48 protein-coding genes and 1 tRNA gene are annotated in these 57,671 nt (G+C 69.1%); 17 read left to right on the forward strand and 32 right to left on the reverse strand.

Annotation, left to right across the window (positions count from 1 at the left end; all coding sequences use genetic code 11):
- Together KDL28_RS29575 and KDL28_RS29580 are read right to left on the reverse strand one after the other, a co-directional pair.
- A partial coding sequence (locus KDL28_RS29575) for a transposase (protein WP_252443900.1) occupies positions 1 to 274 on the reverse strand: 274 nt, incomplete at its 3' end.
- 261 nt (positions 275 to 535) lie between these two features.
- On the reverse strand, positions 536 to 940 hold the full coding sequence (locus tag KDL28_RS29580; RefSeq protein ID WP_252443902.1) for a thermonuclease family protein: 405 nt from the start codon (positions 938 to 940) through the stop codon (positions 536 to 538).
- Between the two features lie 850 nt (positions 941 to 1,790).
- On the opposite strand from KDL28_RS29580, the gene KDL28_RS29585 reads away from it, so the two are divergent.
- From KDL28_RS29585 to KDL28_RS29595, 3 genes are all read left to right on the forward strand, one after another.
- Positions 1,791 to 4,406, forward strand: coding sequence for an nSTAND1 domain-containing NTPase (locus KDL28_RS29585; RefSeq protein WP_252443904.1), 2,616 nt, complete (start codon positions 1,791 to 1,793; stop codon positions 4,404 to 4,406).
- Positions 4,407 to 4,940: 534 nt separating this feature from the next.
- The gene (locus tag KDL28_RS29590) at positions 4,941 to 5,834 is read left to right on the forward strand and encodes a hypothetical protein (protein ID WP_252443906.1); all 894 of its coding nucleotides are present in this window, start codon (positions 4,941 to 4,943) and stop codon (positions 5,832 to 5,834) included.
- 288 nt (positions 5,835 to 6,122) lie between these two features.
- Positions 6,123 to 6,599, forward strand: coding sequence for a hypothetical protein (locus KDL28_RS29595; RefSeq protein ID WP_252443908.1), 477 nt, complete (start codon positions 6,123 to 6,125; stop codon positions 6,597 to 6,599).
- 252 nt (positions 6,600 to 6,851) lie between these two features.
- Here the strand turns inward: KDL28_RS29595 and KDL28_RS29600 are convergent, their stop codons facing one another.
- Complete coding sequence (locus tag KDL28_RS29600; protein WP_252443909.1) at positions 6,852 to 7,946, reverse strand: hypothetical protein; 1,095 nt, start codon at positions 7,944 to 7,946, stop codon at positions 6,852 to 6,854.
- 303 nt (positions 7,947 to 8,249) lie between these two features.
- On the opposite strand from KDL28_RS29600, the gene KDL28_RS29605 reads away from it, so the two are divergent.
- Entirely contained in the window at positions 8,250 to 8,429 is a 180-nt protein-coding gene (locus tag KDL28_RS29605; RefSeq protein WP_252443911.1) for a hypothetical protein, read from the forward strand.
- 479 nt (positions 8,430 to 8,908) lie between these two features.
- Here KDL28_RS29605 and KDL28_RS29610 read toward each other — a convergent pair whose 3' ends face one another.
- From KDL28_RS29610 to KDL28_RS29625, 4 genes are all read right to left on the reverse strand, one after another.
- On the reverse strand, positions 8,909 to 11,374 hold the full coding sequence (locus KDL28_RS29610) for an NACHT domain-containing protein (protein WP_252443913.1): 2,466 nt from the start codon (positions 11,372 to 11,374) through the stop codon (positions 8,909 to 8,911).
- Positions 11,375 to 12,076: 702 nt separating this feature from the next.
- Entirely contained in the window at positions 12,077 to 12,910 is an 834-nt protein-coding gene (locus KDL28_RS29615; protein WP_252443915.1) for a hypothetical protein, read from the reverse strand.
- A 474-nt stretch (positions 12,911 to 13,384) separates the two neighbouring features.
- Entirely contained in the window at positions 13,385 to 13,894 is a 510-nt protein-coding gene (locus tag KDL28_RS29620; protein ID WP_252443917.1) for a hypothetical protein, read from the reverse strand.
- A 730-nt stretch (positions 13,895 to 14,624) separates the two neighbouring features.
- A complete protein-coding gene (locus KDL28_RS29625; protein WP_252443919.1) occupies positions 14,625 to 16,220 on the reverse strand; it encodes a P-loop NTPase family protein in 1,596 nt (531 codons plus the stop codon).
- Between the two features lie 1,079 nt (positions 16,221 to 17,299).
- Here KDL28_RS29625 and KDL28_RS29630 point away from each other — a divergent pair.
- Positions 17,300 to 17,548 (forward strand): hypothetical protein, encoded by a 249-nt coding sequence (locus KDL28_RS29630; protein WP_252443921.1) that lies wholly within the window; start codon positions 17,300 to 17,302, stop codon positions 17,546 to 17,548.
- 408 nt (positions 17,549 to 17,956) lie between these two features.
- On the opposite strand, the gene KDL28_RS29635 is transcribed toward KDL28_RS29630, so the two are convergent.
- Positions 17,957 to 18,142 (reverse strand): hypothetical protein, encoded by a 186-nt coding sequence (locus tag KDL28_RS29635; protein ID WP_252443923.1) that lies wholly within the window; start codon positions 18,140 to 18,142, stop codon positions 17,957 to 17,959.
- A gap of 134 nt (positions 18,143 to 18,276) precedes the next feature.
- Here KDL28_RS29635 and KDL28_RS29640 point away from each other — a divergent pair, with 134 nt between their 5' ends.
- Positions 18,277 to 19,095, forward strand: coding sequence for a hypothetical protein (locus KDL28_RS29640; RefSeq protein WP_252443925.1), 819 nt, complete (start codon positions 18,277 to 18,279; stop codon positions 19,093 to 19,095).
- Positions 19,096 to 19,456: 361 nt separating this feature from the next.
- On the opposite strand, the gene KDL28_RS29645 is transcribed toward KDL28_RS29640, so the two are convergent.
- The 4 genes from KDL28_RS29645 to KDL28_RS29660 all read right to left on the reverse strand — a co-directional run bounded on the left by KDL28_RS29645 (position 19,457) and on the right by KDL28_RS29660 (position 23,586).
- Positions 19,457 to 19,885, reverse strand: coding sequence for a hypothetical protein (locus KDL28_RS29645; RefSeq protein ID WP_252443927.1), 429 nt, complete (start codon positions 19,883 to 19,885; stop codon positions 19,457 to 19,459).
- A gap of 706 nt (positions 19,886 to 20,591) precedes the next feature.
- Positions 20,592 to 21,725 carry a three-Cys-motif partner protein TcmP gene (locus KDL28_RS29650; protein ID WP_252443929.1) on the reverse strand — a complete coding sequence of 378 codons (1,134 nt, stop codon included), beginning with the start codon at positions 21,723 to 21,725 and terminating at the stop codon, positions 20,592 to 20,594.
- 131 nt (positions 21,726 to 21,856) lie between these two features.
- Positions 21,857 to 22,594 carry a DUF5131 family protein gene (locus KDL28_RS29655; protein WP_252443931.1) on the reverse strand — a complete coding sequence of 246 codons (738 nt, stop codon included), beginning with the start codon at positions 22,592 to 22,594 and terminating at the stop codon, positions 21,857 to 21,859.
- Between the two features lie 293 nt (positions 22,595 to 22,887).
- Positions 22,888 to 23,586, reverse strand: coding sequence for an ABC transporter permease (locus KDL28_RS29660; RefSeq protein ID WP_252443933.1), 699 nt, complete (start codon positions 23,584 to 23,586; stop codon positions 22,888 to 22,890).
- 2,164 nt (positions 23,587 to 25,750) lie between these two features.
- Here KDL28_RS29660 and KDL28_RS29665 point away from each other — a divergent pair.
- Positions 25,751 to 26,170, forward strand: coding sequence for a hypothetical protein (locus KDL28_RS29665; protein WP_252443935.1), 420 nt, complete (start codon positions 25,751 to 25,753; stop codon positions 26,168 to 26,170).
- 24 nt (positions 26,171 to 26,194) lie between these two features.
- Here KDL28_RS29665 and mobF read toward each other — a convergent pair whose 3' ends face one another.
- From mobF to KDL28_RS29730, 13 genes are all read right to left on the reverse strand, one after another.
- The gene (gene mobF, locus KDL28_RS29670) at positions 26,195 to 30,610 is read right to left on the reverse strand and encodes a MobF family relaxase (RefSeq protein WP_252443937.1); all 4,416 of its coding nucleotides are present in this window, start codon (positions 30,608 to 30,610) and stop codon (positions 26,195 to 26,197) included.
- Positions 30,611 to 30,931: 321 nt separating this feature from the next.
- The gene (locus KDL28_RS29675; RefSeq protein WP_252443939.1) at positions 30,932 to 31,774 is read right to left on the reverse strand and encodes a DUF2637 domain-containing protein; all 843 of its coding nucleotides are present in this window, start codon (positions 31,772 to 31,774) and stop codon (positions 30,932 to 30,934) included.
- A 110-nt stretch (positions 31,775 to 31,884) separates the two neighbouring features.
- Entirely contained in the window at positions 31,885 to 32,271 is a 387-nt protein-coding gene (locus tag KDL28_RS29680) for a hypothetical protein (protein WP_252443941.1), read from the reverse strand.
- A complete protein-coding gene (locus KDL28_RS29685) occupies positions 32,271 to 33,044 on the reverse strand; it encodes a hypothetical protein (RefSeq protein WP_252443943.1) in 774 nt (257 codons plus the stop codon). The genes KDL28_RS29680 and KDL28_RS29685 overlap by 1 nt, the downstream gene beginning before the upstream one ends.
- Positions 33,041 to 33,541 (reverse strand): hypothetical protein, encoded by a 501-nt coding sequence (locus tag KDL28_RS29690; protein ID WP_252443945.1) that lies wholly within the window; start codon positions 33,539 to 33,541, stop codon positions 33,041 to 33,043. Before KDL28_RS29690 ends, KDL28_RS29685 begins: the two co-directional genes overlap by 4 nt.
- Positions 33,538 to 34,881 (reverse strand): hypothetical protein, encoded by a 1,344-nt coding sequence (locus tag KDL28_RS29695; protein WP_252443947.1) that lies wholly within the window; start codon positions 34,879 to 34,881, stop codon positions 33,538 to 33,540. The genes KDL28_RS29690 and KDL28_RS29695 overlap by 4 nt, the downstream gene beginning before the upstream one ends.
- A 10-nt stretch (positions 34,882 to 34,891) precedes the next feature.
- Positions 34,892 to 35,173: a hypothetical protein gene (locus KDL28_RS29700; protein WP_252443949.1), complete on the reverse strand. Its 282-nt coding sequence runs from the start codon at positions 35,171 to 35,173 to the stop codon at positions 34,892 to 34,894.
- A 175-nt stretch (positions 35,174 to 35,348) separates the two neighbouring features.
- Positions 35,349 to 35,762: a hypothetical protein gene (locus KDL28_RS29705; RefSeq protein ID WP_252443951.1), complete on the reverse strand. Its 414-nt coding sequence runs from the start codon at positions 35,760 to 35,762 to the stop codon at positions 35,349 to 35,351.
- The gene (locus KDL28_RS29710; RefSeq protein WP_252443952.1) at positions 35,759 to 36,562 is read right to left on the reverse strand and encodes a hypothetical protein; all 804 of its coding nucleotides are present in this window, start codon (positions 36,560 to 36,562) and stop codon (positions 35,759 to 35,761) included. The genes KDL28_RS29705 and KDL28_RS29710 overlap by 4 nt, the downstream gene beginning before the upstream one ends.
- A gap of 233 nt (positions 36,563 to 36,795) precedes the next feature.
- The gene (locus KDL28_RS29715; RefSeq protein ID WP_252443954.1) at positions 36,796 to 38,760 is read right to left on the reverse strand and encodes a type IV secretory system conjugative DNA transfer family protein; all 1,965 of its coding nucleotides are present in this window, start codon (positions 38,758 to 38,760) and stop codon (positions 36,796 to 36,798) included.
- The gene (locus KDL28_RS42240) at positions 38,757 to 39,377 is read right to left on the reverse strand and encodes a WhiB family transcriptional regulator (protein ID WP_372497108.1); all 621 of its coding nucleotides are present in this window, start codon (positions 39,375 to 39,377) and stop codon (positions 38,757 to 38,759) included. The genes KDL28_RS29715 and KDL28_RS42240 overlap by 4 nt, the downstream gene beginning before the upstream one ends.
- The gene (locus KDL28_RS29725) at positions 39,374 to 39,646 is read right to left on the reverse strand and encodes a hypothetical protein (RefSeq protein WP_252443955.1); all 273 of its coding nucleotides are present in this window, start codon (positions 39,644 to 39,646) and stop codon (positions 39,374 to 39,376) included. Before KDL28_RS29725 ends, KDL28_RS42240 begins: the two co-directional genes overlap by 4 nt.
- A 6-nt stretch (positions 39,647 to 39,652) precedes the next feature.
- The gene (locus KDL28_RS29730; protein WP_252443957.1) at positions 39,653 to 39,961 is read right to left on the reverse strand and encodes a helix-turn-helix domain-containing protein; all 309 of its coding nucleotides are present in this window, start codon (positions 39,959 to 39,961) and stop codon (positions 39,653 to 39,655) included.
- Between the two features lie 207 nt (positions 39,962 to 40,168).
- Between KDL28_RS29730 and KDL28_RS29735 the strand changes: the two genes are divergently transcribed.
- The 3 genes from KDL28_RS29735 (at position 40,169) to KDL28_RS29745 (ending at position 42,745) form a co-directional block, all read left to right on the forward strand.
- Positions 40,169 to 40,573: a GntR family transcriptional regulator gene (locus KDL28_RS29735; RefSeq protein ID WP_252443959.1), complete on the forward strand. Its 405-nt coding sequence runs from the start codon at positions 40,169 to 40,171 to the stop codon at positions 40,571 to 40,573.
- Positions 40,574 to 40,718: 145 nt separating this feature from the next.
- Positions 40,719 to 42,125, forward strand: a complete 1,407-nt coding sequence (locus tag KDL28_RS29740; RefSeq protein WP_504967687.1) for a helix-turn-helix domain-containing protein — start codon at positions 40,719 to 40,721, stop codon at positions 42,123 to 42,125.
- Positions 42,122 to 42,745 (forward strand): 2'-5' RNA ligase family protein, encoded by a 624-nt coding sequence (locus KDL28_RS29745; RefSeq protein WP_252443962.1) that lies wholly within the window; start codon positions 42,122 to 42,124, stop codon positions 42,743 to 42,745. The genes KDL28_RS29740 and KDL28_RS29745 overlap by 4 nt, the downstream gene beginning before the upstream one ends.
- Here KDL28_RS29745 and KDL28_RS29750 read toward each other — a convergent pair.
- Both KDL28_RS29750 and KDL28_RS29755 read right to left on the reverse strand, forming a co-directional pair.
- Entirely contained in the window at positions 42,740 to 43,999 is a 1,260-nt protein-coding gene (locus KDL28_RS29750; protein ID WP_252443964.1) for a tyrosine-type recombinase/integrase, read from the reverse strand. The two genes, KDL28_RS29745 and KDL28_RS29750, sit on opposite strands and share 6 nt — an antisense overlap.
- Positions 44,000 to 44,156: 157 nt before the next feature.
- Positions 44,157 to 44,232: transfer RNA gene (locus tag KDL28_RS29755), tRNA-Lys, on the reverse strand.
- 111 nt (positions 44,233 to 44,343) lie between these two features.
- On the opposite strand from KDL28_RS29755, the gene KDL28_RS29760 reads away from it, so the two are divergent.
- The 7 genes from KDL28_RS29760 (at position 44,344) to phoU (KDL28_RS29790) (ending at position 52,237) form a co-directional block, all read left to right on the forward strand.
- Positions 44,344 to 44,916 carry a superoxide dismutase family protein gene (locus KDL28_RS29760; protein ID WP_252443965.1) on the forward strand — a complete coding sequence of 191 codons (573 nt, stop codon included), beginning with the start codon at positions 44,344 to 44,346 and terminating at the stop codon, positions 44,914 to 44,916.
- A 20-nt stretch (positions 44,917 to 44,936) separates the two neighbouring features.
- On the forward strand, positions 44,937 to 46,076 hold the full coding sequence (dusB, locus tag KDL28_RS29765) for a tRNA dihydrouridine synthase DusB (RefSeq protein ID WP_308216081.1): 1,140 nt from the start codon (positions 44,937 to 44,939) through the stop codon (positions 46,074 to 46,076).
- A gap of 365 nt (positions 46,077 to 46,441) precedes the next feature.
- A complete protein-coding gene (locus KDL28_RS29770) occupies positions 46,442 to 47,257 on the forward strand; it encodes a GGDEF domain-containing protein (protein ID WP_252443967.1) in 816 nt (271 codons plus the stop codon).
- 85 nt (positions 47,258 to 47,342) lie between these two features.
- Complete coding sequence (locus tag KDL28_RS41745; protein ID WP_252443969.1) at positions 47,343 to 50,564, forward strand: LCP family protein; 3,222 nt, start codon at positions 47,343 to 47,345, stop codon at positions 50,562 to 50,564.
- A 64-nt stretch (positions 50,565 to 50,628) separates the two neighbouring features.
- Positions 50,629 to 51,285, forward strand: a complete 657-nt coding sequence (gene phoU / locus KDL28_RS29780; protein ID WP_252443971.1) for a phosphate signaling complex protein PhoU — start codon at positions 50,629 to 50,631, stop codon at positions 51,283 to 51,285.
- A gap of 35 nt (positions 51,286 to 51,320) precedes the next feature.
- The gene (locus tag KDL28_RS29785) at positions 51,321 to 51,518 is read left to right on the forward strand and encodes a dodecin domain-containing protein (RefSeq protein ID WP_252443973.1); all 198 of its coding nucleotides are present in this window, start codon (positions 51,321 to 51,323) and stop codon (positions 51,516 to 51,518) included.
- Positions 51,519 to 51,586: 68 nt separating this feature from the next.
- Positions 51,587 to 52,237, forward strand: coding sequence for a phosphate signaling complex protein PhoU (phoU, locus tag KDL28_RS29790; RefSeq protein ID WP_252443974.1), 651 nt, complete (start codon positions 51,587 to 51,589; stop codon positions 52,235 to 52,237).
- Positions 52,238 to 52,396: 159 nt separating this feature from the next.
- On the opposite strand, the gene pstB is transcribed toward phoU (KDL28_RS29790), so the two are convergent.
- From pstB to mshD, 5 genes are all read right to left on the reverse strand, one after another.
- The gene (gene pstB / locus KDL28_RS29795; RefSeq protein ID WP_252443975.1) at positions 52,397 to 53,176 is read right to left on the reverse strand and encodes a phosphate ABC transporter ATP-binding protein PstB; all 780 of its coding nucleotides are present in this window, start codon (positions 53,174 to 53,176) and stop codon (positions 52,397 to 52,399) included.
- 10 nt (positions 53,177 to 53,186) lie between these two features.
- Positions 53,187 to 54,278, reverse strand: a complete 1,092-nt coding sequence (gene pstA / locus KDL28_RS29800; RefSeq protein ID WP_252444087.1) for a phosphate ABC transporter permease PstA — start codon at positions 54,276 to 54,278, stop codon at positions 53,187 to 53,189.
- A 5-nt stretch (positions 54,279 to 54,283) separates the two neighbouring features.
- Positions 54,284 to 55,255 (reverse strand): phosphate ABC transporter permease subunit PstC, encoded by a 972-nt coding sequence (gene pstC, locus KDL28_RS29805; RefSeq protein WP_372497109.1) that lies wholly within the window; start codon positions 55,253 to 55,255, stop codon positions 54,284 to 54,286.
- Positions 55,256 to 55,370: 115 nt separating this feature from the next.
- A complete protein-coding gene (pstS, locus tag KDL28_RS29810) occupies positions 55,371 to 56,492 on the reverse strand; it encodes a phosphate ABC transporter substrate-binding protein PstS (protein WP_372497112.1) in 1,122 nt (373 codons plus the stop codon).
- A gap of 229 nt (positions 56,493 to 56,721) precedes the next feature.
- On the reverse strand, positions 56,722 to 57,591 hold the full coding sequence (gene mshD, locus KDL28_RS29815) for a mycothiol synthase (protein WP_372497113.1): 870 nt from the start codon (positions 57,589 to 57,591) through the stop codon (positions 56,722 to 56,724).
- Between the last annotated feature and the right edge of the window lie 80 nt (positions 57,592 to 57,671).

Below are 57,671 nucleotides of genomic sequence, written 5' to 3' on the forward strand. Positions count from 1 at the left end.
GCGACAGATATGCTGCAGCCCGGCGCAGGACCTCGTTCTCCTGTTCCAGCAGCCGGATCCGCTTCTTCGCCTCGCGCAGTTCGGCGGACTGTTCCACCGCCGCCGCGGCGGGCCGGCCTCCGTCGGCGAGGTCGGCGGCCTTGAGCCAGTTGACCAAGCACGACTCGCTGATGCCGAAGTCTGTGGCGATCTGGCGCAGCGTCTGCCCGGGCTCGCGCTCGCGCGCGACTCGCACGACATCGTCGCGGAACTCCTGGGGGTAAGGCTTGGGCACGGTGAACATCCTTCCAGCAGTGCCAGTCGGCACCACAGCTCAGATGTCACCTACGAGTGCAGCAGTCCCAGCGTCGCTCCCCTGGGAGCCAGGAGTGGGATGTGGTCATGCTGTGGCCCCGATGAGCATCAATGTGCGGTGAGCACGCACACCAACCCCATGCCCACGAGATAGCGATTAGCGGTGCTGCTCCGCCGGCGACGACCTCGCGTTGCCACCTTTCGGGCACAGCCCGCGAAACGATCGGTCGTCGCGCGGTCCTCAGGTGGGGCAGGCACCCCAGAGGCCGCGCCCGCCGGTACGGGCGTCGGCTTCGGCGGCGGTGATTGCGGCGTGCTCGCTGACCGGGTTGCGGTTGTAGACGTAGGACCGGGCCACGCCCGCGCTTGCGGCGAGCACCGAGTAGTTGCTGCCGTCGGCCAACACCAGGTAGGCCAACACCCGCCCGTACCGATCGCGGGCATCCTGGCTGGCGTCGGTGACCAAGGTGACCTGCTGCCCGAGCAGGGTAGCGGTGGCGAACTGGGTGGCTTCGGGGCCCCAGCACTGCACCGGCTTGCGCGGGTCTCTGGTTTCGGGGGTGTCGATGCCCAACACCCGCACCTTGATTTTTGACCCGCGGCCGTCGAGGACGTGCACGGTGTCCCCGTCCACCACGTAGGACACGGTTCCCACCACCCCCTCCGGCTCCGCCACCCCGGCCACTGCGGAACCGGCCCCGGCCGACCGCCCGTCGCTGCCCGTGGGAGCGGGGGCGGCGATGGCGGTTCCACCACCGGCTACGAGCGCGGCGGCCAAGAGCGCAAGAAGGACCAATCGTCGCATCACACACTGATGATCGTTCCCGCCAGCCGCAACGTTGCACAGCTCAGCCATCAGCGCGCTGCCGGGGCTCGGGGCTCGCCCGCCGACTACGTTGACACGTGTGCGTCAACGACCTCGCGGCGCGAGACGAGTTCTGCGAACCGGACCGCGGCAGTGGGCTCACGGAAACCTCAACGTGCGCAGCACTGACCTACGCATTACGAGAACGTTCGTCATCGCCTACACGTGTCCCACTGGGTCTCTCCCTGCACGACGCTGGTCTCAGCGAGCACATGAGGAACACAAGACACCGGCGTTTGAGGCCACGAAGGAGGCCACGAACAAGATCGAAAGAAGCCGGTGAGGCTGGTCAGGGCGCTACAGGACCATTGACACGTCCGCAGCGGGCGCGGCACAAGATCCTCGACGTCCGCACTCCGGTCAGCAGGGTCAGGCTCGGGCCGACCGCCGCGATCTGTGCTGGGGTCAGCGCAGTGACGGCGCGGCCTCTGCGGTCACGATCTCCAGCCGCCCCCGCTCCGCGTTGCCACGGCCGCGCCTCCGGGAACGCCCTGCACCGTCGTCTGCTTCAGCGCACGGACGGCCAGATGAGGCTAAGCCGAACGACTGTCAGCGCCGTAGGCTCAGGTGGGCATAAGCGGTGCACTCGTTGAGTGCTTGTCAGCACTTCCGATGTTGCGGGTGGGACGCGATGGGCGCACTATTCGTTAGTCATTGCAGCCGGGACCGGGCTGTCACAGCGAAGGTCTGCTCGCATTTGCGTAAGGCTGGCTTCGTAGCATTGTTCGTTGATTATGATCCCGACGACGGGATACCGGCGGGGCGCGAGTGGGAGCGCGAGCTCTACTCCAGCCTGCGCAGGACTGACGCGCTGGTATTTCTTGCATCAGAGGTGTCGGTTGCCTCGCGTTGGTGTTTCGCCGAACTCAGCCTGGCGCGCTCGTTGGGCCATCCGGTGTTTCCGCTACGGCTGGCACCGGGTGTCGGCCTGCCGCTGCTCAACGATGTGCAGTGGATCGACCTCGGCACCACCGACCTAAGGTCCGGAGTTGACCGGCTGGTCGCTGGCCTGCGCGCCGCCGGACTCGACCCAGCCGACTCGTTTGCCTGGGACGCGGCCCGGTTGCCATTTCCGGGCTTGGCCTCGTTCACGGCGGACGACGCCGCGGTCTTCTTCGGCCGCGAGCACGAAACGCAGCGGCTCGTGGACTTGCTGCACCCCACTCTGCAACACGGACCGGGCCGGTTTGTGGCGATCCTCGGCCCGTCGGGCAGCGGCAAGTCCTCGTTGCTGCACGCCGGGCTCCTGCCCCGTCTTGCTCGTCCACCCGGACGCTGGGTCCTGCTCCCCTCGCTCCTGCCGGGCCGACACCCCGTCCGCAACTTGGCTGCCTGTTTGGCTCGCGCCTTCGCTACCCGCGGCCTACCCCGACCAGTACCTGAGCTGGCCGAGCTACTCGGCCGGGGCCCGTCGGTCCTGGTCGAGCTGGCCGAGGAGCTGGCCGAGATCGACTCGGACGATCATCGGCCCTCGGACGTGCTTATGGTCATCGATCAGGCCGAGGAACTCGTGACCCGCAGCGGAGCACGCGAGCAGGAAAGCTTCCTCGCGCTGCTGCGCGGGGCGCTCAGCGCGACCGGCTCAATATGGGCGGTAGCGACGATGCGGTCGGAGTTCCTGACTTCAAGACCTGAGCGGGCGGGTCTGGCTGAAGCAATCGACGACACGTTGATCATCGAGCCGTTGGGGCGGTCTCGCCTCGCCGAGGTGATCGCCCGACCCGCCAAGCGGGCTGGCCTAGAGCTCGCCCCTGGCTTGGTGGAGCGCCTGGTGGAGGACACCGCGGGTGGAGACGCACTACCTCTACTCGCTTACACGCTGCGCGAGCTGTGCCAGCGGGCCCACCCACACGGCCGTATCACCATCGAGGACTACACGGCGATCGGTGGAGTCGTCGGCGCACTCCAGCACCGGGCCGATCGCCTCACCAACGAACTGACCCGACGCGGCTACGGCGGACGGGTCGTGCCCACGCTGGCCCAGCTCGCTGCGGTCACCGGAGACGACGAGCCCACCCGGCGAGGTGTCCGACGCAGCGAGCTCACCACCGACGAGCTGATGATCGTCGACGCCTTCGTTGACGCCCGACTGTTGACCAGTACACGCGCCGACGCGGACCCGGCCGAAGAAGGCATCTCCGGTGAGCTCGCCTCCGCCGGCGAGCCCGCGGTCGAGGTCGCGCACGAGGCGCTGCTGCGACAGTGGCCTCCCCTACGCCGGGCGATCGAGGCCGACCGGGCCGGCCTGCGCCTGCGCGCGGATCTGGAACGACTCGCCGCCGACTGGCAGCATAGTCGCCGCGACGAGTCATACCTGCTCCACGGCAGCCGACTCGCCGCCCTGGACGAGTGGGCCAACCAACGCCCCAACAGCGTCGGTCCGATCGAACGCGAGTATCTCCAAGCCAGTCGAAGTCGAGCAGCACGAGAACACGCAAGGCTCCACGAGGAGCAGCGTGCAGCCGAGGAGGCAAAGCACCTTCAGTACGGCCTATTTCCCGCACCGCTACTGGCGGGCAGCAGGGTGCGGATCCGGGCCTTCTACCGTTCGGGCCGAAGTAGGGCCTACCTCGGCGGCGACTTCTACGACGTCGTCGTGAACCCAAGTGGCATCGTTCACGCGATCATCGGCACTGTCAGTGGGAACGGCCCCGCCGAAGCGGCGCTCGGCGCCCTGTTGCGGGTCTCGTGGCGCACCCTCGTCCTTGCCGGCGTCGACGAGGCAGAGCTGCTGCCGAAGCTGCAGCTCGTGCTCGTCAGCGAGCGACACGACCGCACCAGTTCCACGACCGCATGCACGGTCACCATCGACGACACCTGCGATCTAGGCACGCGAACGGCACTCGTTCGACTGGCCGGACATCCACCGCCCATCGTCCTGGCGGACGCGCCGCACAGCGTCGCCCGGCAGACCGGGCCTCCCCTCGGGACTGTCGCCGACGCGCGTTGGGACGTCCAGACTGTGGCGCTTGAGCCCACGTGGGCGCTGCTGCTCTACACCCCTGGGCTGATCGGGGGCCAAGGCCCCGTAGCAGACACACGGCTCGGCACCGAGGGACTCATCGAACTCGTTGAAGACGAACGCCGCACTGACCTCGACCGGCTACCCCAACGACTCGTAGAGCGCGCACACCAACTCAACGGAGGGCCACTAGTCGAGGACGTGGTGGCTCTGCTAATCAGCCCTTGCCCCCCGTCGACGGAGACCGCTCCTGACCAGCACCCTACGACCTCCCAACTCGCCTAAACACCTCACGCGGTGACGGCGCCAGGGGTTCGAGTTCATGACCGCCTAGGTGTAAGGCTCGCAGTCCGCGTAGTCCACAGCCTCTACCAGCATCGCCACGCGACCCGCTTACCCCAGCGGCCCCACGGATCAACCATAGTTCGCACCACGTTTGATTCCACGGCACGCAGATCGACTGCTCGATCTGCAGCGCGCTGCGGGCGGTAGGTGCTTGCCCCCACCGCGACGCCTGGAGCCACAGCAAGCCACCCTGGCTCGGCCCGCCCGGCCTGCGGCAGACTGCGTCAAACGATCACTGCTCACGCCGGCAACAGAGGCGATGCACAAGTGTGGCGGGACTGGTGCGCACCACGGGCTGGCCCTGTCCGCGCCGTGCAGCTGGAGGTCCCCCACGGCGCCACATCCTTGTCCTGCGCGAGCGCAGCGAGGACCTGGAGGCCCCCGTAACAGCGGAAGCCGGCGAGGCGAGTTGGCAGACGTACAGACCCGGCAGTGTTGACCAGATGACTGGTGACCATAAGGAACTGGAGACTGATGCCGAGCGATTCCGACTCGACGTCGCTGCAACCATCCCGTCTTGCACTCGTGGCTGCCGCCGGCGCGATCCTCGCCGAGGTCGCCGTCACTTTCTCCGAGGGACTTACGCGCGCTTTCACGGTTGACCAAATTCCCAATCATCTACTAGCGATTGCGATCGGCGCTCTGATCGGATGGCTGATTGAGCTGGCAAGGCAGCTAGTCACGGCCGCCTCCCGCACGCTCGCCGGCATGCAGGAACTGAAGGATGAGCTCAAACTCGTCGCATCGAGGTCCGCCACCTCAGCCCGGTTTGAGCAGATGCTGCAGTCGAGTCCTCGCCACCGAAACACGCTCACGACGCTGATATCTGCCTCTGTTAACGAGAAGCTGAATATGATCCCACGCGTGGGTCCTGGTGAATACCTGAGGCATCTAGAAGTCGCGATCGGCGAGAGCGATCGATACTTCGGGGTCCAGCGCCAGCCAATTCGATGGTACCGTGACAGCAATGGTGCAGACTACTTGACGAGGCTTAACGAACGGACGATGATGTATAAAGTTCGCCTCTTCATAATTGAGGACGGCCAGAAGTCAGATATGGAGGCAGACCTGAACGACTCGGATCTAATGGCTTTCTATCGATCGGGCAGCTCTTCTGTCAACAGCTACTGGGCGACTACATCAGAGTATAGCCGCCTCTATCCCGGCCTCGCTTTGCCAGCCGACTTCGCGTTGTACGACAGCAGCTTGCTGATCCAGTATAATGAAGATGCGGGCCTGCTTCAGTTCGATGCCGTGGATAATCGATGGAACGAACGTCGCCTCGAAGATCTCTTCATGTCGACGCCTGCTCCCCCAAATGGACGCTTCCGACGGATCCCCAGTGCTCCAGGAACTCCTGAGCCGTAGTCCGAAAACCGACGCTCACATGCGACGGGCGTCCGGCAGGAGCGGACACGACTGGTCAAAGATCGAGCGCACCAGGCATCAGTACGTTGCAGTTCGTGGATCGGTCCGTGGATCGCCTATTGTGGGGAACGTCCACTGCGGCTGCGACACCCACTACTCATAGACCCACTAGTCTCCGAACCAGAATGGTGTCTAATCTCGGGAAGGAATGTTGTGGGAATTGATCAGCCCGCCGCCGTTCTGCTGACCGGAATTATAGCAGGTCTGGTCGCTATCCTGACTCTTATAGTGACCAACGTCGTTGCTGCACGAAATGAGTCGCGCCGCCATTTCGAAACCCGAAAGCTCGCTCACCTTGCCGAGCGTCGAACGCGCTCAGCAGATGTGTTCCGAGAACTACAAAGTGCAATTCACGAAATAGAGTGGTTAACATGGTTCGCCCTCGTGGACGCCCGTGCAATCACGCTCAAGATGCTTGACGATTACGATATTGCAATGCATCGCACTCTGGCAAACCTGATGGGCGCATCAACCTCCCTGGCCGCCGTGGATGCTAACGCTTACGAACTTATCCAACCTAAAATTCGCGAAGTATACGACCTTGAATGGGAGCTTGCAAAGCGCACAATTAAGGTTCGACTCGCCGCCTGGATCACCCCGGAGGACGAGGCGGAGCTGAAGAAATTCGCACTGGAAGCCACGCGAATTGGGGAGGAGATCCCGACGATGCTTGCGTCAGCAATGCGAGATATCGAATCTGATTGAAAGTGCAGCTTTAGCCAGTCGGCATCCAATCCGTAGTCTGAACACTGCCACTCACAGAGCTGGTATTGCCAGGAAGGGCTGGCGGCACGGGCATGCGACTGGGCACGACTGGAACCAGAGCGATGCAGTTCGTGGATCAGTCGGTGGATCGTTGATCACGGGCGTCCACAGTCGGCCGTGCGGTCGGTTACGGCGTGCCGGCGCGCGGTTGGCCGTGCTCGGTCAGGTGATGGCTTGGACCTTCGGGCCCGATCAGCAGGGGGCGCCGTCGGGGCCCTTGATGTAGGGGCCTCGCCAAATGATCTTGTGGGTGCCGGTGCTGGGGTAGAACTGGCGGACCTTGTGCATCCGCACTGGCCAGCGGTGGTGGTAGCGGCGCTGCGCTCCCACCGAACCGTCGACGTCGTCGGTGTCGTCCGGGTCGCGGGCGGGTGGCGGGCGAAGGTGCACGATCCGGACCCGGTCCAGCCCCTCGGGTCGGCGCCGGCCGGCCGTGCCGGCGGCCGGCTCGTCGTGGCCGGGGTGGTGGGTGAGGGTGTGCCAGCTGGTGGTGGTGAGGGGTTGGCGGCACAGCCGCCAGAACGCGAAGGCGTAGGCGGCCAGGGAGAACTCGGTGTCGCGCTGGGGGTCGTACTCGCCGTAGTCGCTGATCTTCTGCTCGCGCACGGCCCGGTTGAGGCTGCTCAGGCGGGCCAGCGCTGCTTGTTCGGGTTCGGTGATCGCGGCGGCGGGCACCAGCCACTCGTGCGAGAGCGGCAGGGTCAACGGGGGGCGTGCGGATGCGGCCCGTGACGCCCGCACCACCAACGGCCAGATGGGGCGCTGGTCGATGTCGCGGCGCTGGGAGAACCCCTCGACCCACACCCCCGCCCGGGACGGCCCGTCGGGCAGGATCCGGTTGGTCTCCGGGCGCCACCCGATCACCGACACCGGCGCGTAGACGGAGGTGGGCGAGCCGCACGCCGCGGGCAGCAGCACCAGCCCGGCCGGGGTGGGCAGGTCGGTGTCCGGGTCGAGGGTGAGCAGGTCCTGCGGGGTGAGCGTGGCCGCTGCGGCGCGGACGACGTTGTGCATCTGCGGGGAGATCACGTACGCCTCCGCCCCCGGCGGGTAGGGCTTGCCGTGCGGCAACAAGGTGTGCAACCGCCCCAACAGCACCCGGTGCGCCTCGATGTCGCCGTAGCGGACCTGCCCGATCTCGCCACCCAGGGCTGTGAGTTCCATGCGCCATTGCCGCGGGTCGCGGTTCTCGTCGAGGTAACCCCACCCCGCTCCGGGGACGCTGTCGGGGTCGCGGGCCTGCACGTCGTCGAGGAACGTGTCGACGGCGTTGAGTAACACGGTCAACAAGCACGGATGCGGCTCACCGCGCAGGTCCTCGAGCAGCCGCACACACCGCCGCGCCGCCGCCGGGGCAGCCCATGCGTCGGTCGTGCCCGGCTCGGCCTCGGGCGACACGTCGGGGATGGGCGCTGGGGGGTGGCCGCTTGGCCGCCGCTGTCGCTTCTTCCTGCTCCCCTTACCCACGCCGGCGCCCGCTCTCAGCTCCGGTCGCGAGGCAGGAGGCGAGGGAGGAGGCGAGGGAGGAGGCGAGGTGGGCCCGGACCGGTTCGCGAACGGCTGCCCGGCAACCTCCGCGCCCGGATCGAGGTGTTCCTGTGGCGCGACTACGAACACGTCGGCGAGCCCACCGACATCGACGAGGCCGGCCGCATCGAGTGGGTACCACTCGCCCACGCTCCCGAGCTCGTCGCACGCGGCCAGGTCCTCGGCTCCGGCAGCCTCGTCCCCCTGCTGTACCTGCTCGCGTCCCCGCCACCACCCCGGTAGCCGCAGGCTTTCATTCTTGGTCCTCGCCTTCATCGGGACGGACTCGGGCTTCGCCATGGGCCTCGGATCGAGCTAGCCGACGAGTCGGCAAGGTTGACTCTTCGTACCCGCGCATTAGAATTCCGGCTGCATTCTCGGACGGCTTAGCGCTTGCTGGTCAGGCTGACACACAGCGTGTCTGGGTTGCCTGCCGCGTATACAGGCGATTGAACTCGCAGTCATGCCGTCAGTCATTCGACCCAAAGTAGATGATCACCTCTCCTTAGCAAGATCATCACGATCGGACCATGGAAGGCCGGGGGCCAGGCGCACTCGAGCGAGGCGCAGCCTACTAGCACCAGGGGGCGCTGCTGGTCCCCAATGCAGGCAAGGGCGAGAATCGGTTCGGCGGCGCAGGGCCATTGCAGCACTAGCCCAGCAGAAGTCGCGATGTTCATCAACTCACAGTCCTTCGCTACTAGTTTCTGTTGCGAAGAAGTCTAATTGGCATCCTGCGATCGATCTGTTCGGACGCCGGCCGCCACCATCCCGTACGCACGCATAGCTGGAATGAATTTCCGGTTAGCAAACCAAAGAAAGATCTTGTCGCCAGCATCCAGGTCTGTCAGCGGTGGAATTTCCACACTCTTGGCACGACTCCGCCTAGTCTTCACTTGAGGCCTGCCACGATTCACTACCGCCCCGTACAGACGCCACATTCTCATTCTAGCCGCAAAAAGCATGAAGGCATAAACGTATGGCGGGAATCCTAGTAGAGACAGCACTATCCCCAACCTCGAGGCGGGGTCGTTGAAAGTTTCCCAAGCTCCAGCGCTTAGCAGGATACCTGATACTAAAAGCAACGGGAGAACCCGGCGTGAAATTTGCGACGACTGCCGATTAGGGTTTGGCAACGAATGCAGTGCAGTCAAGAGATGCAGTGTGGGCGGAGTCGATAATGCCAAATCCGACGTCGCTATCGATACCGCCCCCACCAGCAGAGAATTGCGCGCGTTGGGATGGACCACCCTGTTCATCGGCCATGCCGAGTCGGCCGTTCTCGAAGTATCGAACTCTGTTGACCACGCATCAGTAATCTGAGCCTTAGCTAAACGCTCCGAAGCAGTACGCGATCGGAGTATTGCTTCGGTCAAGACAGCGGCCCATCTATGAATCCGTTGGCGATCAGGCTCTTGCTGCGCATGGTCTACCACCAGCTCCAGGAAGGGCGGTTCATCACACGCATCAACAATTATATCCGGCGCCTCTGCCAGGAGGTCCATCCCATATGCTCGAGATAGCCGCAGCGCCGACGGCGCATTGTGTTCAGCATAGCTTCTGAATAGCAGGAGCAATCTTTCTCGATTATTGGAGATAAGCTGGTCGAAAACGGAGTCAAGCGAACTGCTTTCGTCGACGCCTAGCACATCACTCGCGTCAGCCACAACAACCTGATACAAGTGCAAGCGCGAGAACCAGCGTTCATCCCAAGAGTGCACGGGAGTAGTAACGAGGTGGGCCCGCTCTCTATCTCGGTAACGCTCCCATGTCCAATGGTCATACGCTTGAGTCTCAAGTAGGCAACGTCCCAGCAGCTCGTTATCGCCCAGCGCCGCGACATTCACGAGGGCAACTCGCCGTTGATCACGGCGTGCTAGTGCGCACGCGAACGGAAGAACCTCTATTAGACGGCTTGCAGTAGATGGATCTCGCTGAAAGCTCCCATGGAGATGGATTAGATTGTCCCATCCATCTTCACGGCCGCGAATCGCCTCCAACGCCGCAAAGTACTCACAGATTGTAAGATGAATGAACCTAAACGTCTCCATGTCACGCTCAGGAGTAATAAGCCCTGTCTCAGAGGACAGGGAGAGTAGATTCTCCTCGGCAGCTACATCAGTGTCTAGATTTAACTCCGCTTTGACAATTTGGGTCGCTGTGCTCCAGCTGAGTTGATTTGCTGGCTGAGTGATATCAGATAAGTTCTCTAACGCAATTGATCCGAATATGCCCTCACGCTGCTCTATCCGCGCAACACGGGCCGACCTGAGACTCCACTGCCTCGCCCGCCTCATAATTAGGAACTCGCTAGAAACATCTGAGTAGAAGCTCGTCCGAGTGTCGGGAAGATCAATGCTACTCGCTCGCTGAAAGTTCACTACGTACATGGACAGGATCAGTGGATTAGTGCATAGATCTCGCAAACTTGGTTTGTCACTGAGCTCGCCAAAGACCTTGTTCACGTGTACACCAGCGTCCGACTGCCCCCGAAACCAGCTAGACAGGAACTTAAAAATGTCATTCGACGTGAAGCGCTGAATATGGAGAACAACCGGAAAACTTGAAGTAAGATCGCGGTATACTTGTTGATAGAATTGTACACGCATCGTAAGTACGACAATATTCTTTTCACTGAGCCGCGCTAGTCTAGAGCTAAGACTTTCGATAGCTTTAGTCATCGTCGGATATTCTTGCGAGGCGACTTCGTCAAGGCCATCGAGAAGGACTAGAAGTCCGGCATCTTCACTGCAGCGAAGAAAGAGATCCACCGCTTCATTGGCTTCTTGTCCTATTTGCTGGGCCACCACGGCGCGTACTTTTCCTATGAACTGTTCTCCCAGATCCTCGCCAGCCTCATCGAAGCGAAGATTCTTCAATTCTATCCGCACTGCCAGCTTTGAGCTTCGCGGTCGTTCGATAGCTTGCCGACAAGAATCAATTAGGAGCTTCTTTATCAACGTCGATTTCCCCGATCCGGGGTCACCTATAACTTGAATACGGTTTCCCAGAGTGAGCAGCGCCGTATCAGAAACAGTAGGCGTGTTTCGGGTAAAGTTTTCGAGCTTCAAATTTACGAACATGTCTTCAACTTTTAACGTGACACCACCCTTACCCGGAACGGGCATATAGACGTTCTCGACGTTGTTGAGAACGAGTCGACTGTAGCTTCGCATGCCCACCCGCATGGAAAGCGCACTACTCGTCCGTCGGGTCAATCTCCACGTAGCCGCATCGAACAATATCAGGACGTTCTGCCTGACAAACTTGTTAAATCGGACAATGATAGCCGTCAGAAGTGGGACGCCTACTAGGCTCAGCAGTATGGGCCAAGCACGGGAGATGAAGTCTACAACTGTGTTCAACATTGCTTATCCTCCTGCCATACTGCACTACGACGTGTTTACGTTCATCAAGACTAAAGAATCTAAAAGTTGAAGGCTGATTATTGAACTCAGTTGATATGGCCCTCCCCTAATATGTGGGGTCGTTGGTACCTCGCAGGAGGACCAAGAGACGTTACGCGCTCGGCAGATGACGAGGACACCCTCTAGGCCCAATGTCCCGCAGCTCAAGTTGACCACATAGTTCTTCGAGGTCTCAACCTGCGGACAAGCATCGTGCGCGACCCGGCGTAGCGGATGCTAGCTGGCTCGCCGGGCTTCTTGACTCGGTATCGGTTGCGGTGGGCGCGTTAGATCGCTCGCGGACAGGTTTGCTGGCCGTGGCGGGGATGAGCAGCGTCGCGATCTGCCGCGTCACGGATCGCGGGAGAATTCAAATCGTCTAGTGCTCGGCGCAAGCCTTCTCAAGCTGCCAAGCGTACGTTGCTAACGTTCTCGATTTGCATGACAACTGCCGCTTCTCACAGCTTTCACTTAATACACACTTTACGGACCTGTCTCAATGACTACGGCATTGGCAGGCAAACGGATAGTAGCACCATCCTTCAGAATGAAGGCAGTCGTTGCATTCTGGCCAATGTAGCCAGCCTCTATCTTTTCACCACTGGTGAATACGTCCAGTGGCCGTCTTCCTGGATCGGCCGTCCAATGAATTGTAGCGTCACTTACTTGAAGATCGACCACATAGAAGGTCGGGACAAGTGCAGTCGCTGGCAACAATTTGCCCCCTTTAGCATTGTCGACTGCTTCTGCTGCCAGATGCCACGCAAAGAATGTTCCGCCCACAACAGCAGCCCCAGCGGTCAGAGCAAGTAGGGCCGCTTTCGTCAACGACCTGGCTCTCACATCGCAGACTAGACTAATCAAGAGAGGCGCTGCGCCGACAATCAAGAACGTGACATAGGCAACGGTAGACTGAGGTACATCGAAATCCGGGATCAGAACGGCAGCCATTAAAATGGCCGCGCCGGTCAGGACGAGTTGGATCTTACTCCAAGTTGGACTCTCGTCTCCCCGACTTGCTGCGCCGCGCCGAAAATAGAAGGCGATCGTCAGCCAGGGAGTTGCCACTATCGCAATGACCGGCAGGAGACCGATTGCCCGTACCAGTATGAAAACCTGATCAATACCAAGATCCTCAGGTGACAGTCCAAGCGGCCCGAAGAATCGATGATAGGCGAGATTGAGACCTACGTATAGTCCGGTGGCAAGCACAGCTCCAATCTTCAATAAGTCATCTAGCTGAACTGCCAAGTTCGAGACATCACTGTTCGCTGCGGTTTCGCTAGCGCCGTCTGCAGACCCTTGTCCTTCTGGCACGGCAAAACGCTACCATAAAGTGGTACGACCCCAGAGCGCGGCATTGCGCCGAACTACTATGAGATTTGCTCGCACAGAGGAAGTGCGGTCGGCACCCAGAGGAGTGTCTGCGCTTCATACGCTGTACCCGCTCCAGGCCTCTACCCGAGGGTCACCTCCGCCGCCTGGATCATCCGTTCCCCAGCTGTTCGCCCGCCCTGGCACGAGGGGACTGCCGTTCACAGTCATGTGGATCCGAGCGAATGCGTGTAACCGCCGGAGCTTCTACGACTCGCCGGCGGCTTCCCGGGCTATCAACAGCGCTAGGCATAGGAGGCGTTTGTGGAGCATCGGCTAGAGTCCCAGGCGCCAGCCGACTGGCGAGAGTACTAGTCAAGATTTTATGTCGACGGTACGTCGGAAGGGTTGAATTCTCAACTGTCTGATAAATCGACAACAGGTTCAGGACGGCCGAGGCCGCGGGCGCCGGGCGATCTACGCCCATTCCGCCCACGGCTGCACCGGCGGCACGAGCTGGACGGAGACGCGACGCTCCCACCGGCGGGGACGTTCCTCGCGGGACTGCGCGTCGAGCAGCAGCGGCAGCGCCACACTGTCGGTGTGGCCCTCCCACGGATCCACCGTGAGGTGCACGGTCACCGTGACGACGTCGCCGGGCTCGCGCGGCGGGAACCACACCTCGTCCGCAACCTCACGGTCGCCGCTGGAGACCCCGCGGCACCACGGCACATCGGCCGGCCGAATTGACACGGCGATGGCGCCGGGACCGCCGGCGACCCGGATCTTGACCGCGGCCTTCCGGTCGTGGACCTGCGCGGGCTCGGCCGTGAACTGCGGGCCCTCAGCGTCGTCCCGGTCGGCCAGCTCGCGCAGCTCCTTGCGCACGGCGACCTCGGCGTTGCGGCGGGTGGCGAGCATGGCGAGGACCGCGACAACCAAGGCGAGACCCGAGATGCAGATGGCGATGATCGAGAGAGCGAGCACGCCGTCAAGCTAACCAGCGCGCTAGTAGCGAGCCGGGAGCGGTGACCTGCACTCCCGGCTCGCCGAAGGTCAGGACGTCCAGCAGTGCGAGCCGATGCCCTTCTCGTTGGCGCGCGCTGCGCCGGTCGTCGTCCACACGGGTGGGTGCACGGTGCGCCCGCGCTGACGCGCCACGGTCACTGTGTGCACGTACTTCACGCACTCGGTTGTTCGGCGCACGTTCCTGCTGCGGGCCGTGACGAACCCGCGCGTGTTCGGGTCAGCCGGCCACTGGCGGGCGCGCTGCTCCGGCCTGCCGACCTGATCTGGGCGCCGATCCACCGGCGTCGGCTCGACAGTCGGGCCCCGGCAGGCAGCGCCTCCAGCCCACCGCGTGTCCTCACCGGCAGTCGAGTCTTCGCTGGGGTGCTGGTGCGCCCGACCCGACTAGCGACGACTTCCTTCCCTGTCCGACTGACTCCTCGCGCTACTTCAGCCACACCCACCGGAAGTTTCGATCTTGGCTGCCCCACTGGAGAGAGGACCGGAGCGTGGGGTGGAGCCCCGCAGTTCTCCGTTGAGCTCCACCCGGCCTCGCTGTGTTCAGACTTCCTCTACTGGTCAAGGCGGCGCCCTCCGGGCGCCGGGCGGCACTGTGCCCGATGCAGCCGCAAGCGCCGTGCGGGGCGTGCGGCCTCCGGCCGGTCCCCGCGCGGCGCGCGGCTGCGCAAGGAGAACCGCCAACGCACGACTAGGACGCGCCCACCGCCGGCGCAACGAAATCATCGAGCCGGAGGACAGCCCGGCGGATGGCGCGTAGGTCTTGAGTAGGAACATCAGCATAGGAGGGATCGTCCTCGACCCCAATCGAGAGCATGCCGAGCGGCTCGTACTTCGTGTGAATTAAGTCGACGTAGGCGCCATAGTCAATAACGTAGACGTCGTACCTCTCACCTGGCTCATCTTGTGCCGAGTAACCCCTGCGCACCACATGAAGAACGCGAGCGTCAAACAGCGCCTTGATCAGTAAGGACCCTGTCTCGCGCTGATTCACAAGGAAGCCACGTGCACGCTTTGTGCGAATAACGTTATCAATAATCCAGTTAAGCAAACGCTGCGCTTCTGTGTTGTCGCTAAACGCTCGCTCTTTGTCCGTCTGAAACCATGCACGGGCGGCCTGACGCACATGCGGAACAGAGATCAAGCCAGCACCGGCGTTCAGTGCTGCCTTCGCTGCGATGTTCAGAGCATCGCGCGGCACGCCCTCCGCAGCTCTGACAAGCTCGTCGAAGGCGCGCTTGTCAGTGAAGGCGACCCGGACTAGGTCCTCCTGGCGAGTTACGTTAGCCACTCGTTCAGATTCGTCGACGCCGGAAGTAACATGCTTGAAGAATAGAGCCCTGAAGAACGAGCGCGCCCGTTCCTCATTTAACTCGAAAACCATGAACTCGTCGAGATCTACATTGGCGGCCATATCTGCGCCAAGCTCAATCCCTATGAACTGCCCATTAGATCGACGTTCGCGAAATCGTGCTTGTTGCTCAATAGCTGCAATTTTAACTGTGAACCGCTGGACGGGAAGGATAGTTCGTACGAGGAACTCTGCTAGATACGGTTGAGTATCTAGCGGAATGGCGCCCCATTCGTCCAGAAGTAGCCAAATCCTCGCTCTGGAAATTGAGTCTGCGAGGGCGCGCAACGCCTGGGCAACTTGCGTGAAATTGAGGTTGCGTCGTTCCACTCCTTTGCGGCTTTCCTTTTGGAGATCTCGCCCTTCGCTCGCTCGCTCGCCCGACGATCCAATCTCAAGCGATACGGACTTCATCGAGAGCCCAGCGCTACCGCTCACTGACTCCTTAGCGGTGGCATTCGTTTCAGCCTCGCTTGAGACTTCGACCTCGCCTTCAATACGCACCGATGAGATCGCTACTGCAAGTGCATCTAAGCGTTGCACAAACGACTCGTCAAGAAGCAAATCATCGCGCTCCAGTGCGGCGCCTAGGATCGCGTCATGAACCAAAACTATGAGGTCGACTAGAAGTCGCGCAGCGCGCTCCGTCGGTGGCGTCTCGTCTCCCAGAAACAAGCCGTCAGGCGAGCCGACCTGGCGCAAATCGATGTACACTCCTAGGTCGCCATTCGTACCCGCAACAGTCTCGATATACCGAAGTGCATGGGTCTTTCCGGTACCACGTCGCCCGTACAATATCTGATGATCTACCGCTTGCAGCGCGGCAGCAACGCCGGAGTCAACGAAGGTATCGCGAAGTCGCTCAACTTGCCGTGATTCAGCTCGTTTTGGAATCAAGTTCAGCGCCTTGTTGATTGTCGATATGCCATTCGTCAAGGTAAGTCGCTTTCCCTCGTCGCAGCACAAGATCGTAACAGGGTGTAACTGGGGGTAAGCTTAGAGACACTGCGGCGGCAGCGCTAGCGCGTCGTCCCAGCGGCAGGGCTTGGGCCCAGTACGTCGTGGCACGAGGGTCGACCGACTTGGCCTGCTCGGCGCTCGTTGCCCTAGGACATGCCCTCGCCGGGCGGGCAGGCCAACGGGATGGCCGAGAGTGCGCGGGGCGGATGCGTTGGGAGCGTGGGCGGCGGGGTGTGGCATCCCATTGACCTCCCAGAGGGCTACCACACGGCATCCCGGGGGCAGAGCTGATTGAGGTACGGTCACGTGCCGTCGAGGGCTGCCCCCGGGACGCCGCGTGGTCGGGCTGCGCCAGGTCGACGGGATGCCACACCGGCCCACGTGCGGTGGGAGTTCCAGGGTCGAGCTGAGATCATCGCCCACGCTTACCCACCGGAAACGACCGCGATTAGCGCCCGACAGCACTGACGCGCCCAAGATGTCTGCCCAGCTCAGCGGCACTGCTCGGCATCACGACGCACCAGCCCGAACCCCGATCTTGGAATCTCTAGTTCGCGGTCGCGTGGGACCGCAGGAAGGCAGCGCGAGCACCGACATAAGGGGCCCCGCCCGGCATAGGCGAGCACGGCGACCAGCCAGCACGGCGGCCGCAAGCCTTGTCCTGCACGCGCGATGCGATTAGCAATTCGGGAAACGGCCTCGCGCTCGCGGGCGTGCGGCGACGACTCCGGTAGCCAGGCACCCTCTCGTTGGGTTAGCGGTTGGTGAGTACGACACGGGATTCCGGTGGCGCCGGCTGGTCGAGGTCGACGACGGGTACGCCGTCGAGGGAGATCCGACCGGCCTGTAGGTGCTCCTCGATCCGCTCGGTACTCAACCCTGCAGCGATCAGCCGGTCGCGCACAGTAGGAACATCAGTACTGGTCACAGCGTCGAATCATCCCGCTGGGCGGTGCACGACCGCTGTCGACGCGCCGTAGAGTCCGAACATGCGTTCGGGTGATCTGGGCTCGCGGCGTCGACTGAACCGGCCAGTGTGGGTCAAGCTCCCGGTCGTGTTCCACCAGACCCAGTACCCGCCCGGTCGGTTCCGGTGGGACGACCGCACGCTCGACGTGTCCGGTGAGGTGCGGGGGACCCTGCACGGCTGGTTCCGCGCTGCGACCGGCGAGTGGTACGGCCTGGTCTCCTACGCCATCCCCTACGCCCATGCCGAGATCACCGGCCAGCTGCAGCTCGAGGACCAACTCGTGCCCGCCGACGCCCTGCGCCCCCGTCTCTATGGCCGCGAGCGCCGTGCCTGAGCACGCCGCCTCGTGCGATGCGGACAAGGCGCTTCAGTCGACTGCCGGCCCACCACCTCGCCATCACCACCAGCCGCAGGCCACCGGATCCGCCCAATGGCGCTGACACGGTGAGGCCAACGGGGTTCGCGACGGTGACGAGTCCTACGGAACGAGCCGTGCCGCGAGTGCCCGCTGTGCCAACGTCCGCTCCGCCAGCCGCCGTGGTGACGCTCCTGCTCTGCTCCCCTGCCGGCCTTCTGCCCTGGTGGCTGACCGCTCGTGCCGTCCGCGGCGCTCGGACGACCTCGGGACGTGGCCACGCTGACCGGCGCCCATAGCGCCCAACGACGGTGCCGCGGCAACGGGAGGTTCGGCAGTGCGACGAGGACAACCACCCGACCAGGAGGGTCGCGACTCAGTCGACCTCTACCTCGAGCTCGACCTCTCGACGATGTCGACGCCGCGACGCTCGCCGATCAACGCCCGCCGACCGGCGATCCTCGGTGCGCCGGACACCACGGCGCGCGCGACCTCGACCCGGCCGTCGCGACGCTGCAGGACCAGCGTCATCGCCCCGGCGGACTTCAGCGCGTAGGAAAGGGTCCTCGCCATCGCCTGCCTACCCACCGATCCCGCTCATGACCATGCCTCGACCTGGCCCTGGTCCTGCCCCTGTGCCCCGGCGGTCGCCACGCCCTGGCGCGACCTGGCAGCGTCATGGGCTTCGCTGGCTGCGCTCGGCGGTCTTGTTCGTTCTCGCGCTGGTGGTGTGGCTGCTGGTCGGGCAGCCCTGGTGGGCGCCGCTCGTCGGTGCGCTGGTCGCTGTGTCCGCGACCGCGCTGCTGCCCGGAGGGCGTGGCCGTGGCGTTGAGCTCGGCGCGCTCGGCACCGCGGCGGCGGTCGTATCGACGCTCTCGGTGTGGGCGTGGCTGTTGCTCGCCGGTGTCCTCCTGGTCGTGGGGGCCGCCCTACCGCCGGCGGTTCTCGACCGGGCACCGATGCGGTTCCGACGAGCGGTCCTCGTCTCGTCGCTCGTGATGTCCGTGATGCTCGTGGCGGTGGGGGTGATCGGTCTGGTCGTGGAGCAGCGGGCTCTCGGGCATGCCCGTGCAGCGCAGGGGGCCGAGTCGATGGACCGCACCCGGGCACAACTGCTGCCCCGCTCGCCGAGCGCCGCGGTGCACGCGCTGCTCGGCGCCATCGCCCACGACGACCCCACCGCCGCATGCTGGTCGCTCACCACCACCGCCGCCGAGCACCTGGCCACCGCCGTCGATGCACAGTCCTGCCCGACCGCGATCAGCACCCTGCACGACCAGGTCACCGACCCGATCGCCTACCGATCCCCCGACTCCGGCTCGATCACCACCGGACCGACGTCGCCGGACGGCGAGACCAGCCACGCGAACGCCTGCTCGCTGACCTGGACCGCCCGCACCGGCGCCGACGCGACCGGGCGAGGAACACTTCCCTCGACCCGGCCCGGACCTCAGGTGGGCATGCTCGACCTACACCGGCCACGACCCGACGGCGGCTACCTGATCACCGGATACCGGTCGTGCTAGCGGCCGGCCTGGCCGAGGAACAACGTTCCCCGACCAGGACAGCCCGGGGCCCGCCACGAGATCCTCAGGGGAACTGCTCGGTTAGCCGGTGATGTGGGCGAGTACCGCGTGGCGGATGTCGTCGGGCAGGCTCATCCACAACAGCGTGAGCCAGGTCGCGGCGAGGTTGATACCCCGGATATTCCGGTGACGGATTGGTGTGCGAGGCCATCGACGGCGACCGCTGCAGCGGTTATGGTCGTGGTCTCGTTCCCTTGGCAAGGGGGTCGGGTTCGTCGGCGGTGAGGCCTGGGCAAGAGGCTTCACCGCCGCTTCCCGTTTCCGGGCCCGGCGTCGTCGCCGGTGTGTGCGGGGGGTTGGTTCATCCATCGCTCGGGCTTCCTCCTCTCAAAGGTGGTGTGCTGGTGGTGGTGTCGGTGGGTCCGGGTCGGGCGAAGCGGCCTCGGCCGCGGCTGACGAGTTGGCCGCGTTCTCTGGCCCGGTGCAGGGCGACGGTGACCGTGGCCAACGGGACCTCCCTCCCGATCCGGGACAGCCTGACCTGCAACTCGGTCGCGGTCACCACCTCCTGGTGATCGGTCAGGTAGACCACGGCCTGACTGACCGGCATCGTCGCCAACGCCGCCTCCACCCGACTACGGTCGCTTGCGGCTGCGATCCGTTGGGCGGCCTGGGTCAGCGCCGTCGGCAGCCGTAGCGCGTGCCCGGCCTGTGTGTGCGCGTCGACCTCGTCGGCAACCTCGGTGAGTTCTCGGGCCAACTCCTCGACCCGCCAGTAACTTGTGCTCACGTGATTGAACAGCCTCCAAACAGCAGATGTCGCACGGACGAGTGAAGGCTAGCGGCACCGACTACACGCTGTTTGCACGGAACTTGCACACCCGAGCGACCGGGTGGAAATCTGCGCCCAAAGGCCCGGAAACGCCACAAGATCCAAACGAGTGGTCCCTCAGTGGAATATCCGCGACGACCGGGCGAGCCCCGGCGGCCAGCGGACGGTGCGCCCTCTTGACAGCCACGCTCATTTCAGATTGACCACCTGTCGTGCAGGGTCGCGCCACCACCCGTCGAGCCGAGGCTTTCATCTCGTAATGACGAACATCTCAACCGCTATTCGGGTGAACCTGATATGCGGATTTCGTGCACGTGCATTCGTCGCGTGCAGATACACGCACAAAGGTATTGATCTCCAAGCATCATGCGATCATGTCGCCTACGCCGCTGCGCATAATGGTCAACATAGCGGCGTTCTCAAGCGCCTGAAGCGTCGAACTTCATCCCCGCCACGCACCCAGAGCCTGGCCGCTCGCACGACAGGCTCGTACCACGCGGACCGCCGCCGTCACGTTCCACGGTCGGACGGTCGGACGGTCGGACGGTCGGACGGTTGGGCCACGGCGACGGCACAACGATGTCTCCCGCAGTGCCCTCGGGCCGCCGGCGTACTCCTGGTCGTGCTCAACGCGTGCCTGGTCGGGCATCGGGTGCGGTCCGGCCTATCGGGGATCGCGGCGGGCTCTGCGCGAGGGGTGCAGCTCGACGAGGGCCTGCTTGGTGATCCGGCCATGCGGGGTGAGGGCGACCAGGCCGGCGTCGCGCATCGCGGTGACCGCCGCTCGGGCATGGGTGCGCCGCCACCGGGCGGTCTCACACAGCAGCCAACCGCCGAGTTCATGCACCGTGGCACGGCCCTCGTGCAGGCGTTGGGTGAGCAGCTCGGTCAGCTCGTCGGTCTGCTGAATCTCCGCGAACAGGTCCAGCTGGCCGTCGGGAACACCGCCGCGGGTGCGGGGGTCGCGGAAGCTCATACCCCCGTCACCGTCGACGTTCCACATGGCGTCCTTCATGACCTCGACGCCCTTCTCGCTACCGGTGCCGAACACCAGGTAGAGAGGCTGTCCGGTGTGGGGCACGACCTCGAACTGCAGCTGGAACGCGAACCCCGCCCGGGCCAGAGCGCTGCGGTAGGTGTCCAACCAGGTCCGCCACCGCTCGTCCGGACGCTGTTCACGGTCCGCGGGCTGCCAGAAGCTGCGGCCGCCGAACACGACGTCGAGCAGGTCGGTGTTGAGGGTCTCCCGGCGGCTGAACCAGTTGGGCCCGAACGTGGTGATGACCTCGCTGGAACGCACCCCCGCGATCCGACGAACCAGGTCGTAGGGGACGTTGACGTTGCCCCACGAGTCGAACACCGCCAAGATCGGCGCCCGCCACGCGTCCAACTCGGTCAACATGCCCTCGGTGTCGACGCCGGCGTCGGCGTTGCGGATCTCCACCCGCACCGGCAACCGCTCCAGCGGACCGAACCGCGACACCACAAGCTCACGCAGATACCGCCACCGGGCGGTGTCCCGCTCGATGAACAGCATCGTCACCCGGTCCCGGCTCAGGTTCATCCGCCCGACCGCGCTGTGGGTAAGCAGCCGCTCGATCGCGAAGACCGGCGACCCGTCCTCACCGTCCTCATAGCGGCCCGGGCCGGCGAACGCATCGACGTAGGTGACGCGGGGCCGCCGGTAGCCCGTGTGATTCGGCTGGAGCATGATCGGCCACCACGCATCCAGGTAGCGCTTGTACAACCGATGCTTCGCCGCCGTCGCCGGCTCCAACTTCCACAGCAGCGCCACCACGCCCCCCGAGACGTGACCAAGCGATCACAACCTGTGACACCCAGGGTACGAACCGCACGCTGACGCCCGGATCCGCTGTTCGGGGCGTCACCAGGGTCAGCGCATCACGCTGTTGGGCGCGCCAGGCCGTGTCAGCCGACCGGCATCTCATCCCACGTGCGGCCATCCAGCACCCGCCCCCGGGCCTTCGGGGTACGCCCACCCCACTGCTTGAAGAAGAACGGCACGTCCTCGGTCTGGCATGCGTCGCGCAGCTGCGCCACCCACACGGGGTCCACGGGCCGGGCCGCCGGTCCGGACTCGCCACCGGCGATCACCCACCCGATCCCCGACAGATCCAACCCGTCGAGCGGCCCCAGCAGGGGTTCACACGACAGGAACCGCACCGCCGCCGGCACCCGGCGCAGCTCCTCGACCCGATCGGCGACGTCGAGGCCCTCAACCGAGACGCCCATCCACACGTTCGCCGGCCACGGCAGATCCGGCGCGAGGCGCCGCAGACGGGTCGCTCGCTTGGTGAGCACCTGATAGGTGTGCTGCGGGGTGGCGGCCATGACCTCGAACACCCGGGCCACGAACTCCGCCGGCACCCGGGCGTGGAACAGGTCCGACATCGAGTTCACGAACACCACCCGCGGCGCCCGCCACCGCAACGGCGCGGTCACCACATCGTCGTGGACGGTGACCCCGAATCCGGGGCCGCTGGTGCGCGGGTCGCCGTCGGTCTGGTATTTCGCCGAGCCCATCGCCTTCAACCGGCGCGCCAACGCCAGCGCGTAGCAGTTGTCGCACCCCGCGGAGATCCGGTCGCAGCCGGTCGTCGGGTTCCACGTCGTCTCGGTCCACTCGATCCGCGACCTGCTACTCACACCCGCCACCTCGCTCCCCCACTGCCCCGCACCGTCTCCGCCACTGGCGGCCGCCCATCCCGGGCCACGTCCCAGGCCTCGGCTGGATCGGCCGTACCGCTGTTCATCGCCGCTGATCTTCCGGACGCACCACCCCGCACGGCGTGTCCAACGACGCCGCCACCGCCCCGATCAACCACTCCGCCGCGGGCGCCGCGACCGCGTTGCCCAACTGCCGCACCTGCTCCCGTCGCGTCCCGCCCACCCCACCCCGAACCGATCGTGGGCCGGTCTCGGGTCGGTCCACCGGACCGTCATCGCTGCACCCCAAGGGTGTCGTCGAAACGGTGGATCAGGTGCGTCAGCGCGGCCGCGCACCCGAGCACGACCACCGGCAGACACGACACGAACGCCGTGATCGGCCACGGCGCCTCGCTCACCCCCGCGGCGACCATCAGGTGGTAGGCGATCTGCCCGGCCGCACCCAACGCCAGCGACCCGATCGCCGACCAACGGGCGAACCGCCGCGCCACGCTCGACAGGCCGATGTCGGGGGCCAGCCAGGTCCGCAGCGCGAACGCCGCGTACGCCTCGACCCCGATCGGCAACGTGATCGCCGAATTGATGACCACCTGGTCTGCGATGCCGGGCAGCAGCTGGATCGGGCCGAACCCGGTCAGCTCACCGAGCCCGACCCAGCCACCCCAGATCGACACGAACGCCCCCAACGCGATCAACACCAACGGCCACGACCCCAACCGCGACCCCCGCCCCATCGGTGCCGGATGCCCGGTCTCGCTCGAGGTCCGGTCAGGGGTGCTGATCTGCTCCGCGCTCCACCCGCCCACCGGGCTGCTCCCGCTCGGGGTGGGCTTGTCTTGCCGCACGGGGACGACGTCCAGCGCGAGCGTGGCCTGGGTGGCCGCGCCGGTGCTTGGGTCGAACCCGGACTCACGCAGCGCCGCCAGCACCGCATTGGCCTTCGGGCGCCCGACACGGAACTCGGCGATCACCTGCCGCCCCGACGGCCAGTACCCCATCCGTTCGGCCTGCTCCCGGACCAGGTCGGTCAGCTCACGGGTGTCGGGGGTGGTCGTGCCCGGGGTCGTCATGGTCTGCGCGTTCGTCATCGCATTCGTCATCGCTGGTCACCTGCTTGATCGCGGGAACCGCGGTTGGGTCTGTCGGCCCGCCCCTCGGGCGGCGGGTGCTTGCCCCGCCGCGCTTTCGAGCGCCCTCACGGCCTCGGAGGCTCGCGGTCAAGGGCAGCCCGAAGGGCTGTCGCGCAGCGACGCGCAGCGCAGCGGAGCGCCCTTGACCGGGAGGGAGGCCGTGGTAAGCCGAGGGCCGACAGGCCCCCGCCGCAGGCGGTCGACCAGGCAGTTCGCTTGGCCGCGCGGCCTTGAGCGCGAACCGGACCACCAGCATGACCGGCGGTTCCCCGATCGATGGCCTTACCGCCTGGCCCAGCGGCGGCCGACCTGCACTCGACAGCTCAACGTGATCCAGACGCCCGACTTGAGTACATGCGGCTGCAGCCCTGCTCTACCCGTGGGCGCGTAACCACAACAGCTAGTCCGCCGAGTCAACCATGAGGAGTGCTGTGCGCAGCGTGGGAAGGGACCGGTGTTACCTATTCGGCACAACTGCGACAATACGGACAGATCTGGCCGCCGATCATGACGGCTGCTTCAGGTGATCGAGATCGAGTCAGGAGCCGAGTAGCCTCATGGCTACTTTGTGGAGTCGGATTGGCGCTTCTTCCGGTCATCGCAAACCTAATCATGCCTATCGTTCGAAACGAGACTTTCAGCTTCCTGCGGCCATTTGCCGATGGCGAATTACTACTGGCGTCCAGCGCTATTGCCGGTGCAGCAATTGGCGAGCTGCTCCAAGTAAGTATCACAGATCATGCAGTACGTGTGCGAGTTAGTATTGCAAGCGGGGCGACTATCTTCTTTTGTACGCTCTGCGCAATCGCGTATGCAGGAGCTAAGACGGCACCAGACCTCGATCTGTCAACCGACGCCGATAGCAAGTTAAACACCTCCGAGGCGCTCATCGGACCCGCCACGACTTCCATCGTCTTATTCGTCTTAACGCTAGTCACGGCTGGGCTGTGCGTCCACTTGTCCGCCAGCGCACGTGAGACTCCTTCATGAGCACAGAAGTTTATGTGACTGTTGTGGCGCTAGCTGCCGTCAGTGGACTTGTGGCGGCAATAGCAGCAGGATCAGCTGGCCGAAGAGTCAGGCAGATAAGTAAACTGAACTCTCGATCGCCTCGTACTATCGATACGGATGTACGAAAAAATGACGCGGCAATAGGATTCGATAGCGCGTCCCTACATGTGCCGCGAGTAATTAGTCGGCATTGGCCGCGGAGCCGAACTGTTGCCTCACTACTTACCGCTACCGCCGCCGTCCTGCTTTGCTTCACCGCGTTATTTGGAATCTACCTTATTGGCGGTGACAGTAATCAGAACGGCTCTATACCCGGCGAGGCCCAGGCCAATTCCTATGGAGAAGACCTAGAGAAACGAGTGGGCGCCCTTGAGGAAAGAAGTCGGGAACTGGAAAGCAAGAGCACCAGACTGGAATTCGAGAACAAGGCGCTGCGAGAGGCATTGACTCGAGCCGGAGTGTCACCACCAGTTTTCGACCCGCCGATTCGACGCAGTGGAGAAATAGAGGTTCCCGCCGGAGGCAAGATAGACCTAGATTCGCCACAATCTAACCCACGCTGGAACAGCACGACCTACGACTTGATCTACAAGGCGAGTAGTGAAGAATTAAAGACCGGTACCAACGCCTATGTCAAAGTGCTTGAATCTGCGTACAACTATAGTACGTGCAGATCGGTTACAGCTTACTCCAACTTCGTCCCACTCTCAGACGTCCAAGACTTCTGCGCCTACACATCAGAGGGTCGCATTGCAATTGTACACATTGTCGAACTGACGGGCGACTTTGTGACTCTATCTATTACTGTCTACGAAACTTGAGAGGCCCAGAAGCGACCGAAGCCACGGTCGCAGACTGGAAGGTCCTGGGTGCTGGAAAATGATCCAGGTCCGCGATAGGTCACCGATGGTGTGGGGCGGAGCCCAACAGTTCTACGGCGTTCGTGACCCGTTCGGACGTCGTTGCTGTCGGGGATTGATGTCACCCTTCTCCCATGGAGGTGACTGATCGGCACATCGCACGTGTCCCGCGCGGGAACCTGCGGGTTCCACGCGCGCAGTTCGCCGCGGTGTGGCGGGCTGCCGAGCAGCTCAACCAGGACAGCGTGCTGGACTGGTATGCCGGTGCGGTGGTCACAACCTGTCGCTGGTTGGCCGCGGCCACGGTGCCCAGCTGCGTCGGCAGCTACGAACTGGCGCACTCCCCGGTCACCCAGCGACCGGCCAAGGCCTACGAAGAGTTGATCGAGGCGGAGGCTCTGGCAGCGGACAACCTCGCGCTGCGGCGGCCGCGTCTGCTCACCTCGCGGCCCGGGTGGTGCGAAGGCATCCGGAACACGCTGGCCTGGGCTTGGCGGCGTGAAGGACCGCCGCCGGTGGCGATCCCGGACACCATTGAGTCGTCCACCGCCTGATCGCTGCGCCGACCGTGCCCGGGCTCACGGCGCCTCGGCGCGGTCGAGCACGGGTTCATCGTCCGACCCGGCATCGCCGGCCGGGACGTTGTGGTGGTCGACCGGCCAGCGGGCGAGTTCGGCGTTGCGCTCGGCTTCGGCCATGCGGGCGTCCTCGGCGGTGCGGGCGTCGATCTCGTCGAGCACCCGCTTGGCGCGGGCCAGGCTGGTCGCGGTCTCGTCTGCGGCCGGGACCCGGACGTCGTCCTCGTCGACCGGGGCCGGCTCGGCTGCGGCGATCTCGCGCAGGTCGGGCTGCTCAGCATCGACGTAGCCGGCCGCGTCGGTGTCGAGGCGGTCGATGTCTGACAGTTCCGAGGCGGCGTCGTGGTCGGTGAAGTCCGTGTCGTCGGTGATGGGGCGGTGTGGGTCCTCGGCGGCCAGGTTGACGTGGTGTGCGGCGAGCCATTCGGCGGCGGTGATCTGTGGTTCGGGGTCGTCGTCGACGTGGCGGGCGGCGAGCTCGGCCGCGGCCCGTTCGCCTTCCACCCGGGTGGTGGCGGAGTGGGCGAGCCATTCGGCGCGGGCGTCGTCGACGTGCTGCAGCTGCGCGGCCTGCACGTCGAGCACCGCGGCCAACGCCGCGGCATCCGCGGATTGCTGCCGGAACCAGTGCTGCATGACCGGATCGGTGGCTGCCTGCGCTTCGGCATCGCGCAGGGCGGCGGTGTGGCGATAGGTGTCAGCGCTCTGACGGGTGCCGGCCAGCTCGTTGGCCACATAGCGGGGAGCGCAGGCAGCCTCGCGGGCCGCGGCGCGGATGCGGATGCGCAGCTGCCCATCGCTCAACTCCAGCTCGCTTCGGTCGGCCTCGGGCCGACCGAGGGCCCGCCAGGCGGAGCGGAAGGCGGCGTAGGCCTCGACCTGCCCCGCTGCTGGCGCTGGCCCCAGGGCTTCGCTCGGGTCGTCGAAGCCGCCCAGCTCGCGGCAGGCCACAACCTGCGCAGCTCGTCGCTCCCAGACCGCGCGAGCGTCGGTCTCCATGGGCACTGGGCCAAGAGCGGCGCTGGCCCATTCCGGGGTCTCGCGCGCGAGCTGCTCACCCAGCTCTGTCGTCCGATCGTCGGCGGCAACGGCGAGGGTGTCGAGGTAGTTCTGCCACTGCGGGTCCTCGACCTGCGGCACCCAGTCCGCCCACGCCTCACCCGTCGGCTCGTAGCGGCCCTGGTCCTTGATCCGGGTGTAGATCACGTTGGTCGGGGAGCGAGCGTCGTCGAGCGGGCGGGCCTCGATCGCGGCGGCCAGGGCGCCGTAGGCGTCGCGGCCGGCGAGTTCGACCCGGCGCAGGATCCGGGTCAGGGACGCGGCGCCGTCCTCGGCGGCGATCAGCGCCCGGAGCCGGTCGGTGAGGACGCCGCCGTCGGTGAGCCGGTCCAACCAGCTGGCCGTACGAGCGGTCGAGGCGAGCTGGGCGGCATCGGCGAGCAACTCCCCCGCGGTGCGCACCGATCCCGCCTCGGTCGCGGACTCGGTCGCGGTGGCCAGGGCGGAGCGCGACTGGGCGAGGTCGGTGGTGTCGAGGATGGCCTCACACACCGAGCGCGGGTTGCGGTGCTGGGCGTGCCGATCCCCGCCCTGGGCGGGGTCGCCGACCTCGGAGGTGGTGGCCACGTGCGCGACGTTGGCGGCGCACCCGCGGCTCATCCCCACATACAGCGCCGCCGGCCCCGTGCCGGGGGTGATCACGCTGTGGCTGGTGTCCACCGTCAGCCCCTGGGCGGCGTGCACCGTGGACGCGTAGCCCAGGGCGAGGTGCTCGGCGACGTAGTCACCGGGCAGCACCATCGCCTCCCCCAGCACCTCCCCCGCCGGGCCGTCGGCACCGCCGTGGGCGGTGATCGGGGCGACCTGCAGACCGCCGTCCTCGCGCACGGCCAGCACCCGGTAGGTCTCCCGGTTGATCGGACCGCGCCGGTTGCCCTCCACCCCGGCCAGCTCCCACCCGTTGCGGCGGGCCTGCACCAGGTCCCCCACCCCGGCGTAGGTGCCCTGCAGACCGAGCGGCGCGCCCTGCTCGTCGACGCGGCCGAGGCGGACGAGTTCGGCGCGCAGCTGCGCGGACAGTCGGGCGGCCTGCTCGTTGGTGTCCACGAGCAGGATCGAGTGTTGCCCGGCGAGGGTGTCGCCCAGCCACGCGCGGGCGGCGGACTGCTCGGCCTGCTCGCGGGTGCCGGCGTCGAGCAGGCGGCCCTGCTGGTGGTAGTCGCCGAGCACGGCGGGATCGCCACCGCGCAGGCGCAGCGAGGCCTTGCGCTCCCACGGTGCGGTGAACCGGCGGGCCTCGGCCAGCTCGTAGCGGGTCCCCGCGGCCGCGGCGAGGTCCATGGCCCCGCCGGCGCCGACCGCGGCGAGCTGGCGGTGGTCGCCGACCAGGAGCAGTTTGGCGTCGGCGGCCTCGACGTGGCGGTGGATCGCCGCCAGGGCGGCGGTCTCGGTCATCGCCGACTCGTCGACCACCACGAGATCCCCGGCGCGCAGCTTCCAGCCGGCGTCCTCCTCGACCGGCTGCGGGCGACCGGATCCCGGGCCAGCCTGCAGCCGATCCTGAGTCGTCAGCCAGCGCGCTACGTTGCGGGCGGTGAGACCTTCGCCGACCAGTACGTCGGTGGCGATCTGGCTGGTCGCCAGGCCGACCACCCGACGGGTGGCCCCGCCGGTCAGCTCGGGGTCGCTCCAGGCCTTGGCCAGTGCACCGACGACGAAGGACTTCCCGGTGCCGGCCGGGCCGACCAGACACTCGACCCGGGCACCGGAAGTGAGCACGCCGCGAACCGCGGCAGCTTGGTCGACGCCGAGTTCGATTCCCGACTCGCCGAGCTCGTCGACGAACCGCTGCGCCGCCTCGGGCGGCAGCGCCGCGGCCTCGTGCTCGGCGGTAGCGGCGACCAGAACGCGTTCGGTGTGGATGTGGGCATGCGCGGCATAGAGCTTGCCGCCCGGCGCCTGCAGCGCGGACTCGCCGTTGGCCAGGCGCATGTCGTCGGGCAACACATCTTCACCCGGGTGCGGGGCGTCCAGCCCGGTGACCTGGCGCAGAGCCTCGTCGGTTAGGCCCTCGATCAACTCGACGATCTCGGCGGGGTCGGTCAGTCCCAGGTTGTCCGGTAGGGCGTCGTTCACCGCGGCGAACAGGTCAGCGCGGGTCCAGCCGGCCTTGCGCTGCTGGACGTCGGCGATCGCGGTTTCGATCACCGACGTCGGCGCCCACCGCTGCGCCGCCGGCGTCGCGGCGCCACGCGCGGCGAGGACTTCGCGGGCGACGCCGGCCAGGCCGCCGGTTACCTCGGCTCGGAGGGTGACGTCGACGCGGTCGAGCAGCTGGTCGCGGGTCTCACCAGTATGGGATTTGCGCTGGCGGGTCATCAGCGTGGCCTGCTGCATCAACCGCTCGCGCTCCAAGCCGTTCGGGGCCCGCCCGTAGCGGGTCGCGAACGCCTCGACCAGCTCGGAGGCTTTCGCGGTAAGAGCGCGACGACGGGTTGAGATCAGCGCCAACGCGGCGGGATCGATCCCGACGACCTCGCGGGCCTTCCCGTCCGGGCGCATCGCCAGCAACACACCCAGCGCGTCGGTGAGCCGCTCGGCGGCGAGGCGCTCGGCCACCGCCGCCGCGGCTGGCCGAAACTTGTAGAGCGCCTTCGAGTCGAGGGTGCGCCACTTCCCGTCCGGGCCCTCGACTCGGTTGAGGACGGCGTTGTGGATGTGCAGGTGCGGGTCGTGATCGCGGGAGTCGTGCTGGAAGAACGACGCCACCGTCCACTCGTGCGCATCCACCCACCGACCGGCCGCGCCGCCGTGGTGACCGATCCTCGAGTAGCCGGCCTTGTCGGCCAGGTACTGCAGGCCGGCGTTGTTGCCCGCCCAGATCGCGTCCTCCACCGCCTGCCGGAACTGCCCCCACGCCGCCGCAGCGTCGTCCTCGCCGCGGTTACGCGCTGCGACCTCCTCGGCCTCGAACGCGGTGTGCAGCAGGGTCACCGACTTCTGCACGTTGAACGTCACGTCGAAGAACGCCACGTTGTGCCGGGCCGCCCGTCCGGCCTCTGTCCGAAGCTCCGTCCGCCGTTCAGCCGTGGCGTCCGGTTCCCTACCCAACGCCTGGGCGTACAGCTCGTCCTCGGACAGGTAGCGCCGTCCGGTGTGTCCAAGGGTGGACACCTCACCCCACTCGGACGGATTCCGGAAGCTCTCGTCGCGGGGATCGAGGAACCGCTCGTAGAGCGCCCGCATATCCTGCGCGTCCACCAGACCGGTCAAGCCGAGCTTCTCGGCGCCAGCACCCCACCACCGACCGGGGGGCTCGCCCTCGGCGACCGCCCCGGTGTAGTAGCTCTCCCGCCCGGTGGCCACTTCGCGGAGCAGGTAGTCAGGGCTGTAGCCGCTGGAGATCCTCAGCACCACCCGGACCACCCACTCGGTAAGCGCGAAACGATCTTGCAAAGATCAACAGGAAGATCACCGGTGGCAGCGCCGCCGACCGGCCGGCCGGAGGCCGGCCACCACCTTCGGATCGTGATGCCAAGGTGTGCGACTTTGATCTTTGTGTAGTTGTTGTGGTGCTTGGGTGAGCGAATGTGGTGAATGGAGTAGTGCTGGGTTCGGGTTGCTGGTGCTGGGTCGTGGGTGTGGTTCGTGGATCTGGTTCGGGTTGTCGTGCTGGTGGTGATCATTGGTGCTGGCCTTGTCGGGGTCTCGGCGGTTCGGTGCGCTGGCACGGGGTGATCAGGTTCGGAGGTCTTTGAGGACGGCGGCGGCGGTGCCGCGGGAGACCTCGGCGCGGTCGACGAGTTCGGAGACGGTGGGCAGGCGGTCGTGCTCGCGGAGGTAGGCGGCGGCCTGGGTCGCGGCCCGGTCCCGGGCCGGGGACACCGCAGCGCGAGACACCACCGCCTGCTCGGGGTGCGAGCCGTTCAACGCGGCCGGTCGCCGGCGGCTCGGAGCGGGCCGGCCGGAGTGAACAGCGGGCACGACGGTCACGGTGTTCAGGGCCTTCGAGTATTCAACGGCCGGGTGTTCAACCGCGTGTTCAGCGGGCCGTTCATCGGCGCGGCGGTCATCGCCGGATAGGCCTGGACGACCGACGGCATGGCGGTCCGTCGCGGCTGGATCGCCCGCCCGATTCGGGTCACGCTCTGTAGCCGAGAGGGTGGGGGTGTGGTCAGTTGCGGGGTGGTCGACCGCGAGGAGGTAGAGCAGGTGGGCCACGATCGCGGCGGCGATCGCCGGCCAGGCGCCGACGCCGAAGCGCAGCGCCGGGGCCGCCTCGAACGCGGCCGAGCTCTCGGCTGTGCCCGTCGCCGACCCTGGTTCGCTTGGTGTAGTGGCGGGTGGTGTGGCGCCGCTGTCGGCGGCGCCGGCGAGGTAGGCGGCTTGGGCCAGCCCGGACAGGCCGGCGGCCAGGGCGACCACGATCCAGGCGTAGCGCCGTGCCGGGCCGGTCAGGCGGGCGGTGGCGGTGTAGGCGACCAGCGCGAGCCCGTCGGTGATCAGTGGGTAGAGCCAGGCGATCGGGCCGGGCACGCCCGCGGCGGCGGCGACCTCGTAGAGACCGTGCACGGTGGCCACCGCGGCGCCCAACGCGACGGCGAGCCCGGGCAACCAGATCGCGAGCCGCGCCGCCCGACTCGACCCTGCCCCCGACACCGCCCGCGGTCTGGCCCCCGAGCCCGCGCCGGTCACCGGGCCCACCCCGCCGCACAGCCCCGACCGTCGACCTGGTCGCTCTCGGCCGGGGCCGTCGCGTCGGCGAGCTGCGATCGGGAACGCGCGGCCGCGACGACAGCGGCCCGTGCCCGATCCAAGGGGTCGCGGTGGCGTTCGCCGGTGCCGTCCGCAGCGGTGTCGGTGTCGATGTCGCGGGGTTGCTCCCACTGGAAGGACTGCAGCCACTGCTTGAATGTGGTGAGCTGGTAGTCCTCGTCGTGGGCGAAGGCCCCCTTGGCCTGGCGGAGCTCGGCATCGCGGGTCAGCCGGTAGTCGGTGACCATGTCGCAGTGCCGACACGCCCACCGATGCGGACGGCGCACCCGCCCCACCGGCCGCTCCGACTCGGTGGCGGCCATCACGCCACCCCGCCCCGCCTCGCCGCACGCGCAGAGACCGGCGCCGGGATCCGTGTCGGCATGGTCGACGGCTGGAGTGCCGCGGTGATCGAATCGGGGTCGCTCGCCTGGTCCCGTGCGGGTTCGGGCGCGGCCTGCTCCCGGCCGCTGCCCCACCAATCGGCGATCGCGTCCAGCCCGTCCAGCGACGGCACGACCGGCGCGGTGGTGGGGGTGCTGGTCCAGCCGTGGCGGGTCTGGTGGTTCTCCCGCGAGCACCGCCCCGCCACCTTGCTGATCCGGCGCACCACGCCGGGGCGCTGGCGGTCGTGCCAGTCCCCCACCAGCCCCACCGAGGCGTGCTTGCCCTGGTAGGCGGCCAGCCAGGCATGCATCAACCACACGAGTTCCTCGACGACATCGGGGTGCCAGCACCAGCACTCCGGCAACGCCTCCGCCGCGTCGGAGTAGCGCAGATACACCTGCGCCATCCACCCGATCAGCGCATCGAGCAACTCACGGGTGCGCTCCGGGTCGGTGGGAGCCATCAGCCACGACGGCGGCGCCGCGACGTCCGAGCGGGCGGTCAACGCGGTCACGGTGTCGGCGAGCTGGGCGACCAGGCGGGCCAGCGCGTCCACCCGGGCCGGGGTCTGGGTCAGAGGTTCGAGGCGCTTGCGCAGCTCCTCGACCTCGCGGGCCAGCCCGGCCACCGCGCCGGCGGCCAGGTCACTGCCCTGGGCACCACCCGGGCCGGTCCCGGCGAGGGATGGAGCGGGAATCGGTGCGGTCATCGTCCTGGTCCTCCCTCACACAGATCCGCCGCATCGGGGGCTGCGCTGCGGCCTGTCTCGTGATCGGCGGTGCTCGCCGCGCCGCTCGTGGTGTCGGCGCACTCGGCGTGGTCGATGCGCTCGGCGTGGTCGATGCGCTCGGCCTGATCAGCGGCGGCGACAGCCGCCCGGGCCACCTCCAGCGGGTCGGCCCCACCCTGATCACGTCCGTCACCGGCCATGTCCGCCGGCGGCGCACCACCGCCATCCGCCGGGCCCTGTCCAGCCTGGCCGGCCTGTCCGAGTGGGCCCGCGTAGTTGCGCTCGTGTATCCGGGCCAGGATCTCCGCCTTGCCCCAGGAGTGCTCGGCGGTCGGGCGAGGCAGCCCGAGGGCCATCCCGATCTCGGTCAGCGCCTCGCCCAACCGCTCGTTGGCCTCCACGAGATCGCACTCGATCTCGTCGACCGCGGCGGCGCCGTTGAAGCCCTCGCGGGAGCCGTCACCGGACCCGGTCACCGTTCCCACCCCTCGTCGCTCACGGCCTCGCGGTCGTCGCCGCAGGCCGCAGAGCTGTCGGCACCGACGGCGATTGCCTCAGCGGCTTGGTCCGCCGCAGTGACCGCGGCACAGGCCTGCTGCAGCGGGTCCTCGGCGCTCTCGTCGGCCAGGACCTCCACCGGGTCGGCCGGCTGGTCACCACGAGGGCCGCTCACCGCGCACAGCGGCTCGCCGTCGGGGTGGCTATAGGTGGGTGGGAACTGGCCGTCCGCCATGTGCGGTGTCTGCGCGGTCGTGGCCTGCTCGACCGCGTCGTCCCCGCACTCCGGGCAGATCAGGCCCACCACGTCCCGCTCCGCATCGGCAGCGCGCTCTGCGTCAGCGCCCCCGTCGCCCGGGCCCGGCTGCGGATCTGGTCCATCCGGGCCCCGACTGCCGCCGCCGTCCTCGTCGCCCTCGTCGCCCTCGCCGTCGTCTTCGCCGTCATGACGGAAGTCGTCCCAGGGATCCTCCTCGCCGTTCGCCGCCCCGGCGTCGAGGTACTCGTCATTGGCCACCAACGTGCGGCTGAGCTCGACACCTTCAGAGAGGGCCTGTTCCTCCAGATCGCGCACGTAGTCGGTCAGAACCTCGAGCCGGTCACGGCCAGTCAGCTCAGCGTCGGCTCGCTCGCGCGCGGCCTGGATCTCCGCGTCGCTGCCCCAACTCTTCGCAACGGCCAACGCCGCGTCATACATCGCCTGGTCCCGCGCGCGTTCCCACATCACCTGCACCTGGTCGCTGTCCCAACAGCCCGCACGAGCCGCCAGGAAAGCCTCTTGGGTGTCGCGAACATCGCGGGCCAGCGCACCCTGCATCCACAGCGTGGTCGGATCCACCTCGCCACCGTCGTCATCGGCCAACGGCAGGTCCCACGCCGGCGCTCGGAACCCTGAACCCAAGTTGCCGCCGTCGACACCGTCGACACCGTCAGCGACGGCATGGGCGGCGGCGTCAGCGATGGCATGGGCGGCGTGGTCGTCATCGACCACCTGCGCCACCGCTTCCGCCACCGCCGAGCCGCGGTCACGGGCGCTGCCGGTGACGGTCGCTGCGTCGGCACCCTCTGCGATTACGGCGTGCAACCGGTCGGAGTGGGTACTGAGGACGGTGCGGTAGGCGGCAGCCACCTCGGCGCTCATGTCCTGGGCATCGACCAGGTTGGTGATGTCGTCCTGGTCGAGCTCGGCGACGGTCTCGTCGATGATCTCGGTGGTGGTCAGGTGGGCCCGGGCCGGGTCTTCGGCACGGAAGGCGGCAACCACCTGCGCGACCGCGGCGGCCAAGTCGGCGGGCTCCGGAGTGACGTTCTGGATCATGGCAGTGTCCTCACCCTGAGTCCCGGCCGTCGGCGTCCGCGGAGCCTGCCGAGTCCTCGGCGCCCGCGGCGTCACCGTCGTCGTTGTCGTGGGCCTGCCCGCCGACGGCGTCGACGGCCGCGTCGGCGGCTTCGACCGCGCTGCGGGCCTCGTCGAGCGCATCGCCCAGGGCCTGGTCGCAGATCGGCTGACCGACCGGGGGAATCTCGGCGAACCCGTCGGTCAGCCGGTCGTAGCCCAGTCCGTAGCTGTGGTCGAGGTCGTGGACGACGCGCTCGGTGTGGTTGGGCATTGCGTTCCTCCTCCTTGGGTAGCTGCCGTCGACACCGGGCCGGTGCCCGACGGCGGAACTCGTCTGCTCATGCGTGGGTGTGCTCGCGGATGGCCCTGCCGGGCGGCGTCCCGGGTCGCTGCGGAAGCGGCGACCGGTGGACGACCGCAGAGCCGCTGCGTCGGCCGCCGACTCCTCAGCTGACGGTGTCCGCGGCGGTATCGGTGTCGGTGTCGGTCTGCTGCGCCGGCCCGGCGTCGGTGTGCTGGGTGATCTCGGCCTGGTCCGCGGCGTGTTCGACGTCGGCGACCGACGCGGCGGCGCGGTCGAGCGGATCGGGCAGCTCGTCGGCGCCGGTGACCGCGTGGCCGTTGTCGGTGAGGATCGCGGCCAGGTCGTGGGGGTCCAGGCCCCACTGGCGCACCGAGCACCCGACCTGCTCGGACACCTCATCGAGGTAGCGGCCCACCATCGCCTCGGCCTCGGAACGGGTGCAGCCGATGTGCTCGACGATCTGCCGGACCGCGGACGCCGCTGTGCACGGCTCCAACGCGTGGACGTCGACCACGTGTAGATCCGGGCGACCCGACGCCAGGTGCGGGGTGCTCACCTCGACCACCCCGCCCCGGCCGGCTCGACGACATCCCCGGCGTAGGCCTGGTCGTGGTCGTGGTCGTGGTCGTGGTCGCGGTCCTGGTCGGTGCCCTCATCGACGTCAGCGTCGGCGTCGGCGTCGGCGTCGGCGTCGGCGTCGGCGTCGACACAGACCGCTCGCTCGGTCTCCCCACAGTTCGTCTCGGCGCGGGCAGCGATCTCGGCTCGGTCGGCGGCGGTAACCGATGCGCGGGCGTGATCGAGCGGATCAATGCCGCCATCGGCGTCTCCGGCCGCCTCAGCGAGGGCCGCAGCATCACCGGACCCGTCGCCGGTCTCGTCGCCGGTTTCGTCGACGTCCGGGTCTGCGGTGGCCGCATCGCGGCCGCTGTCCGGCCCGGGCGGCGGACCCGCCGCGCCCCCGACTCCGAGGCCACCGTCCCCGTTGTCGTCCCCGTCTTCCTCGCCATCGGTGTCGCCGACTTGGACGTCGGTGTCGGTGTCGGTGTCGGTGTGGTGGGGGTGGTGGTCGGTGTCCCACCACACGACCCGCAACGCGGCGAGCCGGTCCTGATCACCCGTAGCGGTCGCCTGTTCGATCTCGGCGAGCACGTGCGGTGGGGTGTCGGGGCGCAGCTCCTCGGTCCAGCGGCCGGCCGCGTCCTGGTAGGCCTGCGCGTCGACGTCGGACAGGTACCCGTAGCGGTGTTGGGCCTGCACCGTGTCCAGGAACTCCTCCCTGGCCCGGATCGGACCGGTCCGGGTCGCTTCCGCGATCTCGGCCCAGCTGGCCCCGGCCTCGCGGGCGGCGCGCACCGTCTGCCACTGCCACCCGTGCAGCAACGACACCAAGTCGTGCTGCGCGGCCAGCGCATCCAGCGCCCCCACCTCGGGCTCGCGCCCGGCGCTGGTGCGCAGGACCTCGGCGCGCTCACTCTCGCCCTCGGCGTCGGCCGTGGCGGCCAGGCGACTGAGCGTGGACCGGATCGACCACGCCTGCCAGGTCTCCAGCAACTCCCGCGTCGACCGGAAGCCCTCCTGCCCGGCCATCACCCACCACCCGCGGACTGACCCGCCGACCCCTCCGGCAGAGCCGGATCCGCGGCGACATCGCAGCCCCGGCAGATCACCACCCCAGCCGCACGCCCCGCCACCTCGACGGCCTCAACCAGGTTCCCGCAGAAGCTGCACCGCTCCCGCACCACCTGACCCGCCACCACCACGGGCGCCGACCACACGGCACCGACCAGATCCTGGCGCTCCCACCGGTGCCGAGCCACCCACCCGCGCACCGCCGCGCTCAGCTGCACGCCCATCGTGTGCAGCCGCCCCAGCCACGCCCGGCGCGCGGCCTGGGTCTGCAGCCAGGTCAGCTCCCCCGCCGCCCACCGCCGCGCACGGGCGAGCTCGCGGACATCCGCGCGGCGCCACACGGCCTCGGCCCGGCCGATGACCGGGGCCAGGCCGCGGCGGATCACCACCACCTGCCCGGCGGGCAGGTTCGCGATCTGCCCCGGCGCCAACACCGGCACCTTCCGCACCGACCGCGACGCGACCCGCCCGTGCAGGTCCGTCGTCAGCACGTTCTCATCCCGCTCACCCGCCAGGGTGGACCAGAACTCCAGATCCGCCCGATCCCGGGTGCCCCCGAACACCAGCACCGCGCCGGTGTTGTTCAGGATCGTCGCCGCATCGTGCTCCCCGTAGCGGGCCAACAGCTGGGCGCGGGACTGGAAACAGGCCACGATCGACACCCCGCGCCCACCCATGTCCGCCGTCCACGACTGCAACGGCACCGGCGAGATCAGAGCCGCCTCGTCGAGGAACAACCCCAACGGCGGATCCAGCCGGCCCGCGGGCTGGAACGCGGCCAGCCGGCGGGCCTCCCGGGCGATGTGCCCGGTCAACGCAGTGACCAACGGTGCGGCCTGGGTCTCCTCCGCCCCCAACAGGTACAGCGTCGCGCGCGAACGCAACACCTCGCCCACGTCCAACGAGCGACCCGGTGCGGCGGCGGCGGACGCGGCCGGGGAGGTCAGCCACCCCAGCGCAGGCATGATCGTCGACGTGATGCTGGTGCGGGTGCGCTCGTTGGTCGTGACGAACTGGAGCACGTCCTGCTCGAACGCCGGCTCACTGCTCTTGCGCAGCAGGGCGACGACCTCCCGGCCGGCGCGCTCCGGGTCGGCCACCCACGCCAACACGTCACGCATCAACCGGCCGCCGAGCGCGGCGGCGTGCAGCAACGCGGCCAGCACCCGACGGGCCTGCGCCTCCCAGTACTCTCGATCACCGGACCCGCCGCGGGCGCCGGCGGCGAGCAGGTCGGTGGCGCGCTCGGCGGCGGTGATCGGGTCGGTGCACCCGGTCAGCGGGTCGAAGGTGACCGTCGACGGGAGTCCGGCCAGGCCGACGGCGTTGAACACGAACACCGGCCCCCGCCGCGCGCGCAGCTCGTGGGTGACCTCGTAGAGGTCGGTACGGGTACTCGTCACCAGGGCGGCGCCGGGGGCGTCGATGATCCGCCCCGCCAACCACGCCGACTTCCCCACCCGCGGCCCGCCGAAGGCCACGACGACGTCCTCGACCGCCGCCCACACACGCAACCACCCCGTGCGGCACAGCAGCACCCCGACCTCCACGACCGGCAACCGCCACCGCTCCCACCGCGACAACCCCGACAGCGAGGGTCGGACGGTGGCGGCCTTGCGGCGCATCGCCAGCCCGCTGGCCCCGCGCAGGATGTCGATCGGCGAGGCGACACCGGCCTTGCGCCGAGCCCGGGCACCCCAGCGGGTCACCGTGGCCGCCGTGCGCCCCCACCGCAGCCACACCGCCACCGCCGCCACGACGGCGGCGAAGACCAGCACGGGCCACGACAGCCGCTGCAGCAGCGCCCAGCCGGGCAGCAGCGCCAGCACCGCCAGCGCGGTGGCGATCAACCGGGCACCGCGCCGCCACATCACCCCGGCCACGACCAGCAGAACCAGCAGGACAACCAGCAGCGCGATCACCGCCGCCACCCCCTGCCGCTGTAGGCGCGGATGGGGTGGTGGTTCCCGGTGCGGCAGGCGCTGCAGTGCTGACCCAGCGCGCAGGTCATGCACTCGCAGGAGCACACGAACCCCCACCCGCCGAGTAGCAGGCCGAGCACCATCAGGGCCAGCGCGACCGTGCGGACCGAGCGGCACGCCGCCGCCCAGCGCTGCGCGGTGCGCACGCTGACCTCGCAGCGCCGCGCCACCTCACGCGGTGCGCGACCGCCTGCGAGCAACGTCCGCCCCGCGGCGGCGACCTCGGCACCGGTGCCGACCCGCACGATCTCCTCGGCGTCGACCTCGGAGACCGGCACCCGCTGCGGCCGGCCGCGGCGGTGGGCCAGGCGTCGACGCTCGTGCTCGGTTAGCCCACCGGCGATCCCGTAGGGCAACCGGACCAGGGCCTCGGCCAGACACTGCGCCTGCACCGGGCAGCGGGCGCACACCGCCTTCGCCGCGGCCACCTGCGCGTCGTAGGCCAGGCCCGACTCGCTCGACGGGAAGAACAGATCCGGGTCCACGTCCTGACACTCAGCCCACTGCCGCCAGTCCACCCCCGTATGGCCGCCGTGGCTGCTGGTTGGGGCGCTCATCCGACCGCTCCCGAACCCTCGACCGGCTGCGAAACGCCTGCCCCGTCGGCCGGGTCCGTACCGGCGTCGGTGAGCGCCGGGCTCGACGCGTCGTTGAACGCGTCCACGAACTCCGACACCGCCCTCGGCAGACCCGCACCCGCCGGCGTGGCCACGAACAGCACCAGCGCGACCAGTGAGAAGACCACCGCACCCGCCGGCACCCGCGCCTTCGCGCAGATCACCGCACCGACGACCGCGAACAGGATCAGTACCCCCACGCTGTCCATCCCGGATCACGCCTCTCCGTGGTCGTCGGCTCGCCTCGGCGCGCCGACGGACGTGGCGGCACGCCAGCTGGCGGTGAAGTCGGCCGATTCGACGCACGAGCCGGTGGTCGCTGCACCGTCCAGCAGCTGCTCGACCGCACGTGCCGGAACGACGTAGCGCCCCTGGCCATGTGCGGCTCGGATCCGGACGGCCGGGAAGCCATCGGCCTGAATCAGCCGGTACAGGTACTCCTGGGAGATGCTCAGCAGCGCCGCTGCCTCGGGTACCGAGTAGGTCGGCACCCCAGCTGCGCGCTTGCGCATGGCCTTGTCCAACGCCTGGCTCCGCAGTGCCTCCCGCCATGCGGGTGGCGACTGAGCTCGGTCCGTCCTGTCTGTCTCCTGCCGTTCCATATGACACTCCCCTGATCAGCATTGCTTCGGTTGTATCGACTGTATCAGCACAGTAGCGCCAAGTGCGTCTCTGCTGCAGCTCAACCGGTCAAGCTGGTGCAGCTCCCGCCAGCCCCTTAGGCTTCAGCGGTGGCGGTGCGGTTCGATGACTCCCGGCCCACCTACCTGCAGGTGGCCGATGTGCTCCGCGCCGAGATCAAGGCCGGTCGTCCACCGGCGGGCGAACGGCTTTCCTCCGTCCGGGACCTCACAGCTCGCTTCGACGTCTCGGCGGCGACGGTCCAGAGCGCGCTACGCGTACTACGCGAGAGCGGTGTGATCGCAGCGCGCTCGACGAGGGGCTACTTCGTCAGCGACGAGCCTCCAACTGATCACAGCAGCGCCGACGCTCCGTCAGCAGAGTTCGTGCTCATCCGTGAGCAGCTTCATGCGGTGCAAGGAGCTGTGCGCGACCTTGGGGATCGCATCAGCCGTCTGGAGGCGGCGATGCTGCCCCGGGAGACGAGTCCCGGCGCTCCCTCCGAATCACCGTAGCCAGCACCCGGACTCGGCCCGAGAGGTCGGCAAGCTCAACCGCGAGCGCCGCGAGCGCCGCCTCCAGGACAGCTCGCTCCTCAGCCGTCATTGTCATGCGCTCTGACCTCCGCTCTCGGTGTCGGCAGCGCCTTGACTGGCCGCCGTGCCTGTACAGGACACCAAGGACTGCGCGGCTAGACCAGATCGCGAAACCCCCCTCGAAACCCCCCTCGAAACCCCTCGCCCGGGCAACATCGCCAAACGCCCCACAGCTCCGGGCGCCGCAGGTACTGTTCGACAGTCAGCAAGTGGTCGTCACACCCGTAAGCGACGGGAGAGAAGGGTGGCTCGTCCTCGCCGCGCGCCGCTCAGCCCGCAGCTCGCCGAGTTCCGAAACGAGCGGGGGCTGACGCAGGAACAGGTCGCCGAGGCGATCGGCATTACCTCCGAGATGGTACGTCGCCATGAGAAAGGGCTTGCCCGGCCCACTGAGAAGTACCGACGCCGCTACAGCGCCTTCTATCGCGCAAGCGAGAGCAGATTAGGAATCGCTGCGCCAGCAGCATCGCCCGGCTCCCTTTACGTCGCTGAGCAATCGCTCACTTCCATAGACGATCTCCTGGCTGAGGTCAGCACATCCGCTACGTCCAACGAGTCCGTAGAGCAGCTCTCGGCAGCCACTGCGACCCTGGCTGAGCTACACACGGAGGCTCCGGCCCGCCGCGTGCTTCGGCAGGTCGTGCAGCTGAGAAGGAGGACCCACGACCTCGCGAGAGGCCCGGTGCGGCTGAGTCAGGCGCGTGAGCTGTTCCGGATCGAGTCCGACCTGCTGGCGCATGCCTGCCTGCTCCTGGGCGACGTCAAGCAGGACGGCGCAGCCTACAAGCACGGCATGGCGGCGCTGGCCTTCGCGACCGAGGCCGGATCGAGCCAGGCCATGGCGCGGACCGCCCTGGCGAAGACCCTGCGGTGGTCGGGCCGCTTGGCCGAGTCCGCCGACATGGCCAGGTCCGGCTACGAAGTGAGCCCGCAGTCCGCGATCCGTGTACAGCTCGCCAGCCAGGAGGCGAACGCAGCCGCGCTGCTCGGGGACGCCGGCCGCGCTCGCCAGGCACTGCGGCGCGCCGAGACCGACGCCGAGACCTTGGCGCCAGAGTCCAGGCGATCGGCCTGGGCGTTCCCGCGAGCGCGTCAAGCGGTCTTCGCGCTGTCGGTTGCCAACCACACCCACGACCCAGCGGGCGCACTCCGTGCTGCCGCCACGGCGGACGCGAGCTGGAAGGCTGGCGAACCGGTGATCCGGGCGAACTGGGCGCAGATCCGAGTCGGCGCGGCGCTCGCGCACCTCGACCTGGGGGACCTGGACGCCGCCACCGCAGAGGTCGCCCCGGTACTCGAGCTGCCACCCGAATTGCGGGTCGCCACGGTCACGGCCTACACGGACAATCTGAGCCGGCGGCTGGCAGCACCCCGGCTGCGGCGAGTCCGCCAGGCCGAGGAGTTGCTGGCCGCCGCCCTGCAGTTTGCAGCTGATGCGCTACCAGACGATCCTACCGAGGAGAACCCGTGAGCCCACTTCCGACGCAACTGCGTGATCGCTGGCTGAACCGCAGCGAACCAGCCGTCGGAAGCGGAACCTTGTACTGGCATGTGCTCCTCGCGCGGTACCCAGAGGCGTGGCAGGCCGCAGCAGCGGCGCAGGCCGCACTAGCGAATTTCCCCGGCTTCCACATGACCCCGCCCTCGTGGATTCACATGACCGTCTTCCTGGCCGGCCCTGCCGATGGATTCACGCGGGAGCAGATGGCAGAGATGGTGAAGGTCGCCGCTGAAGAACTCCGCGAGACCAAACCTATCGAGGTCGACCTCGGCCGAGTCCTCTATCATCCCGAAGCGGTCATGCTGGCCGTTGAGCCCGTCGACAAGCTGCGTCCGATTCGGGCGGCTGCACGCCGTGCCACAGCCGTCGCCATCGGGGAGGAGCCTCCATCCGAGGAGCCGACGTCGGCATGGACACCGCACATGACGGTCTCTTACAGCACTGCCGATCAACCGGCTGGACCCGTCATCGCCGCGCTCGGAAGAAGCGTCCCCACGCGACGCATCGCCATTGACGCACTGAATCTCGTTGTGCAGTGGGGACCGGAACGCCTGTGGGATTGGGAAACCGTCGGCACGGTAGAGCTATAGCGGCTTCTGCGCCGACCCGGGACGCCGCATCCGACCGCCCAGCACCTCGGCGGCACGCCGGTCCGATTCGCCGACCCACGCCGCATACACGCGCAGGGTCGTCGCGCCTCCGCCACCGTGGCCCAGTCGGCCGGCGACGGTGCGCAGGTCGACGCCAGCGGTGAGGAGTTCCGTGGCCGAGTAGTGCCGGAGCGCGTGCAGGTGGCTGTCGATGCCTAGTGCTGCGCACATGCGTCCGTAGCGGTGGGTCACCGCGCTCGGGTCTGCCGGAACGTCTCGTGCCGCCTGACGCGAGAACAGGAACGCCTGGGCAATCGGCTCACCACCCAACGAGCGGGCCAACTGCTCGTAGCGCGTCCGATGGTCGCCGAGGACGGCAATGGTCTCGGCGTCGAGCGAGATGCGCCGCATCTGGTGGGTCTTGGTGTCCTTCTCGATCCCGCGGCTGCCGGTGCGGACGTAGTTGCGCCGGATCGTCATCACGCCCAGCTCCAGGTCGACATCGGCCCACCGCAGCGCCAGAACCTCACCGCGGCGCATCCCGGTCACCATGACCAGCCAGACCAGCGTGCCCCACTCCTCGTCCTGCTCCCACGCTGCAGCGATGATGCGCGCCGCGTCCGCCGCGCTCGGCGGTTCGGGTTGCGGCGGACGCTGCTTCGGCTTCTTCGCGTGCTCGGCCGGATTCGTGCGGATCCACTCCCACCGCACCGCCGCAGCCAACGCCGAGGCGATGATCCAGTGGATCTGACGGACCGACGAGCTCGCCATCGGCGTGCAGCGATGAGAGGGACACTCGACGGTGACGCAGCCGGCCACCGCGCAGTCGTGCGGCTTGGAGCTCGGCCGCCCGGGTGGCCGCTTGTGCCGCACCGTCCGGCACTCGTGCGGAGCGGTCGTGCGGTGGTCGACCGCCGGCTCGCCGTCGCGGCAGCGGTGCCGGCAGCGCCGCAGGTCGGCGTAGAACTCCTCCAGCACCTGCGGCGTCAGCTTGGACAGCGGTACCGCGCCGAGAGCCGGCTCGATCGTCCGCCGGACATAGCCGCGGTAGCCGTCGAGCGTCGACGCCTCCGCCTCGTGGATACGCAGCCACGCCTCCAGCACCGCGCTCAGCGTGGAGCGAGTCCGCGGGTTGCGATGTTCGTCGACCTGGGCGAGCAACCGCGTGAGGATCTTCTGGGCATCAGCCTCGCTCCGGGTCGACTCGGTGAGGTAGTGGTCCTTGCCAGTCAAGGGGTCGACGCCTGCGTACACCAAGACCTGGAACGACCCTCCGCGGCGGCGGATGTGACCACGCGGTCTGCGGGCCTTCGCACTGATCCGAGGCACCGACCGAGCATACCCATTGACAGAGTCATTGACAGACGCCGACGACATGATCGTTCACAGGCACAAACGTCCTGGTCAGTATTGGTGGGCCCCCGGGGGATCGAACCCCGAACCCGCGGATTAAAAGTCCGCTGCTCTGCCGATTGAGCTAGAGGCCCGCACCGCCCCCGGCGGCACCGCACAGCCTACGTCGCGGGCCTCGACTCACTCGATCGGCGCACTGCGCCACCTGCGCGACGCTACCCGCGGTCAGCACGCATTCTGTGAGCATGCGAGCACTCCGTGTCATCATCGCTGGACCCGTGGCCGCGCTGCTGCTGGCCGGGTGCGCCGGTGGTGAGCCGGTGGCGTCGGGGGCGGAGGCGTCGGCGCGGGATGTGGCGGTCAACGCCATCTTCACCACCACCCCGGAGGTGGCCATCACCTACTCCGAGGACCTCGTGCGGGTGGGGGCGCGGGGGGCGGTGAGCGCGCACGTCGAGAACGACAGCACGACCGTTCGGCTGGCGGTGCGGGGGTTGCTGCCTGATCGCGTCTACGGTGCGCACGCGCACGCCCGGCCCTGCGGGCCGGACGGGGACGCGGCGGGGCCGCACTTCCAGCACCAGCCCGACCCCGTCCAGCCCAGCACCGATCCGCGGTTCGCCAACCCCGACAACGAGGTGTGGCTCGACCTGGCGACCGACGCGCGGGGGGAGGCGAGCGTGCAGACCGTCGTGCCGTGGCAGTTCGGCGAGCGACGGGCGCGGTCGGTGGTGATCCACGCCGAACCGACCCGCACCGGGCCGGGTGAGGCCGGGGTGGCGGGGCCGCGGGTCGCCTGCGTCACCGTGGATTTCTGAGGCGAGGACAATGGGACAGCGTGAGTGTCCCGACCGCCGTCCGGGCCCCGCTGCGCATCGGGCCCCACACCTGCGACACGCCGGTGGTGCTGGCCCCGATGGCCGGCATCACCAACGCGGGTTTCCGCCGGCTCTGCCGTGAGCAGGGCGCCGGCTTCTACGTCTGCGAGATGATCACCTCGCGGGGGCTGGTGGAGAAGAACCCGCTGACCTTCCGCATGATCGCCATGGACCCGGACGAGCAGCCGCGCTCCATGCAGCTCTACGGCGTCGATCCGGCGACGATCGGCGCCGCCGTGCGGATGATCGTCGAGCGCGACCTCGCCGACCACGTCGACCTCAACTTCGGCTGCCCCGTCCCCAAGGTCACCCGGCGCGGCGGCGGGGCGGCGCTGCCCTACAAGCGGCGGCTGTTCGAGCGGATCGTGCGGGCCGCCGTCGAGAACGCCGGGCCGATGCCGGTGACGATCAAGATGCGCATCGGCATCGACGACGGGCGCCACACCTACCTCGACGCCGCCCAGCGGGCCGTCGACGCCGGGGTCGCGGCCGTCGCCCTGCACGCCCGCACCGCGGCCCAGCGCTACTCCGGCACCGCCGACTGGACGGCCATCGCCCGGCTGCGCGACGCCGTGCCCGCCGAGGTGCCGGTGCTGGGCAACGGCGACATCTTCAGCGCAGCCGACGCGCTGCGGATGGTCGCCGAGACCGGCTGCGACGGCGTCGTCGTGGGGCGGGGGTGCCTGGGCCGGCCCTGGCTGTTCGCCGACCTGGAGGCCGCGTTCGCCGGCCGCCCGCTGCCCGAGCCACCGTCGCTGGGCCAGGTGGCCGCGACGCTGCGCAGGCACGCCGTGCTGCTGCAGGCGCACATGGGCGCGGACAAGGGCATCCGCGACGTCCGCAAGCACATCGCCTGGTACCTCAAGGGCTTCCCGATCGGCGGCGACCTGCGCCGGCGCCTGGGGCTGGTCGACAGCCTCGACGAGCTCGACGAGCTGCTCGCCCTGCTCGACCCGGACGAGCCCTTCCCGGCCGAGGCCGACGGGCCGCGCGGGCGCCAGGGCAGCCCGGGCCGGGTGGTGCTGCCCGAGCACTGGCTCGACGACCCCGACGACCCCAGCGTCCCCTTCGGCGCTGAGCTGGAGCACTCGGGCGGCTGACCCACCCCTCCCGACCTGCCCCGCCCTGGCCCGCCCTGGCCCGTCGAGAACGAGGTTGTTGTCGGTTGGACCGGTCCAAACGACAAACAGGTTCGTTCTCGACGGGGCCGGGCGGGCGGGCCGGACGGGCGGGACGGGCGAGCAGGGCCGGACGGGCAGGGCCGGACGGGCAGGGCGCTGCGGACGAAGGGCGGGACCACCTCGTCGGAGGCGGTTGAGGGGCGGAAGGCGGCGGGAACCCGCCACGTCCGGGCACGGTCCGCGACGGCGGGCCCATCGGTCGGGTGGAGCGGCACGCGAACGGGTGCGGCGGCTCAAGAGCCCCGCCGCGGACGTCGACTCCACTGGCGAGCAGGGAGGTGCCGATGGTCGCGGTCCACACCATGGGCGAGGCGGATCGCCGGGGCGGGGCCCCGGCCCAGGAGATCGCGCTGGCCGAGGACCTCGCCGCGGCGGGCCGCTGGGAGGAGGCCTACGCGCACCTGCGGGTGGCCGTGCGGGCACTGCAGCAGGGCTCCGGGGCCCCGGCGGACGAGCTCGACCGGCTGCGCCGCGAGCACGCCGAGGCGCGCGAGCAGAGCCGCCGCGACAGCCTCACCGCCAGCTACAACCGCCGCTACCTCGACGAGCGGCTGGTCGCCATGCTCGCCGACCCGGCCTCGCGCGGCGCGGCCGGCATCTCCGTCGCGCTCGTCGACGTCGACCACTTCAAGCAGGTCAACGACGGTTACGGCCACCAGTTCGGCGACCGGGTCCTGCAGCGCATCGTCGACGAGCTGGCCGCCGCGCTCCCGCCGGAGGCCTTCTGCGCCCGCTACGGCGGCGAGGAGTTCGCGCTCGTGCTGCCGCGCCACGACCTCCTCGACGCCGTGCGGGTGTGCGAGGCCGCGCGCAACCGGATCGCCCGGTACCGGTGGGAGCAGCTGGCCGCGGGGCTGCGGGTCACCGTGAGCGCGGGCGTGACCCACAGCGCCGGGCCGGTCACCGACCCCGGCGGGCTCATCGGCACCGCCGACACCCTGCTGTACGCGGCCAAGGACTCCGGCCGCAACGCCGTCGCCTTCCGGGACGCGCGCACCGGGCTCGTCCGGCTGGCCGGGCCGGCGGGCTGCCGGCGGGCGATCCCGCAGGCGACACGCCTACCGAGACCCGGCCGTGACCGAAGTGGGTCACCTCCGTAGGCTCACGCTCCGTCAGGAGGGGGCGGGCTGGGCGGGTGAGCACCCGTGTGCCCGCCCCCTGCTCGTACGGGTCGCGGGAGGTGGCGTGGTCGACGACCGGGACCGCACGCCCCGCCGCGGTGGCACCGACGTGCACCGCGAGTCCGTCGAGGACATCCTCGCCCGCAACGGGCTGGGCGGCGCGGCGTCCGGGCCGCACACCACCACCGGTGGGCGCGCGGCCCGCAGGCGGGCCGCCGAGGAGCAGGAACGCGCCCGGGGCGAGGTCGCCCCTCCCCCGCCCCGGGCTCCCGTGGGCGGGCGGCACTCGGCCCGGAACCCGAACGCCGACGCCGGCGGCGGTGCGCGCCACGGCGGTTCGCACAGCCGCGCGGAGGCGGCGGGCGCGGCGACCGGGGAGTGGTCCCCGGCGGCGCCGCCGGAGGGCGGGCGACGCGCGCGGCCCGACACGTTCCCGCCACCCCCCGCCGGTCAGGGGCGGGGCGGCGCGGCGCCGGAAGGCGGCCCCCGCAACGGCACCCCCAACGGCACCCCCAACGGCACCCCCAACGGCACCGCGAACGGCACCGCGAACGGCACCGGTGGACGCCACGGCACGGTCGGCGCCGGGCCGGGCGGGCCGGCAGGCCTGGCGCACCACGGCACGCAGAACGGCGCACGGAACGGCGCACCCGCTCACCCCGGGCGCAACGGTGCACCCGCTCACGGCGGGCGCAACGGCGCCCCGGACGCCTTCGGCTCCGGCGCGGGCGAGGCCTTCGACGCACCTCCGGTCCACGGCGCCGCCCCCCACGGCGGTCCCGGCCGCGGGCCCGTCGGCAACGGCGCCCCGCCGCCCCACCCCGCAGGCCCGCGCGCGTTCGGCGGCCCCACCCGCAACGGCGCGCCCCCGGCGCCCGGCGTCCAGTCCTACCCGCCCCGCAACGGCGCCGGTCCCGCCGCGTTCGGCGGGCCACCGCCCCCCGGCCCCGGCGGCTACGGCCCGACCGGCCCGCTCCCGGGCCGCAACGGCACCCCGCCGCCGGGCACGAACGGCACCGGCTCCAACAGCACCGGCCCCAACAGCGCACCCCACGGCCCCGGCCCGAACGGCACACCGTATGGCCCCGGCCCGAACGGGCCCGGCCCCAACGGCTCCGGCCCGCATGGCTCCGGCCCGCATGGCTCCGGCCCGCATGGCTCCGGCCCGCATGGCTCCGGCCCGCATGGCTCCGGCCCGCATGGCTCCGGCCCGCATGGCTCCGGCCCCAACGGCGCACCGCACGGCCCCGGCCCGAACGGCGCGCGCCCCTCCGGCCCCGGTCCCGACGCCGCCTTCGGCTCCGGCGCCCCCGCCGTCGCGGAGCCGAACGGCGCGCCCTTCGGCTCCGGCCCGCAGCGCCCCCGCCCGCCCGGCGGGCCACAGCGCCAGGGGCCGCCACGGGGTGAGCCCGCCGAGCAGACCCAGGTGTGGCCGCCTGCCCCCATCGGTCCCCCGCCTCCCCGCCACCCCGGGCAGTTCAGCGGTCCGCCGCCCGTCGCGGACCCCACGGAGGCGCTGCCCGTCCCCGGGAACCCCTCCCCCACCGGCTACCAGACCTCCGGCGTCGTGCACCCGAGCGCGGTCACCACCGCCCTCCCCGCCAGCACACCCGCCCCGGCGGCGAGCGCCGCGCCGGCGGCGGCGGACGCGACCGAGGTCGTCCGGCTGCCCCCGCGCGAGGAGCCCGACGCGGCTCCCGGCGACGCCGAGCAGACGCGGCTGACCCCCGCCGACCCGGACCAGACCCGGACCACCCGCAAGACCCGGGCCGAGCGCGACAGCGAGCGCGAGATCGCGGTCAGCCGGATCGACGAGTCGCTGGTCCGGATGACGGCCGCGCACGCCGGCCTCGACCTGTCCCGGGCGACGGACGACGCGGAGGAGGAACCGCCCCCTCCGCCCGTCTCGACGCGCCGGCGGGCGGGCCGGATCGCCGTGCGCCTGCTCGTCGCCGCCGTCGCGCTGGTCGTGCTGAGCGCGGCCGGTCTGGGCTGGGGCGCCAAGCTGTGGCTCGACTCCGGCATCCGCGACGCCGCCGCCCTCGACCTCGCCTCCAGCGCCATCGTCGACGGCGACGCCCAGGCGGGCGACCGCAACGTGCTGATGGTGGCGTCCGACCGCTCGCGCGACCCGGCCACCCGCGCCGACACCGTCGTCGTGGCGCACGTGCCCGCCGGGGGCGGCCCGGTCGTGGTGCTGTCGGTGCCGCACAACCTGGAGATCAACCGGCCGGCCTGCGACCAGTGGGACGCGGCCACCGCCTCCTACACCGACGAGGCGGCCCGGCCGGAGGCCAACACCCAGCTGATCACCGCGCTCGACCTCGGCGGCCCGCGCTGCATCACCCGCGCCGTCCAGCAGCTCACCGGGCTGGCCATCACCCAGTACGTCGGGCTCGACCTCGGGGCCGTGGAGGGCCTGTCGGCGGCCATGCAGGGCGTGGAGGTGTGCGTGCCCGCCCCGGTGGTCGACGGCACCCTCGGCACCATCGTCGCCGAGCCCGGCACCCGCCGGCTGGACGGCGTGCGCGCCGCCGACTTCGTCCGGGCCCTCGACGTCGCGGGCGACCCGGCCTCCGAGGTCGGCCGGATCGACCGCCAGCAGGAGTTCCTGAACGCGGTGCTCGACCGCACGCTCGACGAGCGCTCGCTGCTCGACTACACCCGCCTCACCCAGCTGCGCCCCGCCCTGCGCGAAGCGCTGGTGGTCGACGGCGGCGAGCTCGACGACGTGCTGGCGCTGTCGCGGGCGCTGCGCGGGGTGGACGGCCGGGACGTCGTGTACGCGGTGGCGCCGACCACCGGCGGCACCGACGGCGTCGGCAACGCCGTGCTCCGCGACGCCGACGCGGCGGCCGTGTTCTCCGCCGTCCGCGAGGACCGCGACCTGCCGGAGGAGGCCGACCCGCTGGAGGCGGTGACCGGCCCCACGCCCGCCGAACTGCGGGTGCAGCTGCTGAACGCCTCGGACGCGCCGGGGCGGGCCGAGCAGGTGGGCGGGGCGCTCGGGGCGCTCGGCTTCGGGATCGGCGAGGTCGGCAACGCCGACGTGGGCACCAACGACACGATCATCAAGTTCTCGCCCGACCAGGCCGCGGGGGCGGCGCTGCTGGCCTCGTCGGTGCCCTCGGCGACGTCCGTGCCCGACCCCGGCTCGACGGGCGTGCTGCAGCTGGTCCTGGGCCGCTCGTTCGACGACGTCATCCAGCCGCCCGCCGCCCCGGCGCCGGTCGACGCCGACCTCGCCGCGCTGGACCCGGCCGCACCGCGGGCGAACTGCCCCTGACCGTTCACCCCCGGTTCACCTGCGCCGAACGGCCCGACCCGGACAGCCCCACTAGTCTCGTGACATGCGGGACGTCTACCAGGAGCAGCTCGACCAACTCGCCGAGGTGCTGGCGACCATGTGCGAGCGGGTGGCCGCGGCGCTGGAGAAGGCCACCCGGTCGCTGCTGGAGGTCGACCTGCAGCTCGCCGAGCAGGTCATCTCCGAGGACGTGCACGTCGACGAGATCCGGGCGATCGCGGAGGAACGGGCGTTCGCGCTGCTCGCCCTGCAGGCGCCCGTCGCCACCGACCTGCGGATCGTCGTCTCGGCGATCCACGGTGCCGGCGACGTCGAGCGCATGGGCGACCTCGCGCTGCACGTCGCCCAGGCGGCGCGCAGGCGGCACCCGCAGCCGGTGCTGCCCGACGAGGTCGTGCCCTACTTCGCCGAGATGGGTCGGGTGGGCGTGGCGCTGGCGCTCAAGGCCGCCGAGGTCATCCGCACCCGGGACGTGGCGGCCGCCGCCCAGCTGGAGGAGGACGACGACGCCATGGACGACCTGCACAAGCACATGTTCACCGTGCTCATGGACCGCAGCTGGAGCCACGGCGTCGGGCCTGCCGTCGACATCACCCTGCTCGCCCGCTTCTACGAGCGCTACGCCGACCACGCCGTCGCGGTGGCCCGCCGGATCGTCTACGTGGTCACCGGGCAGATGCCCGGCCCGTTGACCGTCTGAGGGTTCGCCCGGCCGGCAACGGGAACCCCCGGGTCATGGGCCGGGGGACGCGCACCGCACAGATCATCGGCAGCTCGACGCGCTCGCTCGAGGAGGCGATCCGGGACGGCATGGCCAGGGCCGCCCGCGCGGGTGCGCGCTGGGCCCGGATCACCGGGATCAGCGCCCGCTCCGAGGACGGCGACGGCGAGGTCTACCGGGTGAGCCTGCTGATCGGCCTGCGCCTCGCCTGACGGGCGTTCACCGCCCGTTCACCCGAGCACCGCTGCTGACCAGCGGAGTTGCCCCTACCCTCGCCAGCATGCCCGCTCCCCCGCTGCCCCAGCAGCTCGACGAGCTCGCCGAGCTCCTCAGCCGGATGTGCTCGGCCGTCGCCGGTGCCCTGCAGAGGTCCACGGCCGCGCTGCTGGAGTCGCGCGAGCGCCTGGCCGCGCAGGTCGTCGCCGGGGACGCCGCCGTCGACGCGCTGCGGGCCCAGGTCGAGGACGTCGCGGCCGAGGCGCTGCTGTTCCACAACCCCGTCGCGGGCGACCTGCGCACGGTCGTCTCGGCCATCCGCGCGGCGGGCGACGTCGAGCGCATGGGCGACCTGGCCGTGCACGTGGCGAAGGTCGTCCAGCTGGGCAGGCGGGTGCCCGACGAGATCCGCGACGAGATCGCCGAGATGAGCAGGGTGGCGGTCGAGCTGGCGCTCAAGACGGCCGACGTGGTGCGCTCCCGCAACGTCATCAAGGCCGTCGAGCTGGACACCGACGACGACGCCATGGACGCGCTGCACGAGCACATGTTCGAGGTGCTGATGGCGCCGAGCTGGCCGCACGGGGTGCCGGCCGCGGTGGACCTGACGCTGCTGGCGCGCTACTACGAGCGCTTCGCCGACCACGCCGTCACGGTGGCCCACGAGACGGTCTACGCCGTCACCGGCCGGGAGCCCGACGCCGTCCCGATCTGACGCACGAAGCCGTCGAGAACGGAGGGGGTGTCGGGTTGGGCGGTACAAAAGCCAACCCCCTCGGTAGAGGCCGGGCCGCTCTTCTTTCGTGTCTGTTGGTGCCCCCCCCCCCCCCCCCCCCTGCCCCCCCCCCCCCCCCCCGGGTCGGGGGACGGGGGGTCAGCCGAAGCGGCCGGAGACGTAGTCCTCGGTGGCCTTCTGCGTCGGCTGGGAGAAGATCTTCTTGGTCTCGTCCATCTCGACCAGCTTGCCGGGCTTGCCGGTGCCCTCGATGTTGAAGAAGCCGGTGTAGTCGCTGACCCGGGCGGCCTGCTGCATGTTGTGCGTGACGATGACGATCGTGTAGTCCATCTTCAGCTCGTTGATCAGGTCCTCGATCGCCAGCGTGGAGATCGGGTCCAGGGCCGAGCACGGCTCGTCCATCAGCAGCACGTCGGGCTGCACGGCGATCGCCCGGGCGATGCACAGCCGCTGCTGCTGCCCGCCGGACAGGCCGGAGCCGGGCTTCTCGAGGCGGTCCTTGACCTCGTTCCACAGGTTCGCGCCGCGCAGCGAGCGCTCCACCAGGTCGTCGGTGGCGTCCTTGCGCATGCGCTTGTTGTTCAGCCGCTGACCCGCGATCACGTTGTCGTAGATCGACATCGTGGGGAACGGGTTGGGCCGCTGGAAGACCATCCCGATCTGGCGGCGCACGCCCACCGGGTCGACGCCGGCGCCGTAGAGGTCGGTGCCGTCGAGTTCGATACTGCCCTCGACGCGCGCACCCGGGATGACCTCGTGCATGCGGTTGATCGAGCGCAGGTAGGTCGACTTGCCGCAGCCGGACGGCCCGATGAGGGCGGTCACGGTCTTCGGTCGGATCGTCATGTTGACGCCCTGCACGGCCAGGAACGAGCCGTAGTAGATGTCCAGGTCGATGGCTTCGATCGCCTTGCCCATGGCGCGGCTCCTATCGGTTCTTCGGCGCGAACAGGCGCGCGATCAGGCGGGCGGCGAGGTTCAGGACCATCACGATCACGATCAGCACCAGGGCGGCCGTCCACGCCCGGTCGACGTAGGGATCGCGCGGGACGCCCGGCGCGGCGTAGGAGTAGTAGGCGAACACGGGGAGGGTGGCCTGCCGCCCGTCGAACGGGTTGAAGTTCAGCCCGGTCGTGATGCCGACGGCGATCAGCAGCGGGGCCGTCTCGCCGATGACGCGGGCGATGGCCAGCGTGATGCCCGACGCGATGCCCGCGATCGAGGTCGGGATGACTACCTTGAGGATCGTGCGCCACTTGGGCACGCCCAGCGCGAAGGCCGCCTCCCGCAGCTCGTTCGGGACGATCTTGAGCATCTCCTCGGTGGCCCGCACGACCACCGGGATCATCAGCACCGACAGGGCCACGGCGCCGGCGAAGCCGAGCCGCACGCCGGGCCCGGCGAAGAGCGCGAACAGGGCGTAGGCGAACAGGCCGGCCACGATCGACGGGATGCCGGTCATGACGTCGACGAAGAACGTGATCGAGCGGGCCAGCCGGGTGCCGACGCCGTACTCCACCAGGTAGACCGCGGTGAGCAGGCCGACCGGGATGGACATCGCCGCGGCCAGCGCGGTGATGATCAGCGTGCCCATGATGGCGTGGTAGCCGCCGCCGCCCTCGCCGACGACGCCGCGCATCGAGGAGCTGAAGAACTCGGCGTCGAACCGGGCGACGCCGTTGCTGAGCACGGTCCACACGACCGAGATCAGCGGGATGAGCGCGAGCAGGAACGCGGAGGTCACCACGATCGTGACGACGCGGTCGGCGGCCTTGCGCCCGCCCTCCACCGCGCGGGAGATCGCGTACAGGCCCACCGCGAAGAGCACCACGGTGAGGAAGACGAACAGCCCGATGCTGAACGCGCCGGTCGCGGCGAGCGCACCGCCGATGATCACGGCGGCGCCCGCGAGCGCGGCGGCGGTCCCCCACCGCGGCAGCTGCCCCTTGCGGGCGATGCGGCTCTCGAGCGGGGTGGCCACATCGACATCGTGCTGCGGCGTCGTCTTGTCGGTCTCGATGCTCATCAGTTGGCCCCCGAGAACTCGCGCCGCCGGTTGATGATGAACCGGGCCAGCGAGTTGACCGCCAGCGTGATCAGGAACAGCACGAGGCCGGACGCGATGAGCGTGTTCACCTCGATGCCGGTGGACTCCGGGAACTGCAGCGCGATGTTCGCCGCGATCGTCGACGGGTTGCCGGAGCTGATCAGGTTGAAGGTGACCGCACCGGACACCGACAGGATGATCGCGACGGCCATGGTCTCGCCGAGCGCGCGGCCCAGGCCGAGCATGGCCCCGGAGATGATGCCGGAGCGCCCGAAGGGCAGCACCGCCATCTTGATCATCTCCCAGCGGGTGGCGCCCAGCGCCAGCGCCGCCTCCTCGTGCAGCTTCGGCGTCTGCAGGAACACCTCGCGGGACACCGCCGTGATGATCGGCAGGATCATCACGGCCAGGGTGACGCCGACGACCAGCATCGTGCGCCCGGTGGCCGAGACCGGCCCGGCGAACAGCGGGATCCACCCGAGGTAGTCCTGCAGCCAGGTCATCAGCTCGACCGAGGCCGGGGCGAGCACCGCGACGCCCCACAGGCCGTAGACGATGCTCGGCACCGCGGCCAGCAGGTCGATCAGGTAGCCCAGCGGCTGGGCGATCCGGCGGGGCGCGAAGTGGGTGATGAACAGGGCCACGCAGACCGCGAGCGGGGTGGCGATCAGCAGCGCGATGACCGCGGCCAGCAGCGTGCCGAAGACCAGCGGCCAGATGTAGGCGACGATGCCGTTGCCGCCGGGGATGTCCGCCGCGGGGGCGACGAACGCCGGCGCGGCCTCGATCAGCAGGAACGCCGCCACGCCGGCCAGCACGACGAGGATGAGGATGCCGGCCCCGGTGGCGGAGCCGGCGAAGATGCGGTCGCCGGGCTGGACGACGGGTCTGGTGGACGGCGGCGCAGGCGCTTTCGCCGGGGCCGGCCCCGGGCTGGTGTCGGTACTCACGTGGTCCCTTCCGGCGGATCTCGCGGAAGTAGTAGGGCGGATCGGCCGGGGAGCCCGGGCGGATCAATGATGGGGTCCGCCCGGGCTCCCTGGCCAGGGAATGTGCCGGGATCGATCAGCTCGAGGCGCTGATCGCCTCGACCGCGGGCTCGTACTCGGCGCGCTGCTCGGCGGTGATCGGCGCGGAGCCGGCGGCCCCGGCGGCGGCCTGCTGGCCGTCCTCGCTGATGACGTAGCCGAGGAAGCCCTTCACCAGGTCGGCGGTGGCCTGGTCCGGGTAGGTGGCGCAGGCGATGGCGTAGGACACCAGGACGATCGGGTAGTTACCGGCCTCGGTGGTGTCGCGGGCCAGCTCGATGGCGAAGTTGTTCGCACCCCGACCCTCGAGCCGCGGCGACGCGGCCACGACGGCCGCGGCGGCCTCGGCGGTCGGCGCCACGAACTCGCTGCCGACCTTGATCTTCGCCACGCCCAGGCCCTTGGCCTGGCTGGCGTCGGCGTAGCCGATCGTGCCCTGGCCACCGCCGACCGCACCCACGACGCCCGAGGTGCCCTGGGCGGCCTCGCCGCCCTGCACCGGCCACGCCCCGTCGGCCTCGTGCGGCCACGCCGGGCCGGCCGCCGCCACCAGGTACTCGGTGAAGTTCTCGGTCGTGCCCGACTCGTCGGAGCGGTTGACCGGGGTGATCGGGGTGGCCGGCAGGGTGACGCCCGGGTTGTCCGCGGCGATCGCCGGGTCGTTCCAGGTGGTGATCTGCCGGTTGAAGATGCCCGCCACGGTGGCCGGGGCCAGGTTCAGCTCGGCGACGCCGTCCAGCTTGTAGATGACCGCGATCGGCGAGATGTAGACGGGGAGTTCGATGACGCCGTCCGGGCCGCCGCAGCGCTCCTGGGCGAGCGGCAGCTCCTCCTCGTCCAGCGCCGCGTCGCTGCCGGCGAAGGCCACGCCGCCGCCGGTGAACTGGTCGCGCCCGGCGCCGGAGCCGCTCGGGTCGTAGTTGATGGTCGCGTCCGGGCTGACGGCGGTGAACCCGGCGATCCAGGCCTCCATCGCGGCCTGCTGGGAGCTGGCGCCCGCACCGGAGATGGTGCCGGACACCGAGGCGGCCGCTTCGCCACCCGCGCCCGATGCCGGCGGGGCGGCGGTCTCGTTGGCCGCGCCGCAGCCCGCGAGGAGCAGGGCACCGCTGGTGGCCAGCCCCATCGCAGCGATTCGAGCACGCGAGGCGTGCCGCACGGTCTTCACTCGTGGTCCTCCGTCGGTAAGGCATCACGGCCGGATGGCCGCTCGCCGCAGGACGCTAGGTAACCGGAGTGGACGCGTTCCCCCGCCCAGGTGAACGAGGGATGAACACCTGAGGCTCCGCAATCCCCCGCACGGCGCAACAGCCGTTGTGACCCAGCTGTGACCTGCACCGATATGACCCGGATCTCACCCCGGACGGTGGCCGGGAGGTGAACGGGACTCAGCGGGCGTAGGAGACGTCGGTGCTCCACCGGGTGAAGCCGAGCTTCTCGTACACCCGGACGGCTGCGGCGTTGTCGGCCTCGACGTACAGCATCACCCGGGTCATCCCGCGCTCCCGGAGGTAGGCCAGACCGGCCGCGGTGAGTGCGCCACCCAGCCGCCTGCCCTGCTCCTGCGGATCGACGCCGACGACGTACACCTCACCGATGGGATCCTCGTCGCGCTCCGCGGGGTGGATCTTCGTCCAGTGGTAGCCGAGGAGCCGGTCGTCGGCGTCCACGGCGAGCAGGAAGCCCTCCGCGTCGAACCACGGCTCGGCCTCGCGCAGCCGGATCTGGGACAGGTCCCACCCGCCCTGCTCGGGGTGCCAGTGGAACGCGGCGTTGTTCACGCGCAGGAACTCCGCCTCGTCCGCGCCGACGACGAACGACCGCAGCCGGACGCCCTCGGGCAGGACCGGTTCGGGGAGCGGCTCGGTCAGGTCGCGGCGCAGCTGCCACAGCTCGCGGGCCCGGCGGAAGCCGAACCGCGCCGCGAGCGCCACCGCGCCGGGGTGCTCGCCGTGGGCCCACACGCGCACCGGCCCGCCGACCTTCGCCAGCACCTCCTCGACGATCCGCGCCCCCAGCCCGGAGCGGCGGTGCCCGGGGTGCACCGCCAGCTCGCCGGAGGCCGGCTCGGCGGGGTCGGGGGACAGGTCGAGGTGGGCGAACCCGGCCAGCTCCCCGGCCGGGGTCAGCGCGAGGAGCTGGGCGGTGCCCGGGCCGTCGAGGTGCAGCAGCGCGTCGTCGGAGAGCGGGGCCGTGCCGTCGGCGGCGGCCACCGCGGCGGCGAAGGCGCGGACGTCGTCGATCGCGGCGGCGTCCAGCCCGCTGCGCCAGGACAGCTCGATCACCGCGCCGACACTACCCGCGCGCGCCCCGGCCCCGGGTTGAGCGAGCGGCGCAC

It is taken from the genome of Pseudonocardia humida (genome assembly GCF_023898865.1).
Lineage (GTDB): Bacteria > Actinomycetota > Actinomycetes > Mycobacteriales > Pseudonocardiaceae > Pseudonocardia > Pseudonocardia humida.

Coding starts and splice junctions, on each gene's coding strand:
- KDL28_RS29695 (WP_252443947.1), bottom strand. CDS start 34,881: ATGATCCAGAACGTCACTCCGGAGCCCGCCGACTTGGCCGCCGCGGTC.
- KDL28_RS29700 (WP_252443949.1), bottom strand. CDS start 35,173: ATGCCCAACCACACCGAGCGCGTCGTCCACGACCTCGACCACAGCTAC.
- KDL28_RS29610 (WP_252443913.1), bottom strand. CDS start 11,374: ATGCGGGTGGGCATGCGAAGCTACAGTCGACTCGTTCTCAACAACGTC.
- KDL28_RS42240 (WP_372497108.1), bottom strand. CDS start 39,377: ATGAGCGCCCCAACCAGCAGCCACGGCGGCCATACGGGGGTGGACTGG.
- KDL28_RS29680 (WP_252443941.1), bottom strand. CDS start 32,271: ATGGCCGCCACCGAGTCGGAGCGGCCGGTGGGGCGGGTGCGCCGTCCG.
- KDL28_RS29585 (WP_252443904.1), top strand. CDS start 1,791: ATGGGCGCACTATTCGTTAGTCATTGCAGCCGGGACCGGGCTGTCACA.
- KDL28_RS29685 (WP_252443943.1), bottom strand. CDS start 33,044: ATGACCGCACCGATTCCCGCTCCATCCCTCGCCGGGACCGGCCCGGGT.
- KDL28_RS29770 (WP_252443967.1), top strand. CDS start 46,442: ATGGTCGCGGTCCACACCATGGGCGAGGCGGATCGCCGGGGCGGGGCC.
- KDL28_RS29590 (WP_252443906.1), top strand. CDS start 4,941: ATGCCGAGCGATTCCGACTCGACGTCGCTGCAACCATCCCGTCTTGCA.
- KDL28_RS29760 (WP_252443965.1), top strand. CDS start 44,344: ATGCGAGCACTCCGTGTCATCATCGCTGGACCCGTGGCCGCGCTGCTG.
- KDL28_RS29725 (WP_252443955.1), bottom strand. CDS start 39,646: ATGGACAGCGTGGGGGTACTGATCCTGTTCGCGGTCGTCGGTGCGGTG.
- phoU (WP_252443974.1), top strand. CDS start 51,587: ATGCCCGCTCCCCCGCTGCCCCAGCAGCTCGACGAGCTCGCCGAGCTC.
- KDL28_RS29665 (WP_252443935.1), top strand. CDS start 25,751: ATGGAGGTGACTGATCGGCACATCGCACGTGTCCCGCGCGGGAACCTG.
- phoU (WP_252443971.1), top strand. CDS start 50,629: ATGCGGGACGTCTACCAGGAGCAGCTCGACCAACTCGCCGAGGTGCTG.
- KDL28_RS29635 (WP_252443923.1), bottom strand. CDS start 18,142: ATGGCGAGGACCCTTTCCTACGCGCTGAAGTCCGCCGGGGCGATGACG.
- pstB (WP_252443975.1), bottom strand. CDS start 53,176: ATGGGCAAGGCGATCGAAGCCATCGACCTGGACATCTACTACGGCTCG.
- KDL28_RS29785 (WP_252443973.1), top strand. CDS start 51,321: ATGGGCCGGGGGACGCGCACCGCACAGATCATCGGCAGCTCGACGCGC.